The organism is Alistipes timonensis JC136 (assembly GCF_900107675.1).
In the GTDB taxonomy this organism is placed as follows: domain Bacteria; phylum Bacteroidota; class Bacteroidia; order Bacteroidales; family Rikenellaceae; genus Alistipes; species Alistipes timonensis.
The window spans coordinates 57,672-115,342 of record NZ_FNRI01000005.1; the positions used below are offsets into that span (position 1 = coordinate 57,672).

Here is a 57,671-nt window from a genome sequence, read left to right on the forward strand (position 1 = left end):
ATACGGCTACCTCTTCGACCGACGCTACGGGCCTCCCGTGCCGAACAAAGTCGGCTGGGTGGTAATGGAAGCCCCGGTCTTCGTGCTGATGTGCATCTTGTGGGCCTCGTCCGAACGGATGTGGCAGACCGGGCCGCTGGCACTGTTCCTGCTCTTCCAGGCACACTACCTTCAGCGGGCCTTCATCTTCCCGCTGCTGATCCGCGGCAAGGGCAAAATGCCCCTGGGCATCGTCCTGATGGGCATGGCGTTCAACACCCTCAACGCCCTGATGCAGGGCGGATGGATTTTCTACGTCTCGCCTGCGGATTACTACGCCGACTGGTTCTCACAGCCCTACATCTACGTCGGCGGAGCGCTGTTCCTGGCCGGCATGGCCATAAACCTCCATTCGGACCACATCATCCGCAACCTGCGCAAACCCGGCGACACGCGCCACTACATTCCCCGCGGCGGAATGTTCCGCTGCGTTTCGTCGGCCAACTATTTCGGCGAACTGATGGAGTGGACGGGCTTCGCCATCGCCTCGTGGTCGTGGGCGGGCGCGGTGTTCGCATGGTGGACCTTCGCCAACCTCGCACCCCGCGCCGCGTCGCTGCGTAAACGTTATGAACAGGAGTTCGGCGAGGAGTTCACGAAACTCCGCCGAAAACGCATCATCCCTTTCATCTACTGACCGTCCGGCTTTAGGGGCGACGGACACCCCGCCTGCCCACCAGCCGGTTTTGCGCTACCAACTTTCAAATTCATAAAATGTCCTCCCTTTTCACCCCTTACAAATTAGGCCCCGTCACGCTGCGCAACCGCACGATCCGCTCGGCGGCCTTCGAGTCGATGGGCCGGGACTTCGGCCCCACGCAGCAACTCAAAGACTACCACGTCGCGGTAGCCCGCGGAGGCGTGGGCATGACCACGCTGGCCTATGCCGCCGTATGCCGCAGCGGCCTTTCGTTCAACAAGCAGCTGTGGCTGCGCCCCGAGATCGTTCCGGGGCTGCGCGACATCACCGACGCCGTCCACCGCGAGGGAGCCGCAGCAGCCATCCAGATCGGCCATTGCGGCAACATGACCCACTGGACCACCGCCGGGCAGATGCCCATCGGAGCCTCGACGGGATTCAATCTATACGCCTATACGCCCGTCCGGGGAATGAAGAAACGCGAGATCGAGCAGGTCGCACGGGATTTCGGCACGGCGGTCCGCACGGCCCACGACGCCGGGTTCGACTCCGTGGAGGTGCACGCCGGTCACGGATACCTCATTTCGCAGTTCCTCTCACCCTACACCAACCACCGCCGCGACGAGTACGGCGGATCGCTGGAAAACCGCATGCGGTTCATGCGGATGTGTCTCGGGGAGGCTGTCGAAGCGGCCCGCGCATGCGGCATGGCCGTCACCGTGAAACACAACATGTACGACGGATTCAAAGGGGGCATCGAAATTCCCGAAAGCATCGAGATCGCACGGACAATCGAATCTTTTGGCGTGGACGGCATCGTCCTCTCGGGCGGATTCGTGTCCAAGGCCCCGATGGCCGTCATGCGGGGGCTGATCCCCATCTACACCATGAGCTACTACTCGCCGCTGTGGCTGCGCTACTTCATCCGCTGGTGCGGCCCCTTTATGATAAAACAGTTCCCCTTCGAAGAGTGCTACTTCCTGGAAGACGCCAAGAAGTTCCGGGCCGAGCTGAAAGGGCCGCTCATCTATGTCGGGGGACTCGTCAGCCGCAAGGGCATCGACCGGGCGCTGGACGCCGGGTTCGAACTGGTGCAGATGGCCCGGGCGCTGGTGAACGATCCGTCGTTCGTCAACAAGCTCCGCGAAGGCGACGCGGCGACACGTAGCGCCTGCGACCACCGCAACTACTGCATCGCGCGGATGTACTCCGTGGACATGAAGTGCTGCAAGGAGTGCCCCGACCTGCCGCGGAAGATCGTCGAAGAATTAAAACGCCTGCCCTGATGAAACGCGGAGAAGTCACACCGGGAAGCGCCCGGGCGCTCGTCACGGGCGCCGGGTCGGGCATCGGGCGCTGCTATGCCCTGCGGCTGGCGGCGCTGGGCTACGACCTCGTGCTGGCGGGCAACCGCCGTGAACCGCTGGAAGCCGTTGCTGCCGAAATACGTGCCGCCGCGGATCGCTGCGACGTGCGTATCGTCGAGATCGACCTGGCACGGGCGGAGGCCGCCGCGGAGCTCTGGGAAGCCGTGCGGCGCGAAGGGGTCACGATAGACATATTGATAAACAACGCCGGGATTTTCTCGTTCCGCGACATCCTCGCCACACCGCCCGAGCGCATCGAACGCATCCTGCTCCTGCACACCCTCACGAACACCCAATTGTGCCGTCTGGCCGCCGCCGACATGGTGCGGAGAGGCTGCCGGGGGTATATTCTCAACATGTCCTCCTACTCGCTGTGGATGCCCTTTCCGGGACTGTCGCTGTACAGCGCGTCGAAAGCCTACCTGCGGTCGTTCTCGGTGGCATTCTCGAAAGAGGTCGAGGAGCACGGGATCTGCGTCACGGCGGTCTGTCCGGCGGGCGTCGCCACGGACCTCTACGGGCTGACGCCCCGCTGGCAGCGCATCGGCCGCCGTCTCGGGGTGCTCATCACCGCCGACTCGTGCGCCCGGCGCGGGCTCAGGGCCCTGTGGCGGGGCCGCCGGTGCATCGTTCCCGACTGGTGGAACCGCGCATGGATACCCCTTTGCAAGGTGCTGCCGATGTGGGTGCTGCGGCCGATACGGAAGTTTACGATGAAATTCCAGGCATAACCATACGCAAAAAAACAATGCGGCTTTTCGGCCGCATTGTTTTTTACGATTACTCCGTGCGTCAGTCCACTTTGAGAGCCCGGTCGATCGCCAGAAGCATGTAGCGATAGTGGTTCTTCATGCGCTCCGATGCAGGGGTTCCGAGGGCATTGCGGTAGAGTTTCTTCATGTCGAGCAACATCCCGTAACGCTTGTAATCCACCGCCGGACGGACCATGAAGGCGACGCTCCGCATCGGCAACACGCCCGACACCGGGTCCGAAGTCATCTCCGGAAACACCCGGGCCATCTTCGCCCGGCGGGAGAGCGCCGCGGCATCGGGCAGCGCCTCTCCGGCGAACGCGGAAGCCGATGCGGCAGACCTGCGGGTCTGCGTCACCACGCCTGCGTTGCGGATGACGTTAATCAGCAGTAGGCGCTGCATGGCGATATTGGCCTCGGTGGACTCCCGGCCTGCGGCAACGTCCCGCAGGATATAGCGATAGAGATCGTCCATCGCATCGTCCTGTGTATAGGGGTCGTCCGATTTGGAGGCGCTCAGGTCGAGCGTCGAAAGGCTTTTGAAGATCACGTCGCTGAGCATGTCGCGGCAATATTCGCCCAGCGACACCACCTCGACCACATCCTTGTTAAGCCGCTCGTTGTCGAGCCACGACATGTCTTCGAGCTGTTCGAGCATGAATTGCAACGCCCGGCGTTGCAGGCCGCGGGGAACGGAGAGATAGGTCGGCAGCGCGTCGCCCTCGTGCTTTTCGTTCAGATAGACGCCCCCGAGATTGGCCGAAACGCTGACGAACGCATAATAGAGCTGGTTCATCACGCTGGCCTGCACCAGCGACCGGAACGTATAGTCGGCATCCTCCGCCCCGATCCATTCGTCGGCGTGCTTCATCACATAGGCGTAATTGGCGAACTCGTAGGCTGCGGCCCGGACCGGATCGTCGCCCAGGTTGTAGGGCATCGACCGGGGATCGAGCGCCACGGCCACGGGAGGAGGCGTATAGAGGCACATCGGATCGCTGCGGCGCGCGGCGATGCGACGGTCGAGTTCCGCCACCTCGTCCTCGGGCGTCACGGCACCCGGAACGGGCCGGTAGAGCCAATCGACGACGTACTCGTCGTAGACGCCCGGTCCCTGCTGCATCAGGGCCACACCGCGCTCCTTGTCGCCCGGCTGTGCGACCAGGTTGTAGGGCAATTCATCCATGATCGAAGCCGAAATCCCGTAGCGCTGCGTGAAGGAGGGCGAACGCAGCGAGTCCACCGGCACGCAGTACGAACCGGCGTAGTTGACCGCAAGGCCCAGACAGGCTCCGGCATGGCGCGCCACGTCGGCCGCCAGCGCCTTTCCGAACAGCTCCGGGGACATCTTCACCCGGCGCGCGTCGGGATCGGCGGCGCCCAGCTGCACGAAGAGGTCGGTGCGTATCCGCGAGGTCACATTGTGCGGGATGCAGATCGTCGCGCTGAGAATCTCTCCGCTGCGGGGATCGATGCGCGCAGAGCTCGAAAGGCTCTCCCCCATCGTGTTGGCGTACTTGACGCACGAAAACTTGATGTCGTTGGGATCGAACGACGCATCGTCGCGCGGATAGGGCCGCACCTGCACCGCATCGCGGTAACCGATCTTCTCGAAAGCCGCGTTCCAGCTGAGCAGGCCCCGCCGGATCGCATCATACCACCCTGCCGGAAACGTGTCATCGACATAGAACACGATCGGACGTTCGGGCGTCGTGAGCTTCCCTGCCGCGAACGCCGCAGGGTCGGAGGGTTTGAGGTTCCAGCGGCAGGCGTAATAGACCGCCTTGGCCTCCTGCTCCCGGTCGCTGAACTTCACGAAGGCCACGGGGACCGTGCCGATGCGGGAGTCGCACAGCCGCGGCAGCATCACCTCGCGCGGCAGCAGCATCAGCGAACGGCGCGCAAGGGCCGTGTAAGGCGTGTCCTTGTTGATGAGGTAGCCGCCGAAACGGGTCGTCAGCGTGAACGAGAGCGAGCTGAGCACCGACACGTTGTCGGCAAAAGCCTCCACACCGCTCAGCAGCGAACATCCCGCCACGTAGTTGACCGTCGTGGAGAGGAATCCGCCGAAACTGTTGATGCCGTAGGGATCGTGCGGCCGCATCGCCGGAGCGCCGTTCACGAAGAACGACGTGGCCTCGAAAACCGACGAACCGTCGGGCGCCTTGCACTTCACGGGGAACGAGGCGATCACCGGGTTGATGTTGCTGCGCCGCACGGCCCGCGCCATCAGGCTGTCGCCCTCGACCAGCACGCCGGCATGCACGCGCCGCAGACAGATGAGCGAATCGCTGCGGGTGAAGACCACGTGGAGCGGGTCGCGGGGCTGCTGTCCGGCGAAGCCCTCGCCGGGATCGGAACTCTCCTCGATGGCCGTGCCGAGCAGCATCTCGCGCCCCAGCAGCGAATCGGGCAGTTCGACGTAGAGTTTGTTGCCCTCGAACATGTGGAGGGTCATGAAGCCCCGGACCGTAGTCACGCGCTTGTCCTTGAAGAGCTTTTCATAGGCGGAAAGCGGTTTGGGCGCCTCCGTCGTCTTGGACGCGGATTTCTTTTTGCCGCGGGCCGCCGAAGCGGACCCGGGAAGCAGCGTCAGGCCCCCGGCCAGCAGGACGGAAAAGAGGGTCAGCAGGGCTGTCGGTAAAAATCTTCTCATCGCCGTCTCGCTCATTTCAGGGTTTTCTCGATATTGTGCAGCATCAGCGCATAGTGCATCCGCGTCTTCTGCGAACCGCTGTTCACACGGCTTTTGAGCAACCGCTGCACACGCAGCAGATTGGCGTAATTCTCGGCTTCGAGCGACTGCTTGACGACGTAGAGGATGCGCGGCGGATTGTAGCCCGAAACCGGCCCCGGATCAGCCCCGGCGTGCGAATGCACGTGCTCCGAACCGCAATAGCAGAGATTGTCGGTCATGGACTGATAACCCCGCAGACACTCCGGAACGGCGATGGCGTAGGGATCGAACCCGATCTCCTCGTCCGGCCCGCCGGCAAAGGCTTTCGGCACGGCGCCCGTACCGGCGTACTTCAATCCGGCGGCCTTGCAGACGGTCAGCAGGTATTCGCGCTGAATCATCATCTGTTCCTCGGTCGGGTTCTTGCCCTGCACGGTGGGTTTCCAAACGAAATCGTAGATGTCTTTCATGCAGGCCTCGACGGTGTAGGGATCGTCGGAGAGCTGCGCGGAGTTCTCGACCTTCACGGCACTCATAACCACGGCGCGGATGATGGCGATCTGCATATAGGTCTTGGGAGAGCCCATGAACTGAATGTTGCGCATCAGACCCTCATCGTCCATCCAGTCCAGATCGCCCAACTGGCCGAGCAGAAACAGCACGGCGGCGCGCTGGCGCTCCCTGGGGACGCTCTTGTAGGCATCGACCGGGTCACCCACGTGCTTTTCGTTGAGATAGATGCCGCCCACGTTGGCGAACACGTGGCCGATATAGCGGATATACTGGCTGACGATGCCCTTGTAGATGTCGGTCCGGTAGGAATAGTCGCGGTCCTCGTCCTTCACCCAGTCATTCAGATTGGCGAGAATGTAGCGCAGGTTACGGATGCCGTACTCCGAGGCCTTCACTGCGTCGTCGCCCAAGTCCTCGGTCTGCGAACGGGGATCGAGCACGGCGCCCTGCTGCTTGCCGTAGCGGAGCACGGGATCGGCGGCGGCCTCGGTGATCCACCGCGACGTGATCTTGTAGACCTCCTCGGGCGACGCGGCGTCGAAGACCGGCGTATAGAGCCATTTGACGGCGTAGTAGTCGTAGACGCCGAAACGGGGAGGCGTCATCCGCACGCCCCGCTCCATGTCGCCCGGCTGGGCCACGTAGTTGAAACGCGCGTAATCCATGATCGAGGTGGTCGTGCCGTATTTCTGCGTAAACGACGGCGAGCGGAGCGAATCGACCGGAATGACGGCCGAAGCGCTCATGTTGTGCATGAATCCCAGGCAGTGCCCGACCTCGTGGGTCACCACGTAGCGCAGGGCGTCGTCCATCACCTCCCGGGGCAGTTTCACGCTGCGTACCGACTTGTCGGCCTGGGCCGTCTGGATGAAGCGCCAGTTGTTCACCAGCTTGACAATGTCGTGGAACACGTAGACCGAGGCGTTGACGATTTCGCCGCTGCGCGGATCGACCCACGAAGGCCCCATGGCGTTGGAAATGCCGATCGGAGCATAGCGGATGCACGAATACTTGATGTTGTCGGGATCGAACTCCGGATCGTCCTTCGGGAACTCGCGGGCCTCGACGGCCTGTTTGAATCCGATGCGTTCGAACGGCTCGTTCCACTGCTCGACAGCTTCGAAAATGGGCTTGCGCCAGCTCTCGGGAAAATCGGGGTCGATGTAGAAGACGATCGGTTTCTTGGGCCGGACCAGTTCCCCGCGGCGGTAAGCCGCCTCATCCGACGGCTCGACGCGCCAACGGTTAGCATAGCAAAGCAGTTTGGCCTGCTGCTCCCGTTCGCTGAAAAGAATCTTCCCGGTGGGGAAAACCGACATGCGGCTGTCGACGAAGCGCGGCTCGTAAGGCGTTTCGGGCAGCAGCACGAGCGAGCGCGTCATGACGGCCGTGAAAGGCACGTCGGAGGCGATCTCCTTACTCCCGGATTTGAGCGTGTAGGTGTAGCTCAGGTGGCTGCGGATCACGACGTTGTCCCCGAAAGCGCGGATCTCCCCGAGGAACGACTTGTCGGACTGGTAATTCGCCGAGCGGGTCACCCTCCCATAGTAGAGATTTTCCCCGTAGGGATCGAACGGCGTCAGGGCCTTATTGTCGCTCAGAAAAAGGTCCGTCGCATTGAAAACGACCGCGCAACTGTCGGGACTCCACGCCGCAATGTCGTACGACTTGATGATCGCGCCGATGTTGTTGCTCGCCAGCGACCGGGCGATATTGGGGCTCGCCGCGTCGGTCACGTTGTCGCGGACCAGCTTGCGGACCTGCACCTTGTCGCCCGTACGGGTGAACTGTATCCACAGCGGATCGGTCGGTTTGGAACCGATGACGGCGTCGCCGTTGTCGGAAATCTCGCTGACGGTCGATCCGAGCAGCATGTCGCGCCCGAGCAGTGCCACCGGAAACTCGAAATAGAGTTTGCCCTTGACCTTGTGCAGGCGGATCATGCCGTCGGCCGTCTCGTGCTTCTCCTTGAAGAGCTTCTCGTATTCGCTCGTCTTTTTCGGTGCGGAAACCGGTTGTTCGGATTTCGCCTTTTTCTTTTTCTTCGAAGCGGCCGCCGCCGGGAACGCACCAAGCGTCCCGGCCAGCAGACCGCAGCAAAGCAGTGATAAAACGGTTTTCTTCAACATATAAGGTAATTCAAACGATCAGAATCCAAAATAGCAATAGGGGTTTTTCGCCACATAGAAATCCATATCCACGACTTTGCCCAGCCCGGAGAACGAAGCGAGTTCGGGCGCGGCGCCCTCCGAGATCTTCGCCTCCGAAATGTCGAGCAGCGCCAGCGTTCCCGATGCCGTGCCGAGAAGCATGCGGTCCAGGTAAACCGTCTTGGCATAGGCCGCGAACTGCGACGGAACCGACACCACCCCCGGACGCAGGGCCGTGATCTGCGACGGAGCCGTATAGACCGGGGCCGAGGCACCGCTCAGAATATCGTATGCGTAGAGCGTCCCATTGTTCGTCCCCGCCGTATAGAAAATCGTCTCGCTGCCGCCGATGCAAACCTCGAACAGACTTTCGGGTCCGAAGCCCGGCGTTTCGGGGAAAGCCCGGAAATTATTCAGCGCAATGTTAACCGACGATTCGCTGTTCATCTTGTAATCGAACGACAGGAGGTAATATTTACCGTCCGTTTTCGAGCGAAGCAGCAGGTAATTGGTCGAGGTGGTGGCGACACCGACCGTAGCATAGGCGACGCGGGCTCCCATGGCCTGAACCGTATAGTCCCCCAGACCGGCGACATCGGGGAACACGAGTCCCGACTCCGGATCGGTATCCCCGGGCTTCACGGACGCAGCCTCGGGCACTTTCAACGCGCGGAACACACCAAACTTGCTGGAGGCGTTTCCCTTGACATTGAAACCGTAGACGCTCAGCAGGCGGTTGTTCAGCCGGTCGTAGAGCAGCGCATAGGGAATATGGCCGTAGGACTTGTTGGTGAAGTGGTCGAAACCGTTCATCAGCGCGATCTCCATGCCGCCGTCGAAATAGACGGGCGTCGTGCCGTATTTGCCCGAATGGGCGACCGGAAAATCGTTGTAGAAACTGAAATCGCGCTGGTAGACCTTGCCGTCCTCCGACAGGACGATCGAACCTCCGTCCCGCTGGAATCCATCGACCGGGACGAAGCCTTCGGGAGCCTGTCCGCCGACGAATTCGGTGTCGATATCGATCGTCTTGGTCAGCGTGGCCTGATCGAGGCTGACGCTTCCGCTGCCTTGCAGGACCTCCCATTCATAGGCGACGTTCTGGCCGTCGTAAGCCACCAGCCGGACCCTGCGCGGATCGGAACCGAGCTCCCCTTCGTTCACCTCGCCGTAAACGTCGCGGACCAGTTCGCCCGGCGTCGAAGCATCGACGAGATTGACGTAGCTCAACAGCGATTTTCCGCCGTCGTCGGAGAGGATGAACCACCCCTCGGCGAACGAAGAGGTGACCGTCAGGGTGAAAATCGTACTGTAACGGACCTGACGATCGGCATCGAGGACCGTAAAGCTGCCCGAATGCCGTCCGACCGACAGCGGGTCGATCGACAGGATGCGCTCCGTGGAGACCGTCTCCCCGTCGATGTTCCATTCGTAACGCAGGCTGCCTTCCGACACCCGGTCGTGAACGATCCTGTAACCGGGCTCGATGACGATCTCCTCGTCGTAGCTCCAGCTCAGGCGGACCGACTTCATCGTATCCAGGCGGTAGACGACGATGTCGTCGCCGGTCGTGGTGTAATCGTAATTTCCCTTGTCCTCGTAGCAACCGGTTGCCAGGGCCGCACCTGCGAACAATGCGGCGAGATATATGCCAAATGACTTCATATTCGCATCGGATTAAGCGTTGATATTGATTCCGTCGAGCATCGGACGTCCGTCCTTTTCCAGCACCTCGCTGCCGTTGTCGCGCTTTTCGCGCAGGTAGTAGACGAACTGGCGGCAGAGGGCGGAAATCTCGCTGTTGTCCATGTCGGAGAGGTCGCTCACGCCGGTGGCCTTGATGAACTCCTCGTACTTCTCGTCCGAGTAATCGCCCAGGAAGGCGGCGGCGAAATCGTCGTTCCACCAATCGGGCCGGGAAATAATGTTCGAAACGCGGATGATACGCAGGCTGTTGGACGTGGGGCCGGGCCGGTAGGCGCCGCCTTCGACGATGCGGACGGCGATGTCCACCTCCTTCTCGTCCATGATATCGGTCTTGCGGACCCGGACGTAGGTCTCGCCGGAGAACGAACCGGCCGGAATGACCGGATTGGGATCGAGTTCGTAAGACCCGGCCGGAGCGGTGGTTTTCTCCGGATCGATCTCCAATTTGTAACCGAGCGTTTCGCCGGGAGTGCGGCTCACGGTCTCCACCGCCAGGCGGATCGTACGCTCGTCCTTCCCGGGCGTCGTCTTGAACGAGAAGCGCACGATCTCGTCGGATTTCTGGACAAAATAGACGTAACGGTCGCCTCCGTAGGTCGGAAGCCCCTCTTCGGAGCAGGCCCCGGCGCCGAAGGCCGCGACGGCAAGCAGATATATCAGTTTTTTCATGATCGCAATTATTTTAAGGTCGTTTCACTGTCAGGAATGGGGAATACGTATTTATCCGCCATTTGGATCGTCTGCATGGTGCTGACGAGCGTGGGACTGTTGATCCGTTTCAGGTAGAAGAAGTACTGTCCTTCGCCGATGTTCTCCTTCCAGACTTCGAGTTCGAGTTTCGACATGAACGTGTCGAAATCGGAGGCCGAAACCGAGCCCGTACGAACCCGTTTCTTGTAAACCAGCGTGCTCAGATCGGAAACCGCATCAGCGACCGTACCCTCGGCCGCTCCGCGGGCCTTGCATTCGGCCATAATCAGAATGACCTCCGACATGCGGATCACCGGAATGAGCGCCCCCTGCGTATCGCCGGAATCGTAGTCGGAACCAGTTGTGCCGGTATATTTCACGTACTTGCACGACGTGTAGACATCCTCCTGCTCCTCGGCGTCGGGCTGGTTGACGCAGTATTTGTAACGCACGTCGTACTTCTGTTCGGTAGCCGTGAAGCGCTTCTTGGGATTGCGCAGCGCCAGAATGAAATTGGTCTGGTTCGAGAGCATCACATCGTTGTAGTTTTTCGCCAAATACTGGTCGTAGGCGGCAAAGATGATATCGTCGTACAGTTTCACGGCTCCCTGAACCTTGCCGGCCGTCGAATAGTCGGTCAGCGGGAACCACGACGAACAGGCGTCATAGACCTCGGCAGCCGCAGCCAAAGCCTTCTCGTAATCGCAGGCGTACATGTAGACGCGGGCCAGCAGCGCCTTGACGGCCCAATAGTGGAGCCGCGTACCGCGGTAGCCGAAGAACAGACCGCGCGAATCGTTCGCCGCGAAACGGGTGGAGGCCGTTTTGAGCGCATCCAGTTTCAGGTCGTTGACGGCCAGCAGCGGAAGCGCCGCCTCGAAATCGGCGATGATTTTCCCGAGCACCTCCCCGGTCGTATAGCGCGCCGGAACCTTGTCGGGATAGGTCGTCGAATAGGGAATCGCCTTGGCAGTAAGGTCCACGACCGGGGCCGCAGCGAAGAGCCGCAGCAACTCGAAGTGCAGCAGGGCGCGGGCGGCCAGCGCCTCGCCGTGGATCATCTCCCGTTCGCCGCTCTCGGCATAGGGGAAGAGGTTCGGATCGGCCTTCTCGACATGGCTGATCAGCGCGTTGCAGTTGGCGATCGTATTATAGGAAGTCTGCCAGATGTTTTCCAGGTAGTCAAGCACCTCCTTATTGCCGTAGTCCATCTTCTCGGTATAGGCATAGAGCTGGGAGGTCTCCATCGAACCGAAATCGTAATACTGCGACAGGGCGCTCATGAATCCCCAGGAGAGTTCGCGTCCGTAGAGCGACGGAGAGGCCATCTGCTGATAGATGCCGTTCAGGGCCGAACGGTAGCCCGAATAGTCGCTGAAAAGGTTCTCCTCGGTGGTCATTCCCTGGGGCATGACGTCGAGCCACTCACCGCAGGATGCGGATGAGAGCAGAAGCGTGCACGAAACGAATATTTTTGCGAATGTTTTCATACAGGGGACGAATTTAGAAAGTGAGATTGAGCGTGAAGTTGACCGTGCGGGAGTAGGGATAGTCCAGACCGCGCTCTTGGAGCACGGAACTGAAATAGCCCAGGTCTTCCATATTGGCCGTCAGGCGCAGCATGCCGAGTCCCCAGCGCTTCACGAGTTTGGAGGGGAAATCGTAGCTGATCGAAAGCGAATTGAATTGCAGCGTATTGTAGTCCTGAATGAAGCGCGACGTAGGACGGGTGACCAGCGAACGGTCCCTGATGTCTTTCAGCGAAGCGACGTCGCCGGGTTTCTTCCAGCGGTCCGTGGACACGCGCTTATCGACGTTGTAGCGTTCGAGGTTCGCATTCTCGACCTGGCTGACCAGCGTCGAGTTGTAGCGCTGACCGCCGAATTCGTAAAGGAACGAGGCAAAAAGCGAAATATTCTTCCAGCGGGCGTTCAGACCGAAGGAGCCCTGCGCCCACGGCTCCCGGTTGCCTATCTCGACCTGGTCGGCTGCATTCCAATCATAGGTGATCGTGCCGTCGGGGCGCCAGTAGACCTCGCGGCCGTTGGCCGGGTTGATGCCGAGCGACTTCATGCCGTAAATGGCGTAGATCGAACCGCCCTCGACATACTGCGTGTAGGTACGCGCATACTTGCTCTGCGAGGAGTTGTCGTCGTAGTCGTCGTATTGTTTCTGCACCAGCTCGTTGTAGGCTTTCAGCGCATCGTTGATCTTGACGATCTTGTTCTTGTTGTGCGCCATTTTCCCGAAGGCGGTCAGTTCCAGATTCTTCGAACGGTAGAAATTGTAACGCAGGTCCAGTTCGAAGCCCCGGTTGCTCACCTCGCCCAGATTGTCCTTATAGCTGGTGAATCCCGACGACGAGGGGATCGTCACGTCGGTGATCTGGTCGATGGTCTTCTTGTCGTAGTAGCTGGCCTTGAAGGTCAGACGGTCTTTGAAGAAGCCGAGTTCGATGCCGACATCCGCCACGCGGGTCTTCTCCCAGCCCAGATCGGGGTTGCCCATATAATAGAGGACGTGTCCGGCGCCCGTCGAATACCAGTCCGACGTCGAGGAGGTCGTATAGGTCGAACGGGCCGAATAGGCGGCGTACCCCACCTTACCGACCGTGCCGATCGTTCCGCGGAGTTTCAGGCGGCTGAGGGTCTTGTTGCCTTTCAGGAACTTGTAGTTGTGGAAGTTGATACCGGCGCCCACGGCCCAGAAAGGAGCCACACGGTTGTCGGAACCGAACTCCGAAGAGCCGTCCAGACGCACCGAAAGATCCAGCAGATAGATGTCGTCATAAGTGTAGTTGCCCGAAAGGAACATGCCGACCAGACGGGTCTTGTTCTTCGATTCGGTAGGTTTGCCCTCGACCTGCGCAGCGTCATTCGGCGAATTGAGCACACCGGTCGAAAAACCGATATACTTGATGTTGTCGACCGTATAGCTGGTCTCGACGGCGTTTCCGCCCAGCGAGAAGTTCAGGAAATGCTTGTTGAAATTCCGGTTGTACATGAAGAGCAGGTTAGCGTCGTAAGTGAACGTGTCCGAACCGTTCACGGTCAGCGATCCCAACTCCTGGGGCGTCGCGAAAGCGCTGTTAGAGGCCGACAGCGGATCGACGAAGACCCGCGACTCGTAGGAGCGCTGGCTCAGGGTGATCCAGGCCTTGGCGGTGAAATGCGGCGTGGCGAAGAAATTGATCGCGAAATTATCTTGCAACGTCCGGTAGTTGCTGCGGCTGAAATTGTTCAGGTATTCACGCTCGTAGAGCGGATTGAGCGCCGAATAGCCGAAACGCAGGTTTTGGAGGTAGTTGCCCGTGGTCTCGTCGATCGGCACGTTGTAGGGCAGCATGTGGGAGAACAGCGAGAAGGAATAGGGCGAGTCGGTCGAACGGTTGGCGTCGTAGGACGCACGGTTCATCAACTGGAACTTGCCGATGCGGTAGTCGAGGAAAAGACCTGCGCCGTAGGTGTCGCGCTTGGAATCGCGCATGACGCCCTTGTTGCCGGCGTATTTCAGCTCGATCCCCCAGCGGACATCGTTCTCACCGCCGTCGATATAGATACTGTGCTGGTGATTCACCGAGGTGCGGAGGTTCTTCGAAAGCCAGTAGGTGTCCACACCGCGGTTCACTTCGTTGAGTTTCTTGTAATAAGTCTCGTTCTTATTGTAGGTATTCTCATTGAAATCGGTGGCGTCGAAGGCATAGAGCCCTGCATCGAGTTCGGCCTGCAACTTCTCACGGGCGTTCATCAGGTTGTAGGCCGAGAGGTCGGGCATCTCGACGCTTCCGGTCAGGTTGTAGGAGACGCGCAGTTTGCCGGCCTCCGGGGCGCGCGACTCGATGACCACCACGCCGTTGGCGGCGCGCGATCCGTAAAGCACCGTCGCGGCGGCGTCTTTCAGCAGCGTGATCGAGTGTACGCGCATGGGGTCCATGTCGTAGATCTTCTCCACGTCCACCTCGAAGCCGTCGAGGATGAAGATCGGCAGGTTGGAGTTGTTCGTGAGGTTCTGACGCGAAATATCGGCCGAGGTGTTCAGCTCGGTGGTGATGCTGTTCTGGCCGCGGATGTAGAATTCAGGCAGCGCATTGGGGTTCGAACCCATCGAAATGTTCTCGGCCAGCCGGAACGAGGGGTCGAACACCTGGATGGCGTCGATCATCCGCTTGGGCGAAACCTCGACGATCTCCTTCTGGGTGATCCGCGTGGTGTTGCCCGTGAAGCTCTCCTTGCGGACCTGCGCATAACCCGTAACGACCACGTCGTCGATGCTTTCCACCTTGTCGAGCAGCTGCACGTCCAGTTCCGTCTGGTTGTTGTAGGCTATTTCGCGGCTCTCCATGCCGAGGAAGCTCACCGTCACGACCGTCCCGGGACGGTTCGGGAAGCGAAGCGAGTAATAGCCGTCAGGATCGGTCGTCGTGCCGACGGTCGTACCTTTGATATGGACCATCGCCCCGGGGATCGGGGCCTTCGTGGCGCGGTTCGTCACCCTACCGGTCAGCGTAACCCGCTGGGGGGGGGCCGGAGCGGCCGTTCCCTGCGCGTCGGACTTCGAAGCCTTGTCGGCTTCCCGGACGCGGATGATGATTGTATCCTCGCTGATGGAGAAATCCAGTCCGGTGCCGTGGAGCGCCTCGCGCAGGATCTCCTCGACGGGGGCGTTCTGCCGGTGCAGCGTAATTCCCTTGACCGCCCGGATCGAATTGCTGTTGTAAAGCAGCAGATAACCCGTTTCCCGTTTGATGTTTTGAAGCACGTCGTCGAGCGTCGCTCCGGTCAGAGCGATCGACATCCGCTTCTTCGGCTGTGCCGGCCCGTCCGCCCTCACGGACTGGACCGCAAAGACCGCGACCGCCAGCAAAAACAGTACGACGGCACTCCGGCCCCCTCGGAGAAGAGGCGCAAATAAGTCAAGTTTCTTCATACGCAAATTATTTTAATTGAAACAAAGGTTCCTGTTCCACGGGGACAGTCCCCGACGCATCACAGCGTCATTCCGATTTCCGCACCACCCGGATCACGCCGCCGTCCTCTGTGAAGACCACGTCATTGGTCAGATTCATCAGATCGGCGATCGTATTGAGCGTCGCATGGCGTTTGATCATACCCGTATAGAGCACGCCATCGAGCGTCGGCGAAGAGGTGTCGATCCGCACACCGTACCATCGCTCCAACTTCCGGCAGATCGACCGCAGCGGCTCGTCGTAGAAGACCAGCAGCCCCCGCCGCCACATCGTACAGGCTTCGACATCGGCTTTCCGGACGGTCAGCCCGCCTCCGGACTTGTCGAATCCGGCCTGAAGCCCCGGCGACAGCAGGGTCTCCTCACCCTCGGCGGCAACCCGCAGCGATCCTGTGACCAGCGTCGTTTCGATACACGGTTCGTCTTCGTAGGCCATGACATTGAACGAAGTTCCCAGAACGGTCAGCTCGACCCCCGAAACCGACACAACGAAAGGATGCCGGCTGTCAGGAGCCACTTCGAAAAAAACCTCGCCGGTGACCGTGACGCAGCGCCGGGAGCCGAAACGCAGAGGATAGGTGATGCTCGACCCGGCGTTGAGCCAGGCGCGCGTGCCGTCGCCGAGCGTCAGCGAGTATTCGCCGCCCAGCGGCACGCGGATCGTATTGTAAGCCTCCTCGGCCTGTTTCCCGGATTTTTCGGATGCGGTGTAGGCGATCTCGTCGCCGTTGATCTCGATCCGGACGTTCCGCTCGCTGAGTTCCGTGCGAACCGAATCGGCCAAAAAGACCTGTTCTCCCGACGAGAGTTCGAGCACGGCACGCCGCGCACCCGGTTCGACGGTCGTGAGCAGCCGGTTGCGATTAGGGTCCAGGCGCTCTCCGGCCTGATAAAGCAGGGCACCGCTGACCAGCATGCCGGCGAGCACGGCGGCCGCCGCGCCGATCCGCAGCAAACGCACCAGCCGACTGCGACGCATATAACGGCGGTCTTCCTCGCAGACCTTGCGCCATACCTGCTCCTTGTCGTAACGGTACATCCGCGACAATTCGCTGCCGAGATCCGAATGTCCCTCGATCAAATCGAGAATCTGACGGTTCTCCTCGGACTCGTCGCCCCAGGCTTCGAGCTGCCTCGATTCCTGCGGCGTGATCGTTCCCGAAATATAGGAATGAAGCAATTTGTCGATCTGATCGTTGTCCATAAACACCGGCTTTTATAATAAAGACGGCAGAGGCGGAAAAACTCCTTACAGTTTTTCGCAAAAAAATGGAAAGAGCAGGGCAAAAAAATGAGGATTCAGAAAAAGAAGAGAGCCATCATCTTGCGCAACGATTTGATGGAACGATACATATGCGTTTTGATGGTAGCGAGCGAAACGCCCAGCTCAGAAGCGGCGTCCGCATAAGAATAGTTATTCAGGCATATCAGTTTGACCACCCTGCGGGATTGTTCCGGCAGACGTTCGATCGCCTGATAAAGACGGTGCAACCGGTTGGCCCGTTCAACATCGTCGCGGCTGAGGTCGAAATTGACCTCGTCGGCGATGAGTTCACTGCCGTTCAGCTCCTCCCAGCGGCGCAGCGTATGCGTGCCGGCATAGTCCAGGGCCGCATTCCGCACACAGCGGTAAAGATATTTCACCGGAGAATCTATTTTCGAAAGGTCCACCCGCGCCAGCCGCACGAAGACCTCCTGCACGATGTCTTCCGCCACGGACTTCGAATGCACGATCTCCTCCGCCACATACGCGGCGCTTCGGAAATGCGCATTGAAGAGCTTTTCTAAGGAATGGGAAATCATACGACAAGTGACGCTTGGGGACAAATATATAAATAAATGTGAGAAAATGTATTCCAAAAAGGCACTTTTTGAAGCATCCGGCGCCTGACCGAAACAACATATCATTAATTATCAATAGATTACACCGAACACCACCGTGCATTTTTTGATTATAAATTGTAATCCGCACCCTCCTTTACGCCGGAAAAGAACCTGCTCCAACACACGAAAACAGGCGGCAGAGATTCCCGGACTACAATTCGCAACCCGCACGACCCGGATACACCGGCCGTCAGCCCTTGTTTTTATCTCAAATTAGAGGTACTTTTGTCGTCAAAAGATACGGATATGGAAAAGATCAAAAATGTAGTTTTCGACCTCGGAGGGGTCCTCGTAGGTCTGGATTTCGACCGCTGCACGGCGGCATTCCGCAGTCTCGGCATGAACCCCGTGGCGGAGCTCATCAACCCCTGCTACCCTGCCGAGATGATCGGACGCCTCGAACACGGCGACATCTCGTTCCACGAAGCCTGCGACGAGATGCGCAGTCTCTCCGGCACTCCGGAGGTCACCGACGACGACATCGCACGGGCCTACGGCGCATTCCTCACGGAGATTCCTGTGGAGAAGCTCCGCCAGATCGACGCCCTGCGCGAAAAGGGCATCCGCACCTATGTCCTCTCGAACAACAACCCCGCTTCGATGGAATACATCCGGCAAATGTTCACGGCCGACGGCAAGACGATGGAGGACTATTTCGACGTCGTGTACCTCTCTTACGAACTGCATGAACTGAAACCCTCGGAAGCCATTTTCCGCAAGATGATCGCCGCAAGCGGCATGCGCCCCGAAGAGACGCTCTTCATCGACGACGGACAGAAGAACGTCGAGGCGGCCCGCAAGTTGGGATTCTCGGTCTACATGCCCGCTCCCGGAGAGGATTTCGGGCACATCTTTGAAAATCTGAACCGTTATGAAGAAAATCTATAAGATACTCCTGATCTCGCTGGCCGTCCTGATCGTCGTGGTGCTGGGCATCGCCATCGCCGCGTCGCCCGTGGCAAAGAGCTACATCGAGAAGCACGACCGCGAACTGCTGGGCCGTTCGATCCGCATGGAACGGCTGCGCGTGAACATATTCACGGGGCGCCTGCGCGTCGAGGGGCTGAAGATCGGCGGCAGCGACGACTCGACGACCTTTTTCGCGCTCGACAGTTTCGATATGCGCATGCGCATCCTGCCGCTGCTGTCGAATCGCGTCACGGTGAAGCACATCACCCTCGCAGGTCTCGACGTGAAGGTCTACCAGCGGGGCAACGCGTTCAGCTTCGACGACATCATCGCGCACTTCGCATCGGACACCACGGCCGTTACGGAACCCGCAGAACCCTCCGAACCGTGGGAGATCGGCATCTACAACATCGCCATCCGCGACGGACACCTTTTCTACAAGGATTTGGAACTCAACGCCGTGTGGGGTCTCAACGACATCAACCTGCAAATCCCGGGCGTCTACTTCGGCGGCGAGAAGACCGACGTGGGCGCCGTGCTGAACTTCGCCGAGGGCGGTTCGCTGGCCACGAGCGTCGCCTACGACATCGACACCTCGGAGTTCGACATCGGGCTGAAACTCGACGGGCTGATGCTGACAAGTATGCTTCCCTATTTCCGCCAATGGCTCGACATCGGGGCCGTCGAAGGGCGCCTCTCGGCCGACGTGCGGCTGCAGGGCAACACCGAGCACCTGCTGGCCCTGCGCACCGAAGGCACGGCCTCGCTTGCGCAGTTCGCACTGAAGGACATGCGCCAGCAGCCCGTAGCCGGAGTCGATACGCTGGGCGTGAAACTCGCCGAGGGCGACCTGGGCCGGATGCGCTTCCGCTTCGAGCGGTTCTACGTCGGGGGATTCACCCTGAATGCCGAGCTGACGCCCGAGGGCGACAACATCTCGGCGCTGATGAAGCCTTCGCCCGAAAGTCCGGAACAGCCCGTCGAAACGGCCTCGGAAACCGGTCCGGGAACTGCCCCGGTGTTGCAGATCGCCGATCTGGAGATCACCGGCGGCAAGGTCTCGTTCCGCGACCTGACGATGGCCAAACCGTTTGAATACGTCGTTAGCGATATCCGCATGCGGAGCCGCGATTTCGACCCCTCGAAGCGCAACAACCTGCAGGTCGACGCCCGGATGCAGCGCACCGGGTCGGCAAAACTCCGCTGGGAGGGAACGCTCGACGACCTGAACAACCAGAACATCACGCTTTCGCTGTCGAACCTCAGCCTGAAAGATTTCACGCCCTACTGCGAACACTTCACGGCCTATCCCATCACGGGCGGAAACCTCACGTTCCGCAGCCAGAACGTTATCCGCAACCGCTATCTCGACGGCACGAACCACCTCGACGCCTTCGAGCCCAAGGTGGACAAGAAGCGCAAGGAGCTGAAACCCGAAATGAACATTCCGCTCAAACTGGGGCTCTACGTGCTCCGGGACAAAAAGGGGCACGTGAAGATGGACCTCCCGGTGGGCGGCAACCTCGACTCCCCGGAGTTCTCCTACCGCAAGATCGTGCTGAAAGCCATCGGCAACGTGTTGCTCAAGGTGGTGACGGCGCCCTTCTCGTTCCTCTCGGGCGGCAACAAGGATCTCGAATACATCACCCTCGATCCGGCGCAGTATGCCTTTACATCGGAACAGTATGCGTCGTTCGACCAAATCGCCCAGATGCTCCGGGACAAGCCCGAGATACAGATCGCGCTGACCCAGCGCATCAACCTCGCCCGGGCCCTGCCCGCACAGAGCGTCAACGTCCTGCGCCTGGCCTACCACAACAGCCTCGCGGCGGCCGATTCGACCGGACAACGGCCCCGGCTCTCGATGCTCGAATACGAGAAACTCCAGCAGGTCGACATCCGCACCCCGGCCGTCGGGGCGTTCGCCGATTCGCTGCTCGCCCTGCGCGGCATCTCCCCGCTGGGAATGTCGCCCAATGCCAAGGCGCTGGCCCTCTACCGCGACGATGCCCTCAGCCTGCTGCGGCGGATGATGGCTTCACGCGACAAGGCTCTCGGGGAGTACATGCTCACTACACACGGCGTGCAGGCCCCGGCATTCCGGCTCCAGCCCATGGACTCGGTGGCCCTGACAAGCTACGCAGGCCGCGACCGCTACACCATCGCCCTGGGTCTCGACGGCGAGACCATCGAGATCGGCGACGATACGGCGGATGCCGACGGCACACCGGTGGATTCGAATGATTCGGTCGGAGTTGAAGTCCCGGCAGCGACCGCGGCCGACAGCACGGCACTCCCGGAACCCGCACAACAGAAATAGTGCAAAGCAAAACCCCTCCGGAATCTCGGAGGGGTTTTTCATACATCGTTCGTCGGAGTGACAGGATTCGAACCTGCGACCCTCTGGTCCCAAACCAGATACGCTACCGGACTGCGCTACACTCCGAAACAATGGTCGTAAAAAAGAAAAAAGCAGACTACCTTAATGGGCAGTCTGCCGATTTGTCGGGGAGACTGGATTCGAACCAGCGACCTCCAACTCCCGAAGCTGGCGCGCTAACCGGACTGCGCTACACCCCGAACAAGTACCCTTATCATTTAAGAGCGCACAAAGATAAGCCGAAAATCCGAAAAGTCAAAATTTATTCGCAAAAATTTTGCCTTTTTACCGAAGCGGGGCGCCATTTACAGCCGCTTGTAGTGGCAGTACAGCAACTCCCCGTCGTCGCCGCGCAGGTGCATGCCCCCGCCCAGGCAATAGCGGAACATCCGGCAGTCGGCGCAGGGGCCTTTGCGGGCCCACTCGCGGTTGCGGAACGGCCCGAAGCGGTTCTGCCACACGTCCCAGAATCTATCCCGGTAAATATTGCCCTGATGGTAGTTGGCACGGATCGACGTGCAGCCCGAAATCGCCCCGTCGACACGGATCGAAGCCACCGAAACACCCGCCGCACATTGATAGAACTGGTCGCGGACCTCGGCTTCGTAGCCGCCCAGAAACCCCTCGCAGGCATAGCTGACATCGATACGCCCCTCACGGCGGGTCCTGCGGATGAAATCCAGCATGTCGCGGAACTGCGCATCGGTCATCCGCAGCGTCGGGTCGTCCTTGGCCCGGCCCATCGGGAAGATCGAGAAGAGCCGCCAATGGCGCACCCCCTCGGCAATTAGCATGTCGCGGAAAGCCTCCAGTTGCGGGACCATCGCCCCCGTGACGCAGGTCACCACATCGTACGACAGCGACGGTTCGCGCACGACCATCCGCACGGCGTCCAGCGCCCGGTCATAACTGCGGGCATTGCCCCGGATGTAGTTGTGCTCGCGTTCGAAGCCGTCGAGGCTCACCGACACCGACCGCAGACCGGCATCCAGCAACCGTCCGAACCGTTCGGGAGTCAGGGCCATGCCGTTGGTCACCATGCCCCACGGATAACCGCGGCGCGTGACCTCGGCGCCCGCCTCCTCCAAGTCCGCACGCACCAGCACCTCGCCGCCCGAAAAGATGATGAGCACATCGGCCGGGTCTACGTGGGGCGTGACCTCCTCGTCGAGAACTTTCAGGAAATCGGCCAATGGCATGTCAGCCACACCGGGGTCCACACGGCAATCGCTGCCGCAATGACGGCACGCGAGGTTGCAGCGCAGCGTACACTCCCAGAAAAGCGTATCGAGACGGTGTTCACGCACCGTCGAAGCATACAGATCGGAAAAGATATTGAGGGCCAGCCGTTTGCGAAGCCCCAGCCGACAACCGGACATAGTCTACTCTCCGGACGGCGTTGAAGCCTCCTCGCGGGGCTGTTCGGCAACCGGGGGCAGCGAGTCGGGATGCTGGCGCTCCATGCGCTTGATGCGGACGCTGTCGGGAACCCGCACGCCGTACATCACCACGATGCGGGGATTGGACGGATTCTTCACGACAGTCGTATCGGCATCCCGTTGTTTACCGTCGTCCTTGGGCGCGTTCTTCACCGACGAGCAGGCCGCGGAGAATCCCAGGAGGGCCGCCAGTGCGATTTTCAGTTTTCTGTTCATAACGCCAAGCTGTTAGACATTGATGTTACAAAGATAGAAAATTTCTGCCGAAGACGAAAAAACATGCCAAAAAGTTTTGAAAACCAATGTTTTTTATCTTACTTTGCTGACGTATTAACACTTAATTCTCTATTTTATGACAGGTAAGGTAAAATGGTTCGATGGCAAAAAAGGCTACGGATTCATTACGGCGGAGAACGGCAAAGAGATTTTCGTACATTTCTCGGGAATCGTGAAAGATGGTTTCAAGTCACTCAACGAAGGTCAGGCCGTCGAGTTCGAAATTGGCACGGGTGCCAAGGGCGAGCAGGCCATTAACGTAAATGTAGTTGAGTAAACTATAATTACCGGCATCAAAAGGGGGCTTCCTTACAGGGAGCCTCCTTTTTCGTAGACGGTCCGCAAGGTTCGAAATCAGCCCCGTTTCTTATACGGGTTCTTGCCTGTTTGAAAAATAAATCGTACTTTTGGGCGGCCAAAAAACCGAAATCAGGTTCAAAACATAATAAACCCAACACACCATGAAAGAAGCAATCGCAATTCTGACCGGCGGCGGACCGGCCCCCGGCATGAACACCGTGGTAGGCAGCGTCGCCAAAACGTTCCTGCGCAAAGGTTACCGCGTGATCGGCCTGCATGAAGGCTACACGGGCCTGTTCAACCCCTCGCCCCGCACCGTGGATATCGACTACCCGATGGCCGACGGCATCTTCAATCAGGGCGGTTCGTTCCTGCAGATGAGCCGGTTCAAACCCAAGGATTCGGATTTCGAGAACAACTTCAACCTCAAGTTCTTCACCGACAACAACATCAAACTGCTCGTCACGGTCGGCGGCGACGACACCGCTTCGACGGCCAACCGCATCGCCAAGTTCCTCGAGGCCAAGAAATACCCCATCGCCAACATTCACGTTCCCAAGACCATCGACAACGACCTCCCGCTTCCGAAGGGAACGCCGACGTTCGGTTACGAGTCGGCCAAGGACAAGGGCGCCGTCATCGCCCGCGCCGTCTACGTAGACGCCCGCACGAGCGGCAACTGGTTCGTGCTGGCCGCCATGGGACGCTCGGCAGGACACCTGGCGTTCGGTATCGGCGAGGCATGCCACTACCCGATGATCGTCATTCCCGAGATGTTCGACAAGACGGAGATCACCGTCGAGAAGATCGTCAACCTGGTGATTTCGTCGATCATCAAGCGCAAGATCATGGGCATGGACTACGGTGCCGCCGTGATCTCCGAGGGCGTGTTCCACGCGCTGTCGGACGAGGAGATCCGCAAGAGCGGCATCCACTTCACCTACGACGAGCACGGACATCCCGAGCTGGGCAAGGTATCGAAGGCGCACATCTTCAACGAGATGATCGAGATGAAGCTCAAGGAGCTGGGCATCAAGGTCAAGAGCCGTCCGGTGGAGCTGGGCTACGAGATCCGCTGCCAGACCCCGATCGCCTACGACCTGACCTACTGCTCGGAACTGGGTATCGGCGTGCACAAGCTCTTCGCCGAAGGCAAGACGGGCTGCATGGTGTACGTGGATTCGGAGGGCAACGTCTCGCCGCTCTACCTCAAGGACCTGCAGGACCCCACGACGGGCAAGATTCCGCCCCGTCTGGTGGACATCAAATCGGACAAGTTCTCGTCGGTGGTGGAGAACATCATCAACGCCATCACCCCGGCAGACTACGAAGCCGCCAAGGCTTATGTCGAGAACCCCGAAGAGTACGACTTCCACAAGATTCTGAACTGGAAATAATCCGGTAACGATCCGACAAAATCCCGGAAAGCCTTTGCAAGTGCTTTCCGGGATTTTACTCATTCGCACACTTTCCCGAAACCTGAAACCCCATCATGAAACAACCCCAAGAACCGGTGTTCGAGCCGATGCCCGAAACACCTGCGGAGCCGGAATCCCCGGCCCCCGAATCCGCCGGACAGCCGGCGGCATCGCTCGCCGAAGCGAAAAAGAACATCCTTGCCGGCCTGCTGTGGTGCGTCGGCGGACTGGCATTCAGTTTCATCTCCTATTATTTCACCGAAGCCGGAGGCCGTTACGTCATCGCCACGGGAGCTGTCCTCTGGGGCGCCTGGCAGGCGATCACGGGATTATACATCTGGCTGAAGATCAAATACAGCGCGGGTGAATACACCGCATTCCGGCGCATGCTCGCAGCGGCCGTCTGCACCGCCCTGCTCATCGGATACCTCACGGTGCTCTCCACCCAATTGGTGAACGGAGGCGGCGAACTGCCGCTGCTCGACACCGAACAGACCTACGACTGTCCGGACCTCGGGCTGCGAATCCGAATTCCCGCCGGGTACACCGCCGTCGAAGAGGCGGCTGAACCCGAAACCGATTCGACCTATGCCCGTTACACGATGTATGTCCTCGACGGCGAATGGGAGTTCAACATCGACGCCCTGCAAAACGCGCTCAGCCCGGATGCGGAGAGCATCACCGACATCTCGGACTACTGCCAGAGCCGCGACTCGGCCTACTACGACGGCGGAATCATCAAGGCTTCGCGCCCCTTCTCGTCGAACGGTATCGACATGCTGCGCAGCGAAGGCCGCCGGACGGAATACCCGGGGTTCGTATTCACGACCTACGATCTGAAACAGGGACAGTCGCTCATCACCGTCGGGATCAGCTACCCCGCGAATGAATACGGCAAAACGGGGACGCTCCAACGCATCGAGGAGCTGCTCCAGGGCATCGAACTGACAGAATCGGCCGAATAGAGAAGATTCACACGACCGAAAAGGGCGGGCCTCCGGGTCCGCCTTTTTTTAACCGAACAGCGTCGGTGCAAAAGCCGGCAATGCGGAAGCCGCCGGATGGAGGTCGAGGATTTCGAGCCCGCGGCGCATAGCGCGGCGAACGGTGTAGTGCGTGCCGCCGGGCGAGCCGTCGTACCACGCCACCAGAACCCGGGCATGATCGACCAGAAAATCGTTGCGGACAGCATAGCACCCCCGGTGATATACCGGGGAGAGCACTTCGACAACATCGGCGGCGGACAGCACCCGGGAGAAGCGTTCACGGTCGGACTGCGAAAAACGGGCCTCCTGCCCCTGGAAAGGAACTGCGGCGATCAGCCGGACATCGGGCATCCGCTCCCGCAGCTCCAGCACCGCCTCGGCGGCCGCGAGGTCGAAACCCACGGCCATACCGCTCAGGAAAGTCCGGAAACCGCGCACATACAGCTCCCCCACCGTGCGATGCAGGGCGTCGGCGGCATCGCCGCAATAGGTGCGGTGGCCGCTGAAAGCTACGGAGGTCCGGGGATCGGCGATCATGTGTCCAAAGGTAAGGGTTTGGCCCGGACTTTGCAAGAGTAGCTGCTGAATTCAAAACTTTAAGCTCTATGAAACATTCAGTAAATTGTCTCGCTTCTTTTCTGGGAGGCGCTCTTGTCGGAGCCGTCGTCGCCATGCTCGTAACCCCCAAATCAGGTCCCGAATTCCGTGAGGACATCCGCGAACTGGCTAACAAAGGTACCCGAAAACTGAAAAATGAAATTGACAAAATTCATTGCGAGTGCAACGGTCTTAACTGCGATTGCGACAAGGACGAATAAAAGGAACCGCTCCATGAAAGATAGCCAGGCTCCAACCGGAAATATCGTCGCATCGCTGGTCTTCTTCGGTGTGACGGCAGCCATAGCAATCATCCTCTTCATCGACGCGTTCGTCATGTGGCTCGCATCGCTGACGGGGTCCGTCGCCGTCGCAGCGCTCATCACCGGAGGTTTTTTCGCCGTACTCGCCGCAGTGGTCTATCTGCTGTCCGTGCGCTCGGCAGTGAAATACGTCCGGGACCGGATCGATACGGTCTACGAGGTCGCGTCGAGGGTAAAGGAGGGGTATGACTGGTTATCCGACAAGTTTTCGTTCCTTTCGTTCCTCAGAAAATCCAGGTAACGTATGAAAAACGCCGGTGCAACGCAATGCACCGGCGTTTTTCAGCGACGGAACGGCTCGTTACAGCGGCGCATCCACGTCGACATATACTTTCGTATAGCTCCCCTGCGTGCGCAGGTAAAGATCGAATTTGTGCGAGAACCAGTCTTCGAGCCAGAACACCAGCTTGCCGCCCTCCCGCTCGCAGCGGATACCATAGCCGTCGTCGATAAAATCGTATTCTGTATCACCGCCCGGCAGCGACAGCGACACTTTCTGCTCGAGATGGTCGTAGTTGGAATCGTCGATCCGCAGCACCGTGCTCCCGTATTCGGGCAGTTTGTAGGTCTCGGGAACGGCTGCCGCGTATTTGACCGCCGCGCCGATGGTCTTGTCGCCTTCCGAAAGCGGCGAAACCACATAGATTTTGAGGTAATTCACCTCCCGGTTACCGATGGGCATGGCCTGCTTTCCGGACGGGAACGACATCAGCGCCCCCGGACGCACCGCCACATAACCGTGGCCGGCCTGCACGGCGGCCATCGACGCTGCCGTCTCCAGCGATTTGGGCGCAACGGCCCCCAGGCCGCCGACCTTGCCGAGCGCAAAGAGAACACAGTTGTTGCCGCATACAAAATTCTGGGCCTTGTCGATATAGATACCCGAATCATCCAGCAGGGTCTTGCCGTTCTGCTCGTCGAGCATATTGAGCGTAACGGTCCCCTCGGGGTCTCCGGGAACCTTATCGTCGTCGGAGCATGAGAACGTGCCGGAAACGAGTGCCGCAAGGAACAGCGGCAGGAAAATCTTTTTCATCTAAAATTGTCTTGTAACATGTAGCCGGTCCAAAGATAGCTAAAATACCCCACCCTCCTCCAAAAACGGGTAAAAAAAGAGCGGACTCTTCCGAATCCGCCCCGTCTTTCCGCAATCGGGAAATTATTATTTGCCGAAGTAGCGTTTGTAAAGTCCCTCGAAACCTTTGCCGTGACGGGCTTCGTCCTTGGCCATCTCGTGCACGGTGTCGTGTACGGCGTCGAGGTTCTGCTCCTTGGCCAGACGGGCCAGGCGCATCTTGTCCTCGCAGGCGCCGCACTCGGCGTTCATGCGCTTCTCGAGGTTGGTCTTGGTATCCCAGACGACCTCGCCGATCAGCTCGGCGAATTTCGAGGCGTGTTCGGCCTCCTCCCAGGCATAACGCTTGTAAGCCTCGGCGATCTCGGGGTAACCCTCGCGGTCGGCCTGACGGCTCATTGCCAGGTACATTCCTACCTCGGTGCACTCGCCCATGAAGTGATTCTGGAGACCCTCCCACAGTTCGGGGCTCGCACCCTTGCCGTCGCCGATCTTGTGAACCGTCACGAAATCGAGATCGCCCTCAGCCTCTACCAGTTCGACGAATTTTTCCTTGCCTACCTTGCACATCGGGCACTGATCGGGTGCCTCGGGACCTTCGTGGATGTACCCGCAAACGGTACAACGCCATTTCTTTGCCATAATACTTTGAATGTTTAGTGTGTGTGATTATATTCTGTTTACAGAACAAAGGTAGCAAATCCGTCCGGAATCCGTATAGATTTCCGATTGTCTTTTCTGATGGCGCGATAGGCTGCGCTTATATCAACTGCGGCGATCTATTATTTCCTCGATCTGGGCCACATCGGTCGAGTCCTTCACCAGCACGCGCTTGCGGCTGTCGAGCAGATACATCGCCGGAATGGCCCCGAGGTCGTAGAGACTCTTCTCACGGATGACGCACCCCTTGTCGTAGGCGTTGATCCACGAGGCGGGGATGTGGTCGCGGTAATCGCGCCACTCCGTAAGGTCCTCGTCGGGATAAAGGGCCAGCACTTTGAGCTGTCCCCGCTCGATCATCACCGAAAGCATCGGCGACGCGGTGATCGCCTCGCGGATGTCGCGGCACATCGGACAGCCGGGATTGTTGATGAACAGCAGCACATACTCGGCCTTCAGTCCGTAGAGGGTTCCCGAAGCGCCCGAGGCGAGCGTATAGCGGAAATCGTTGGCCGGGTGTCCCAGCCGGTTCTGCATGGCCATCTCCAGATCGTACTCCGGAGCGATGCGCTCGTACTCGTCGTACCACGGGGCGCGGAGCTGCGCCTGCAATACGGGGATATAGAACTCGTCGTTGCGCAGCGGCGAATTGGGATCGTGCAACACCCGCTCGGCAAGCATCGAGAAGTAGTCGAGCATCTTGCGCGAGGACGAAGCGCGGCGCATCAGCGAATCGATCGGGGCGCCGTCGGTCGGACGGTCGGAGATCAGCGCAATGTAGCGGGCGTAAGCCTCGACCATCTGCAGGGTGTCGGCCCGGACGGTGAAGAGCGTGTCGGCAAAGTCGAAGCGGTCCCAATAGTGTTCACGCAGGTAGTCGCGCCGCTCTTCGGGCGAGAGCCCCGACGGGGCGATGGCCGGGAGAAATACCCTCGGACGGGTGTCCGAAGCCGCCGCATCCTGCGAGGGAGCGTTGCGGCGGCGGCCGCACGAGGCGACGCACAGGGCGGCCAGAAGGAGGATCAAAATGCGTTGCATAAGTTCAATGCTGTTTTACCTGCAAATATACGCATTTCGGGCAACAATCGTGCATCCGAAGTCCGCGAACACCCTGTTGCGGCGGTTTTGCACGGTAGTTGCAACACCCCATTGCGTCAAAAACCAAATTAAACCACTATGGATGTAAAAAAAACTACCACGAGCACAGGGTTCAAATTGAGTGTCATGACACTTGCAATTATGAACGTGACCGCCGTAGTGAGTCTGCGCGGACTGCCTGCCGAGGCAGTCTACGGACTTTCATCGGCGTTCTACTACCTGTTTGCTGCAATCGTGTTCCTCATCCCGACGGCCATGGTCGCCGCGGAGCTGGCCGCGATGTTCTCCGACAAACAGGGCGGCGTCTTCCGCTGGGTCGGCGAGGCTTACGGAGCCCGGACAGGATTCCTGGCCATCTGGCTGCAATGGATCGAGTCGACGATCTGGTATCCGACGGTGCTGACCTTCGGAGCCGTGTCGATCGCATTCATCGGCATGAACGATACGCACGACGCGGCGCTGGCCTCGAACAAGGTCTTCACGCTCTGCATGGTGCTGGCCATCTACTGGATCGCCACGTTTATCGCACTGAAAGGACTGGGATGGGTCGGAAAGATCAGCAAATGGGGCGGTATGATCGGTACGATCATTCCCGCGGGCCTGCTGATCATCCTCGGCATCATCTACATTTCGACCGGCGGACACAACCACATGGACATGTCGCAGGGCTTCTTCCCCGACCTGTCGAAATTCGACAACCTCGTGCTGGCCAGCAGTATATTCCTCTTTTACGCGGGTATGGAGATGATGGGCATACACGTCATGGACGTGAAGAATCCCTCGCGGAACTACCCCAAGGCCATCATCATCGGTTCGCTCGTCACGGTCTGCATCTTCGTGCTGGGAACCTTCTCGCTGGGATTCATCATTCCGGCCAAGGACATCAGCCTTACGCAATCGCTGCTGGTCGGCTTCGACAACTATTTCCACTACCTCCACATCTCGTGGGCCGGACCGATCATCGCCATCGCCCTGATGTTCGGCGTACTGGCCGGCGTGCTGACCTGGGTGGCAGGCCCCTCGAAGGGTATCTTCGCCGTGGGTAAGGCCGGTTACCTGCCCCCGTTCTTCCAGAAGACCAACAAGAACGGCGTGCAGAAGAACATCCTGCTGATCCAGGGATGCGTCGTGACGCTGCTGGCCCTGCTGTTCGTCGTAATGCCTTCGGTGCAGTCGTTCTACCAGATTCTCTCGCAGCTCACCGTGCTGCTCTACCTTATTATGTATATGCTGATGTTCTCGGCCGCCATCGTCCTGCGTTACAAGATGAAGAACACGCCGCGTCCGTTCCGTCTGGGCAAGAAGAACGGACTGATGTGGTTCCTCGGATGCCTCGGCTTCTGCGGCGCATTGCTGGCCTTCGTCCTGAGCTTCGTACCGCCCAGCCAGATCGCAACGGGCAGCAACACCGTCTGGTTCTCGGTGCTCGTCATCGGCTGCGTGGTCGTCGTAGGCGCCCCGTTCGTAATCTATGCCCTGCGCAAGCCGTCGTGGAGAGACCCGCAGGCCGCCGCCGAATTCGCGCCCTTCCACTGGGAGACGCAGGCCAAGGTCGCAGCCCCCGCAGCTGCCGCCCCGGCGCAGGACCAATCCGCCGCAAGTAACAGCCAATCAACAAACAAGTAACGCCATGATTCAGAAAATCGACAAAAAAGCGGTTCAGGACGCCCTGCGGATGGCCTATGACCGATGCAAAAACGAAACCGGCGGCAAAAACGCCGACTATATCCCCTACCTGGCCAACGTGCCGTCGAACCTCTTCGGCATCGCTGCCTGCCTGCCCGACGGCGACGTGGTGGCTGTGGGCGATGTGGACTACAAATTCGGCATCGAGTCGGTGTCGAAAGTCCCGACGGCGATCCTCGCCATGAACCAGTACAGCGGACAGGAGGTCCTCGACAAGATCGGCGCCGATGCAACGGGACTGCCCTTCAACTCGATCATGGCCATCCTGCTGGAAAACGACCATCCCTCGACGCCGCTCGTGAACGCCGGAGCCATTTCAGCCTGCTCGATGGTCAAACCCGTGGGCGACAGCGACGGCAAGTGGAAAGCCATCATCTCGTTCATCGCCGACCTGGCCGGATCGGACGTGGAGGTGATCGACGAACTCTACAAGTCGGAAACCGCGACCAACTTCAACAACAAGTCGATCGCATGGCTGCTGAAGAATTACAACCGCATCTACGACGATCCCGACATGGCGCTGGACATCTACACGCGCCAGTGTTCGATCGGCGTGACGGCCACGCAACTGGCGACGATGGCCGCGACAATCGCCAACGACGGCGTGAACCCCGTGACCGGGAAAAAGGTGTTCAAACCCGAGCTCACTCCCAAGATCGCCTCGATGATGGCGACCGTGGGATTCTACGAGCACACGGGCGACTGGCTCTTCACGACGGGACTTCCTGCCAAGACGGGTGTCGGCGGCGGCATCATGGGCGTCGTACCGGGTGTGATGGGCGTGGCGGCGTTCGCTCCCCCGCTCGACGGTGCCGGCAACTCGGTGAAGGCCCAGAAGGCGCTGGCGTTCATCGCCGGGCACCTCAACCTCAATCTTTTCGGCACGACGCGCTGCGTGATGGCCGAAAAAGAGCCGGTAAAGGCATAAAAACCGGACCGCAACGAAAAAGCCTGCATCTCAAAATGATGCAGGCTTTTTTTATTATTTGCAATTTAAGCATAAAAGACGATATCGTTTCGATTTTTCGCATTACACCCCATTCTAATTACAATAAGAAATCTGTCTGCAGGGAAAAATGAAAAAGCATCACAACGCCAACTTTAACGGACGCTTTCCGAAGCCCGACATTTTTTTTATTTCAGTCATTTTTCCTTAAATTGCGGCGATAAAATCAATGTATATCCTTCAAATATGCGTTGATAAGCACCGTAAATTAACTTAATTCAGACTCGATGAAGAAATTTTACAACAACACCTCCACGGTCGTTCCCTTAAGGCCAATTCGGAGGGGGGGGGAAATTCACTATTATTAATAGTATCCTTCCTGACCTGCCTGTTCACGGCAAACTTCGTTTCAGCTCAGAATGCTAAATCCTACGTCGTCCAGGGCGTTGTCCTGGATCAAAGCGGCGCCCCGTTCACCGGGGTCAGCGTAACGGTTCCCGGAACCACCAATGGAACCACCACCGGTCAGAAAGGTGATTATCGTCTCCTGGTTCCCCGAGGGCTCGATTCCCTCCGTTTCTCATTTATCGGATACAAAACGGTCACGCTGCATGCGCGTGACGCCCAACTCGTCCGGATGCAGGAAGAAGCCGCATCCGTCGACGAAGTCGTCGTGACGGGTATCTTCTCCCGTAAAGCCGAAAGCTATACCGGAGCCGCCACCACCATTACCGGAGAGGCGCTGAAGAAGATCAGCGGCATGAATGTTTTTCAAAGTCTGAAAAGCATCGACCCCTCGCTGAACATCATGACCAACCTCACGGCCGGATCGAACCCCAATGCACTCCCGGATATGCAGCTGCGGGGAACCTCGACGTTCCCGACCAGCGGAGGCGCCGCAGGAATGGACCTGAAAGGCAACTACATCGGCAACCCCAATACGCCGCTGTTCATCCTGGACGGTTTCGAAACCACCGTACAGCGCATCTTCGATATGGATATGAACCGTATCGCCAGCGTGACGATCCTCAAAGACGCTGCCGCCAAAGCCATCTACGGCGCCAAAGCCGCAAACGGCGTCGTCGTGATCGAAACCAAGCCGCTGCTGGCCAACGAGACACGCATCACGTACGAGGGCAAGCTGACGCTGGAAATGCCCGACCTGAGCAGTTACGACCTTTGCAACGCGCTCGAAAAACTGCAAATCGAAAAAGCCGAAGGACTCTACGACAACGCGAAGACACCGGGAGACCTGGTCGAATACCAACAATTGTACAACAGCCGTCTGGAGTGGGCCAAAGCCGGAAACAGCACCTACTGGCTCTCCAAACCGCTGCGCACGGGCGTCGGACACAGCCACAGCGTAAATGTCGAGATGGGCGAAAACGCATTGCGCGCCGCAGCCACATTCGCCTACAAAAACATCAACGGCGTCATGAAGGACTCGGGACGCGAAACCCTTTCGGGAGATGTGAAGCTCGAATACCGTTACAAGAAGATTAAGTTCCAGAATATCATGAGCGTCTGGAACGTCAACAGCAAGGAGTCCCCTTACGGCACGTTCTCCCAATACGCCACCCTGAACCCCTATTGGTCGCCGTACGATTCCGAAGGCCGGCTCGTGCAGGTCCTCTCCGAAACAAACAGCCTGAACGGCCTGGTCGGCAACCCGCTGTACGACGCCACGCTGTCCACCCGGCTGCACACGAACAACCTCAACTACTCCAACAATTTTTATGTGGAGGTCCTCCCCATCGACGGGCTGCGGGCCGTCGCACGAATCGGTATTTCCGGACAACGGCTCGAGGACGAGGCGTTTTATCCGTCCAACCACTCCAAATTCGTGACGATGACCACCCCGGAAGAGATCGTCCGCAAGGGTTCCTACACCATGATTTACGGAAAACAGGCGACGCTCGACGGAAACTTCATCCTGCAATACAGCAAGGATATCGCAAAGAAACATTCGATCAACGCGGCTTTCAACATGCTGCTCAGTGAAAACAAATTCACCGAAAGCACTTTCAAAGCCGAGGGTTTCCCGAGCGACAAGATGAACAACATCAGTTACGCCCGCCAGTATGCCGAAGGAACGACCCCGCAGAGCTATGATGTCATCAGGCGGCAGGTGCAGTTCATGGGCAACTTCTCCTACACGTATGACAACCGTTATGTCATCGAGGGAACCATCAACTACTCCGGCGCCTCGTCGTTCGGAAGCAACAACAGATGGGGTTCGTTCTGGAGCGTGGGAGCGTCATGGAACCTGCACAACGAGAAATTCCTCCGAAACGTCCGGGACCTCACTAGCCTGCGTCTGCGCGCATCGTACGGACGCGACGGTAATTCCAATTTCGCGTCCAACAACTCGTATGCCCTGTACAATTACCTGACTTCCGGACAATACAACGGTTTTACGGGAGCCATTCTTCAGAACATGGAGAATCCGAACCTGAAATGGCAGGTCAAAGACCAGTACAACATCGGATTCGACATGATGTACAAGCGAATCAGCATCAACGCCAACTACTACTATAATCAGACGAAGAACCTGGTGTCGAACATCTCGATCGTCCCGTCGACCGGTTTCAATACCGTGGACGACAACCTGGGCGAAGTGATGAACCGGGGTTGGGAAATCTCGCTCGGATACACGCCCTGGCAGAGCAAGGACGGATTCCTCAACATCAGCGGAGCCATCACGACCAACAAGAACGAAATCACCAAGCTCTCGGAAAGCATGCGGGCCTTCAATGAATTGCAGGACAAACTCGCGGCAGAGTACAACAATACGGCTCCCGTGCGGAAATACATCGAAGGAATGCCGCTGAATGCGATCTGGGCCGTTCCTTCGCAGGGTATCGACCCGATGACCGGCCGCGAGGTCTTCATCAACCGGGAAGGAAAGCGGACCTACGACTGGTCGGAAAAAGACATGGTGTACTGCGGCCAGACCGATCCCAAGTACCGCGGCACGGTCGGATTCAACGTGGAATACAAAGGCTTCGGCCTGAGTGCGTACGGCACTTACGAAGGCGGATGCGAATATTACAACTATACCCTGGTGGAGCGTGTCGAGGATGCCAACATCCGGGTCAACGTAGACCGGCGCGTACTCCAGGGCCGGTGGACCACACCCGGGCAGAACGCGCTGTATACGACCAAAAGGCCCAGTTATCAGCTCGAAACGGGCGGCTCGGCGTCGGCTGCGACGCGTCTGACCTCGCGTTTCGTGCAGAAACGGGATGAGTTCAGCATCTCTTCGCTCAACTTCTACTACAATTTCAGCGAGTCGGTCGCCCGGAAAATGCGTCTCAAACGGCTGCAACTGAAATGTTCGATGGACAACGTGGCTACCTTCTCTTCGATCCGGCTGGAACGCGGTACCTCCTATCCTTTCGCCAGGACCCTGTATTTTACTTTGCTCGCTACATTTTAACCACGGATAACTCATGAAAACAAGAACCCTGTTATATACACTGTCAGCATCCGTGCTGATGACCCTGACCTCCTGCAACAACTGGCTCGACACCGGTTCCAGCACACAGATCCGGGGCGACGAATTGCTGAAAACCGAAGCCGGCTTCCTGGATGCGCTTACGGGCATCTATATAAACATGTCCTCGTCATCCATGTATGGCAAGAACATGACCAGCTATGTGGTCGACATGCTGGCACAGCCCTACACCGATTTCCGGTCCGCCTCAAATGAGCGGTCAGCTCTCATGAGCGGGCAATACAACGATGCGCAGGCCGTGCCCTTTATCGAAAGCATGTGGAACAACACCTACAAAACCATCGCCAGCATCAACAACGAACTGAAATATGTCGAGGCCAACGAGGACGAGGTGCTCAGCCCGTTCGTCCAGAACATGATCAAAGGCGAGCTGCTGGCCCTGCGGGCTTTTCTCCACCTGGACCTGATGCGTCTGTACGGATACGGCGATCTTCAGAATATGGAAGATCGGGAGACGCATCCGACCATTCCCTATGTCACCGTATACGCCAAGGAGACGACTCCGCAGCTGACCTATCCCAAAACGATCGAACTGATGATCGCCGATCTGGAAAATGCCATCAAATGCCTGGAGATCGACCCCATTCGGGGAAAGAACGAGGCGCCGGAAGCGGCCAACAAGGACGGATACTGGAATAACCGCGTATACCACATGAATTACTTTGCGGCCCAGGCTACGCTGGCACGGGTTTACATGTGGGAAGGAAGCGCGGAAAGCCTGAAAAAAGCGTTCGACATCGCGGAAGAACTGACCGGACTCGAAGGCACGGCCTATAAGTGGGTGACTGCATCCGATCTGTACGGAGCCGGCACGCCCGACCGCGTCTTCTCCAAGGAACACCTCTTCACGCTGAATGTCTACAACCTCAAAAAAATCGTAAACGACGAAATGATCGATTTCGTCTACCAGCCCAACGCCCTGACCAACGTAATCAAATGGTCGAGGGTGGCCTACGATATCTTCAACGCCTATTCCTACGATTACGACACGGGCGAGTATGTCCCCGGATATATCGGATTCGACGATTACCGCTTCGACATGCATTTCAAAGAGACCTCAAAGCAGAGCACAGCGGGCGGCAGCACCCAGGACAAATACTACATGGGGTACAAACTCTACCAGACGGACAACGGATCGACGGCGGCCGTCGATTTCCGCGATATGCTGCCGCTGATTAAGATCAGCGAGATGTACTACATCATGGCGGAATATTATCTTTCGCAGTCGAACGAGGACAAAGCGCTGGAGATCATAAACCTCATTCGTTCCAAACGCGGCCTGAGCCAACCCCTGACCAAAGATCAGATCGAGAATGAATTCTGGATGGAGGTTTTCGACGAGCTGACCAAAGAGTATATGCGTGAATTCATCGGCGAGGGACAGTTGTTCTACTTCTTCAAACGCTACAACCTTGAAAATCCGATTAACATATACGGAAACGACAACGAAAACAACACATTCACATCCACTCGTTATCTGCTGCCCTATCCGAAAGACGAACTGGAGATCGGCGGCCGGGTTCAGTAGCGAATAATCATTAATGAAAAACCAAGAACATGAATAGATTGAAAATAGCATCGCTGGCATTGATAGCGGGAGCCTCGATCCTGTCGGGAGGCTGTTCCCAGGATGATCTCTCGACGTTTGCGGTAAAAGATTCCGCCGTGTATTTCCCGTCGAACAACCTGTCGCACTCTTTTATCGACACCCCCGAGGCCGAATACGCCGATGTTGAAATAAAACTCAACATCATCGGCCCCACCGCCGACTATGACCGTCCGGTAGCCGTGGAAGTGAACGACGAGACAACGACCGCCACCGCCGGTCAATATACCGTGCTGGGCGGCATGGTTAAGGCCGGAGCTACGTCGGGAACGGTGACCGTGCGGGTCAACAACGACAAGCAGGCACTCGCCCAGGGCGATCTGGCGCTGGGCCTGCGGCTGCTCGGCAACGACCAGTTCTCGACGGACATAGATCCGGAAACCAAACTGCCCGTCACGGGCGGAGCCCTCGTTTCGTTCGAAGCCGTGCTGACCTGGTCCAACGATATTAAGATGCCGGAATACATGCTGCAAAGAAACTTTTTGAGGTATGTGTCCTACACGGCGCTCTGGGTGGACGACGACGGCAACGTATACGGAGAGCAGAATGAAGCGGCGACCAGAAAGCGCCTGAGCGCAAAATACAGCTCCTACGGACTTTACAGTAAGAATCTGGCCAAAATCCTCCGGGAAGTGTGGCCGGAAGTGCTCAATGTGTTCGGATACCTGGGAACCGATGCGGATATTCTCGAGAAATATCCCATGATAAACCCCGGCAATGTCCAGGACTTGTATACGAAGCAGTTGTTCCACAAGCTGGAAACCTATATTTACGAGTACAACCAGGCACATCCGGACGACATTCTCCGCCACAGCGACGACGCTGCGGTATTGAATGCCGCAGGCAATATCGTTTCGGTCAAATCGGGCGGTAAAACCTATGAACTGAAACTGAAAGAAAATCCGCCCATTCTCGTTAATCCCTTTAGTTTATAGTCATGAAAAAAACAATTATATCCTATTGCATATTGTGCATGACCCTGGCGTCGTTCGCCGTGTCATGCTACGACGACAAAAGCACTTCCGGCGAAATCACGGATACGGTAGAGATCGACACCACCGGATTCGGTCCGAAGATCGAAATCGCAAACGGGAGTACGCTGCGGCTCTCCCCGAAAGTAAGTCCGGCCAACGATCCGGACCTCGCCTACGAATGGAAAATCACCGTTACATCGAACGGAAACGAAACGACTTTTTCCAAACTGAGCGAGGAAAAGGACCTGGAGCGGGTAATCACCCAGGCCCCCAGCCAGAAACCCTATTCGCTGGTATTCACGGTGACCAACAAGCGCACCGGCGTACAGTACATGCAGCGTTACAACGTTTACGTTATCAGCCGGATGGGCGACGGCGTGCTGGTCGCCGACACCAGGGACGGGGCGACATCGGATATCTCGCTGGTGCGGAACAAATATGTTTCGGCCGGTTACACCGGGGATACCCAATACATCCGCGACTCCTACTCCTTTACGAACGGTCAGAAAATGGAAGGCGTCATGCGGAAGCTGGTCTACGGCCCCATCGGCAATACCGCCCAGGCATTCTACGTGACGGCGATGACGGACAAAACGCTGGAAAACCTCGACGCCAGCACCCACGGAGTCATCCAGAATTTCGACCAGATGTTCACGTTCCCGCCCGAAAAGGACAAAAAATTCCAGACGCTCGGAACAAACTTCAATTCTGTATTTTTCGTGTACGAAGGGGATATCTATGCCTATGCCAGACAGATAAACGCCATTACGCAGACCTTCTCGGACCCGCTCAATTACGTGAGCCCCTCGCAAATCGCCAACAAGAAATTCGGCAACGAATACCTCCAGGTAAATGCCGATATGGGAGACGTCTTTTTCTTCGACGAGACCAAAGGGGCGTTTTACCATATGACCCCGGCCGCATACCCGATCGCGCCACTGACAGCAGGGACCGGCGGCAGTGTGAATTTCGATCCGAACGCGCTTTCGGGCTATACGCTGATCGGCTCGTGCCGCGGCGAACAGGTATCCAGAAGTCCGGTGCATGTACGGGTTCATTTCATCCTCAAAGATCCCCAGGGTGCGATCGATGTCTACCGGTTATCAAACCGGTATGATCCGGATTTCAACAACGGCAGCTATTTTTACGAATCGGACGGAAAATATTCCGCCGCGACATGTCCCGATATTGAAAACGCGCTGTGTTTCGAGGGATCGTACAAACGTTCCGTAATCTATTACGCCACCAAAAACAAGGTCTATCCCTGTGTGATCGGCGGCAGTGCCGTCGGTGTCAACGAAAGCGGCGCGTTCACCGCGCCTGCGGGAGAAGAGATTACGACCATGTCGCTCTTCCGGGAAGCATGGAGTTATTACGATCAGCAAAGTACCGAAATGGAGGTAATGGAAGAGGACGCCAACCAATTGCTGGTAGCGACGTATAACAACACGACCCAGGAAGGAAAAGTTTACGTGCTCCCCATTACGGGTAACTCCGGAAGCCTGGGGACCGCCGATGCGGATCATACATTCACCGGATTCGGACGTATCACGGCACTTGGAACTCAGGGCAAACAGTAAAGCTCCCGAAGACAGGAAGGTAATCGATGCAATACGCATCGATTACCTTTGTTCGTAGGATAACTAACCCAATAATTTAGCTGGATATTTTATGAAAAAACGAAATTTCATTTTTGCAGTGGCATGCTTGTCGATATGCCTGGGAGGATTTCCGGGGACGGCATCTGCGTTCTGGCCGTTCGGCAAAAAGAAAAAAGCCGGGACTGAAATGTCCCAAAGCGACTCCACAGCCAATAAAAAGAGCAAGTACGACGAATTTTTCAAAGAAAAGCACGAGACGGCGCGCGGTCTGATCACCCTGCACAAAATGAAGGGCAAACTCTATTTCGAACTCCCGGTGAACCTGCTGGGACGGGAAATGCTAATCGGCTCCACGGTGACGGAGATCAGCGAGAACGCCAACGCCGTCGTAGGCTCGAAGCCCACACAGCCGTTGCACGTCCTGTTTACGAAGACCGACACCCATGTGCAGCTCCGGGAGGTGAATGCCGATTACATCGCAACCGATGCGGCGATCGACAGGGCCCTGGAAAAGAGCAGCATCGGCTCGATCCTGAAAAACGCCAAAATCGAAACGTTCAACAACGACAGCACGGCCGTGGTGTTCGACATGACCAGCTTTTTCGTCGGGGACAACAAGAAAATGAGCCCTTTCGACCGGAACTCGCTTTACGGATCGGCATTCAAAAGAACCGAGAGCTTCAAAAGCGAAAATTCCTATTTGAGCGGAATCAAAGCCTTCGGTGACAACGTTTCGGTGCGCAGCTGCCTTTCGTACACCTATTCGCTGGCCTCGTACGGTGACGGGAAAACGCTCCTGAAAGACGCTCCGTTCACGGTGGAAATGACCCGTTCGATCATTCTGCTGCCGGAGAAACCCTACCGTCCCCGCATGGCGGATTATCGGATCGGAGTCTTCTTCACACCCCGGATGCAACTGGGTGAAGGCTCCCGGACGACGGCTCCCGTCTATTACGCCAACCGCTGGCAGCTCGCGCCGTCCGACACCGCCGCCTTCCGCCGCGGGGAGAAAGTCAGGCCCGTAAAGCCCATCGTGTTTTACGTCGACAGCGACTTCCCGGCCAAATGGAGACCCTATATCAAAGAAGGAATCAACCAGTGGCAGGAATTGTTCGAGGAGATCGGATTCAAAGACGCCATCGAAGCCCGGGATTTTCCGACGGATGACCCCGAATTCGACCCCGACAACCTGAAATACTCCTGTGTGCGCTATGCCCCGATCGGCATCCAGAATGCCATGGGGCCCTCATGGGTCGATCCCCGCAGCGGCGAGATCCTGAATGCGTCGGTGTATGTCTATCACGACATCGTGCGGCTGATCAACAAATGGCGTTTCGTACAGACCGCCACGGTCGACGAAGAGGTCCGTCAGGCGGAGCTTCCGGACGAGATTCTGGGCGACGCCCTCCGTTACGTCATCTCGCACGAGATCGGCCATTGCCTCGGCTTCATGCACAACATGAGCGCATCGTCGGTCATTCCGGTCGATTCGCTCCGTTCGCCGACCTTCACCCGGCAGCACGGGACCACGACTTCCATCATGGACTATGCCCGCTTCAACTATGTAGCGCAGCCCGGGGACAAAGAGCGCGGCGTCAAACTCACGCCGCCCCGGTTCGGGATTCACGACCGGTATCTGGTCCACTGGACCTACATGCCTGTTTTCGAAGCGGCAAACGTCGAGGAAGAGGCTCCGATCACAGCCAAATGGATCACCGATGCCGTAAAGGAACATCCGTGGGCCCGTTACGGAAAACAGCAGTTCTCGGTAAGGTTCTTCGATCCCCGGTCGCAGACGGAAGACCTGGGCGACGACGTGGTGAAAGCGACCCGTTACGGCGTGAAGAACCTCAAAACGCTGATCGGCGATTACGACAAGTGGATCACCTCGGGCGACGATGATTTCGAGTTCCGGACAGAGATATTGGAGGGCATCATCAACCAGATGGCCATGTACATCCAGCACGTCTACCTGAATGTGGGCGGACTTTACAAGAATGAAGTGAAGGCCGACGATACGCTGCCGGCATTCGCGAACATTCCCACCGAAAAGCAGGTCGCAGCCCTGAAATACATGTTCGAACTCTACGGCGATCTCGACTGGCTGGATAACCGCGAACTGATGAACAAACTGGCGATCATGGGCTCCCCCAAGGCTGCCGTGGCCAACATGCTCGGCGGGCTGATCATCTCCGCGCCGTTCAGCGTCTCCCTGTCGGCCGACGTGGCCGGAAATTCCTTCTCGTTCCGGGACTGCGCCGATATCGTCTATGATTTCATCTGGAAGCCGACCGTCAACGGCCGGAAACTCACGCGCGAACAGATGGACATTCAGAAACAGTACGTCGAACAGATGATGGGAGTCGGCAACTTCCCGCTGCCCAAGGCCTCGGGAAAAGGCTTTGCCGATCAGCAGCACGACATGACCGCCTGCACCTGCAACCTCCACGGCGAGAACCTTTGCGGCGAAATAAGCTACGATCCCGTATCGGGATTCGGATGGTCGCCCCGTGCGATCTTCAACCGCGGACAAGCAACCGTCGCAGATATTTACGCCTACGTTTCAAAGGTTCAAACGCTGCTCAAAAGCCGGGTGGACAATGCTCCGAAAGAGACAAAAGCACATTATGAATTGTTGCTGCGCACCATCGAGCTCGGTTTAAAATAGAAAGTCCCGACTATGAAATACTACAAGATATTACTTTTAGGACTGGTTATCGGGAGCCTGGCAATTCCTGTACAGGAGAGTTGCGCTGCCGGAAAGAAAAAGAAAAAAGAGACGGCCGACAGCGTGAAAACAGCGCCGAAAGCCACCGCATACGACAAGCTTTTCAAAGGCAAGAAAGGGGTCGTCCACAAAAAGGGCGTCATGACCGTTCATAAGGTAGAGGACAAAATTTATCTGGAAGTGCCTGTCGGCATTTTCGGGCGCGATTTGCTGGTGGACACCCACATCGACCGCACGAGCGATGTCGGACTGCTGGCCCCGGGGCAGAAAGCCGCTCCCAGCCAACGGCTGCGGATCGACCGGACCGACTCGCTGGTATTATTCCGCAAGCCTGCCTACAACGTCTATGCAAAAGGCGACGACGCCAATGTCGAAAGCGCACTGCGTGCTTCACGGATCGGCCCCATCGTCAAAACGTTCCCCATCGCCGCCGTCAACAACGACAGCACGGCGGTCGTGTTCAACGCCACCTCCTATTTCCAAGGAAGCAACAACGATATCGTCAACCTGCGAGGCGTTCCCGTGGGAGAGGGTCTTTTCATTTATGAAAACGCACATATCGCCGACCGGTCGCAGATCGACGGCGTGGAGGCCTTCAACAACAGCATCGCCGTTTCGTCCGAGGTCGGCATCCGGCTGACACTGGCGTTCCCAATGGGCATCCTGGATGAAAAGCCGGAGACATCGGCCGGCATCGTCACCTCGCTGACCCTGCTGCCGGACGAAAAGATGAAGGTCCGGAAAGCCGATCCGCGGATCGGAACCTCGTATGTCCGTTACACCTCCTTCAGCGACAAAGGCAGCAAAGAGGGCTATTTCGCCGGGCGGTGGAAACTGGAAGCGAAAGAGCCCGAAAAAATCCGCCGGGGAGAACTCTCCGAACCGGTCAAACCGATCGTGATCTATATCGACACCCTGTTTTCGGAAAATTGGGCCCGGGCGATCCGGACCGGAATCGAGAAATGGAACCCGGTGCTGGAACAGGCGGGATTCGAACGGGCGATCCGGGTGGAACGCTATCCGTCCGACAGCGCTTTCCGGGCAGACGACCCGCTGATCAGCCGCGTCGTCTATTCGGCATCTACCGGAAACACCGTCACGCTGAACCGGCTGCCCGATCCGCGCACGGGTGAGATCATGAGTGTTTCACTGACCGTACCGCGTGATTTTGCCGAAAGCGCCCGCAAGGAGGCCGTCTATACTATCGCCAACACCGACCGCCGTTATGCAGGCTACTATCTGTCCGACGAAGCGGTTTGTGAAGTGCTGACCGCAAAGGTCATGCAGCGAATGGCGGCAGCCCTGGGCCTGGCCCCCAACCTGGCCGGCAGCATGGCCTACTCCCCGGAACAGCTGCGCGATCCGGCCTTTACCCGAAAATACGGCTTCACGGCATCCGTCACCGACGATGTGCTGTTCAACTATGCGGCACGCCCCGGCGACCGGGAGCGCGGCGTGGCAACGATCATCGACAAGCCCGGTATCTACGACGAGTTCGCCGTCAAATGGCTGTACACGCCTTTGGAAAGCGATGAAAAAGAGACGCTGGACAAGTGGCTCGCCGAAAAGGCCGGCGACCCCCGCTTTTTCTACGGCAAACAGAGCGGAATATCGTTCGCCCTCGATCCCCGGGCGCAAAAAGGCGACCTGGGCAGCGACATAACCGTTTCGATGGCGCAAAATATCGAAAACCTGAAGTTCATCATCGCCAATGCTCCCGGATGGCTCAAAGACGACAGCATTCCCGAATCCTACAAGGACCTGTTCCCGGATTTCGTATTCCTGAAAATATACGACTACGTGCGCTATCTGTCCGGCTATATCGGCGGAATTTACCAGAACGAGCCCCACGCAGACAATATGCAGCCGGCCAACATCCCGGTTCCGGCACACGTGCAGAAGCAAGCCCTGAAAGCGGTGCTCGAACTGTGCGAAGATTTATCCTGGATGGATGCCAATCGTGAGTTCATGTATCTGGGAGGCCCGAACAGCACGCTTTCTGCATTAGCCTATACGAGCATGCCGATCATGCAAATCATGAACCGTGTCGCCCGGATGGCCCTCAGCGTCGAAAAATCGGAGGCCCCCTATACGCAGGAAGAGGCGCTCAACGATATCGCAACGTTCATTTTCAAAGATGTCCGGAAGGGAAAAGCATTGACCCCCGCCCGCATGACTTACGCAGGACAATACATTGCGTTCTTGCTCAACGGATCGCCCGTGCTGAAAGCGAATCTGAAAAAGGCGAAAAGCAATGGCAAGTCGCTTGCCGACGAGGCTGTCGATCCGTTCTCCGAATGGGAAGAAAGCAACCGCCGGATCGCCTCGATCCGTTACGCTGCCGGTTCCGCATCCGGACTGCTCCCGGACGACCTGACCGAAACTGGCGTCACGACGCAGGCCATGCAACCGACGACGACGATCTATTACTACTTTCCGAAAAACACGGAACCCGTCTATTTCGGGAAAATGAAAGATGCCCGCAGAGACATACAACGGGCAATCGGCAATTGCAATAATGCAATGGACCGCGGCGCCCTGAAATATTATCTCTCCCTGATCGACATGGCGCTGACCGGGAAATAAAGAGACCCAAAACTATCCATTAAAAAAAGAAGACTTACCCGAAAGGTAAGTCTTCTTTTCGATTTTCCGGTCAGAAGCGGTACCGCGCTCCGACCAACAAGCTGCCCGAGGTTCCGATACCCGCTTCGGCATAAGCCGCGATACGTCCGCCGACCTCGACGCCGACGGGCGACACCTGAAAGGCGAAAAGCGTGGATTTGTCGCTCTGTCCCCCGATCTTGGCCTTGGAGAACGAAGCGCCCGCACCCACCCGCGTATAGAACGACACGATCTTCAGGTTCAGCCAGTTCCACTTTACATTGGGCATCAGCGTCCAGTAGCGGTTTTTGATCTCCGAACCGGTCTTCTTGATCTCCTGCGTGTTCGAGGAGTAGGCGACCTGTGCGCCGATGCGCAGACTGCCGATCACCCGGAAGCTGTAACCCACGGTGACGGTGCCCCACCCCGTAAGGTCGGTGTCGGAGCCTGCGATGACCCCGGTCAGGATGTTGCTGTACGAATCTATCCAGTCCGTCACAGGCGCAACGCCGTAAGAGACGGAAACCTCGCTGCGACGCGATCCCTGGGCCGCGGCGGGCACGGCCGTGGCCAAAATAACGGCGGCCATCAGCAATTTTTTGATCATAATTTTCTGGTTTAAGGGTTTACAGCCGTAAATATAGCAAAAACCGCGCTGCAAAAAAACGGGAGGACCTTCGAAAAAAGTCCTCCCGATAGACGGATTCGCATCCGTGGTTTCTAATTCTCCTGCTCGACGGCCTTGAACAGCGCGACATCCTCCGTCGTGGAGTTCATCACGTAGGTATAGGCCTCCGCGATCTTCGACTCGGCGAGCTTGCAGAAGACGCGCGCCGAAGCAACGTACTCCTCCGCCTGGCCGGCCTGACGGGCCAACAGGTAGGTGATGATGATGTATCCGGCGGTCTCCACCAGGCGGCGGGCATGGAAATCCTTGAACCCGCAGACCTCCTTGTCCCCGGCCTCGACACGAGCCTGCATCTCCGTGAACTTCACGGTCAGCTCCTTGAGTTTCGTGACCACGGGGCACATCGCCTCCGAATAGCTCTCGGCGGCATAGCGCTCGATCTGCTCCATGAACGTACCTTTCGTCACGGCGTTGATAGCCGCCACGACCTGCAGCTGCGAGGTGCCCTCGTAGATGTTCATGATACGGGCGTCGCGGTAGAGCCGCTCGCAGGGATAGTCCTTCATGAAGCCCGAACCGCCGTGGATCTGGACGGCGTCATAGGCCAGCTGGTTGGCATACTCCGACGAGAAGAGTTTCACCAGCGGGGTGAAGCCGTCCGCAAGGCGGTTATAGAACTTCATCTCCTGACGCTCCTCGGCTTCGAGCGAACGCTCGTGAGAGATATGGCCGTACTGCTTGTAGACCTCGACGAAACGCGCGGTTTCGTACAGCAGCGCGCGCACGCCCTGCACCTTGGCCTTCATGTTCGAAAGCATCTCCGACACGGCGGCGAACTGGATGATCGGCTTGCCGAACTGGGCGCGCTCGTGGGCATATTTCAGGGCCTCGCGGTAAGCGGCCTCGCACGTACCCACCGACTGGGCGCCGATACCCAGACGGGCGGCGTTCATCAGCGACATCACATATTTGATAAGACCCATCTTCCGGTCGCCGACCAACTGTGCCGGGGCGTTCGTGAAGACCAGCTCGCACGTCGGCGAACCCTTGATACCGAGTTTGTTCTCGATACGGCGCACCTTCACGCCGCCGTCGCGCTTGTCATAGACCAGCATCGACAAGCCGCGGGCGTCGGTCGTACCCTCTTCGGTACGCGCCAGCACGAGCGAAACCTCGCCGTCGCCGTTGGTGATGAAGCGCTTCACGCCGTTCAGCAGCCAGGTCTGCTTCTCCTCCGACCACGTAGCTTTGAGCATCACGGCTCCGAGGTCCGAACCGGCATCGGGCTCCGTGAGGTCCATGGCGCACGTCGCGCCCGCCGAAACCCACGGCAGGTATTTCTGTTTGATCTCCTCCGAAGCGAACTCATTGAGCGTCTCGGCGCAGTCCTGCAGTCCCCAGATGTTCTCGAAACTGGCGTCGGCGCGTGCGACCATCTCGTTGGCCATCACGAAGCAGATCAGCGGGAAGTTCAGTCCGTCGTACTTGCGGGGAAGCGTCATGCCGCTCAGGCCCGCATCGACGACGGCCTTCATGTTGACGACCGTACCCGAAGCATACTCCACATGGTCGTTGACCACGCGCGGACCCTCGTGGTCGACCCCCTCGGCATTGGGGGCGATTACATCGCCGCAAACCTCGCCGGCAATCTCCAGCACGCGGCGGTAGTTGTCCATCGCGTCTTCGAAATCCTGCGGCGCATAGTCGTAGAGGTCTTTCTCCGCGAAACCGCGCTCCTTCAGCTCCACGATCTTGCGCATCAGCGGATGCTGGAGGTGGAACTGCAAATCCTTATTATCTGAAAAGAAATTAGCCATTACTTCGAGTTTTGTTTGTAGTACTTGATCATCTTGGGGATAATTTCGTTGACATCGCCCGTGATGGCGTAGTCGGCGATCTTGTTGATCGGAGCCTCGGGATCGTTATTGATCGAAATCACCATCGACGACTGGTCCATGCCGGCCGTGTGCTGGATCTGACCCGAAATGCCGCAGGCGATGTAGAGTTTCGGACGCACCGTGACACCCGTCTGGCCTACCTGGCGCGCATGCTCCGTGAAGCCCGCGTCGACAGCGGCGCGGCTGGCGCCCACTTCACCGCCCAGTACGTCGGCCAGGTCGTGCACCAGCTTGAAGTTCTCCTTCGAACCCATGCCGTAACCGCCGGCAACGAGGATGCTCGCACCTTTGATGTCGATCTTACGCTCCTCGATCTGGCGGTCGATGATCTTCACCACGAGGTCCGTGTCCTTGACGAATTTCTTCCAGTCGATCGGCTTCACCTCGCCGGCGCCCGGTTTGGCGGCGTACTCCTTGCGCATCACGCCCTCGCGGACGGTCGCCATTTGGGGACGGTGGTCGGGGTTGACGATCGTAGCGATGATATTACCGCCGAAAGCGGGACGGATCTGGTAAAGGAGGTCCTTATACTCCTTGCCCGTCTTGGGGTCCTTGTGGTCGCCGATCTCCAGCTGCGTGCAGTCGGCCGTCAGGCCGCTGTGCAGCGCCGACGACACACGGGGTGCGAAGTCGCGGCCCACGGGCGTAGCGCCGAAGAGCGCGATCTGGGGTTTCTCCTGCTCGATCAGTCCGCACAGCACGGCCGTGTGGGGCAGCGTGCGGAACGGCGCGAAGAGTTCGTCATCGGCAACCCAGACCGTATCGGTTCCGTATTTGGCCAGCTCGGCGGCGATGTCCGCAAGTTTGTGGCCCAGCACGACGGCCTCGAGTTTCACCCCGAGACGGGTGGCCAGTTCACGACCCTTGGTCAGCAGTTCGAGGCTCACGTCGGCGACCTTGCCGCCCTCCGTCTCGATATATACGAATATGTTGTTCATCTCCGAAGCGTATTAACCGAGCGTATGGCTCGCAATAAGTTCAACCATCAGTGAATTGATATCCTCGTCGGCAGCCGTTAACCGCTTGGCCTCCTTGGCGGCGAAAACCACGTTCTCGATCTTCTTGACCTTCGTGGGCGAACCCGTAAGGCCGAGCTGTTCGGGATCGGGATTGACATCGGCAGCGGCCCACTCCACGATCTGCAGATACTCCTTCGCAGCGGCGCGCTGTGCGGCGGGCGATTCGGGAGCCGCGGCGATCTCGGAACCGGCCAGGGCGCCCTTGTACTTCATCACCCGCTTGGCGTTGCGCGGACGGCACTCGGCGGCCGAAGCGTTGACCGTCACCACGGCGGGGATCGGACACTCGACAACCTCGGTGCCATGTTCCAGACGGCGTTTCACGACCAGCGCCCCCGCCTTGACCTCGACGATCTCCTCGGCATAGGTCACCTGCGGAAGGCCGAGTTTCTCGGCAACCTGCGGACCCACCTGCGCGGTGTCGCCGTCGATGGCCTGACGGCCTGCGAAGATCACGTCGGGCGCGATCTTCTTCAGGGCGCACGAAAGGGCATAGGAGGTAGCCAGCGTATCCGAGCCGGCGAACTCGCGGCCCGAAAGCAGGTAACCGCCGTCGGCGCCGCGGAACATCGCGTCGCGGATGATGTCGGCGGCACGCTGCGGACCCATCGTAAGGATATGGACCGTGGAGCCCTCGACGCGGTCTTTCAGCCGCAGGGCAGCCTCCAGTGCATTGAGGTCCTCGGGATTGAAGATGGCCGGGAGCGCCGCGCGGTTGACCGTCCCTTCGGGAGTCATCGCGTCCTTGCCCACGTTGCGGGTGTCGGGCACCTGCTTGGCCAAAACAAGAATTTTGAGGTTTTGTTGTTGCATATAAGTTAAGTGGTTATATATTGATATCCTTTTCCTGTTACCGCTGTTATCGCAAACGGGCTGTCAACCCGGATTTCGACCGGAATGCGGACGGACGGCAGCGCAAAACCAACTTCGGATACGTCACCATCCAAGCGCCGCCCCTAAAAACCCGTTCTTAACGGGTGATGGTTTCGCCGCGGTCGGGACCTACCGAGATGATCTTCACGGGAACGCCCGTCTGACGCTCGATGAACTCCACGTAGCGCTTGAACGCCTCGGGGAACTCCTCGTAACTGCCGTACTTGCGCAGGTCGCATTTCCAGCCCTCGAACTCGGTGTAGACCGGTTTGAGTTCTCCGTCGATCTCGTAGGGGAACTCCGAAGTGGTCCGGCCGCCGATCTCGTAGGCCGTGGCCACTTTGATCGTCTCGAAATCGTTCATCACGTCGGATTTCATCATGATAAGCTGCGTCACGCCGTTGATCATGATCGAGTATTTCAGGGCTACCATGTCCAGCCATCCGCAGCGGCGGCGGCGGCCCGTGACGGCGCCGAACTCGTGGCCGATATCGCACAGCCGTTCGCCCGTCTCGTCGAACAGTTCCGTGGGGAACGGACCGCTGCCAACGCGCGTGCAATAAGCTTTGAAGATGCCGTACACCTCACCGATACGGTTCGGGGCGATGCCCAGCCCGGTGCAGACGCCCGCACAGACCGTATTCGAGGAGGTCACGAACGGATAGGAGCCGAAATCCACGTCGAGCAGCGTTCCCTGTGCACCTTCGGCCAAGATCGACTTGTCCTGCGCGAGGCAGTCGTTGACGAAATATTCGCTGTCGATGATGTGGAAACGGCGGAGGTATTTCACCGCCTCGAACCACTGCTTCTCCAGTTCGGTGATGTCGTATTGGTAATCGAGGCTTTTCAGGATTTTCTCGTGACGCGCCTTGGCGGCAGCGTAGATACTTTCGAAATCGGGGCTCAGCAAATCGCCGACACGCATGCCGTTGCGGCTCACCTTGTCCGTATAGGTCGGGCCGATGCCCTTGCCCGTGGTGCCGATCTTGGCGCTGCCCTTGGCCGCCTCGTAGGCCGCATCGAGGATGCGGTGCGTGGGCAGGATCAGGTGGGCTTTCTTCGAAATGCAGAGCTGGCGGGTCAGGTCGTGGCCGCTGGCGGCCAGCGCTTCGGCCTCATCACGGAAAAGGATGGCGTCGATCACCACCCCGTTGCCGATGATATTGGTCTTGCCACCCTGGAAAATGCCCGAAGGTATCGAGCGGAGCACGTATTTCTCGCCGTTGAATTCCAGCGTATGACCGGCATTGGGACCGCCCTGGAAACGGGCTACCACCTCATAGCGGGGCGTCAGCACGTCCACAACCTTCCCTTTGCCCTCGTCACCCCACTGCAGGCCGAGGATCACGTCAACTTTTTTCATTGTATCCGGTATCTAATTTATACTTGCAAAAGACATTTTTTGCATCCAAAGGTACAAATTATTATCCGAATAGCCCAAGCTGAGCGGCGGACTTTTCAACAAATTATAAAGAAATCAGGAGGAGCGGAGGAAAGAAAGCAAGGCGCCGCCCCGCCCATTAAGCGGGCAGGCGGCCGGTCAGAGAGCGGCGAGACAGCACTTACGCCCCTAAAACCCACCTCTTAGGCGGGCGTCATTGCGAGGAGCCGCATGCGGCGCGGCAATCTGACCAGAAATCGTAACCTTGCAACGTTTACATCGGATTGCCACGGCATCTGCAATGCCTCGCAATGACGGCAAAGCGCAGAACCGGACGACAAACGTCCCGAAGTTACTGCCGCGCCTGAATCCCGCTTCTTACTCAGGTTGGATAACGGTCTGTCCGTCGAAGGAGATGCTCTGCGACGCGCGGCAGTAGACCGTCGTCAGGTCGGGATTGCTGCGCACGTCGGCCTGCAGATTGGCGTCGCACGAAGCCACGTCGAGCGTCGTGAGGGCATTCCTCCGGCAGTCGAGCGTCAGCAGCGAAGCGGCCGAATGCAGATCGAGGCGCGGCAGGCCGTTGCCGCTGCAATCCATCCACACCAATCCCCGCACGCCGTCGAGATCGAGCGATGCGAGATCGTTGTCCGAGCAGTCGAGCCGTTCGAGGTAGGTGCAGGCCGTGAGGTCCAACTGCGTGAGCTCGTTGCCCGAGCAGTCGAGCTCCCGCAGGTTGAAGAACTCCCGGATGTCGGTCAGCGACCCGATGCCCAGCCCGGGGCACGACATGCGCCGGACACGCTGCGCCTCGTAGCGCGAAATACGCCCGTCGCCGCTCGTGTCGAACTTTTCGAGGCAGTAAGCCTCGAACGCCTTGTCGTAGAATTTGATGTAGATGTATTTGTTATCCTCGTCGCGCCCGTCTTCGGCAAGGCCACAGGCCGTGCAGAACAGAAGCAGCAGAGCAGGAAGGGCGCGCACCATAGGCAGCGTCAAATACTGACGTCGTCGTCATCGGAACGGTCCGTATCCGATGCGTCGTCGTCGCCGCCCTGGATATCGTCGGCTCCTTTGATATCGTCATCGTAATAGTCCTTGTCGTCGTCATCGTGCGAATTGTCGTCGACCTTCACGTCGACTTTCACCATATAGGCGATCTCGTCCGTGTCGTAAGGCACGGCATAGAAAAAGTCGCCGTTGGGTTTGTCGACGCGAATCATGGCGTCGGTGAAGCCCAGGGGGTACTTCGCTTTGACGGCTTCCTGAAGTTCGGGAGTCAGATTATGGAAGCTTGTTACGATATGTTTTTTCACAATAGTCTGGTTTGCCATAAACGGAGTGCTTGGAAATTTTCTGCAATTATAAGCAAAATTTGAATATTGCACCACATCTGCAATTTTTTTTTGCATTTTTTTTGATTTCACGCAGTTTTTACCGGTTGTTAAAGACAAAATATGTAACTTTACACACGTCATTCTTATATTATGGTACGCGAACGAATTGAGGAGCTGCGCCGTCAGCTCGAACTGCATAACTTCAAATATTACGTCGAGAACGCCCCCGAAATTTCGGATTTCGAGTTCGACGCGATGATGCGCGAGCTTCAGGAGTTGGAACGCGCGCATCCCGAATTCGCCGATCCCAATTCCCCGTCGGTGCGGGTCGGAAGCGACCTCACGGCGGAGTTCCAGACCGTGAAGCACCGTTATGCGATGCTTTCGCTGGGTAACACCTACTCGCTGGACGAGCTGCACGAATTCATCGCCCGCATCGAGCGCGAAACCGGACCCACGGACTACGTCTGCGAACTGAAATTCGACGGCACGGCCATCTCGCTCACCTACGAGCACGGACGCCTCCTGCGCGCCGTGACGCGCGGCGACGGTGTGCAGGGCGACGACGTGACGGCCAACGTGCGCACGGTGCGCACGGTTCCCCTGCGCCTGCGGGGCACGGGATGGCCCGACTATTTCGAGATCCGGGGCGAGATACTGATGCCCTACGCCTCGTTCGACCGCCTCAACGCCGAGCGCGAGGCCAACGGCGAGCAGCTCTTCGCCAACCCCCGCAACGCCGCCGCCGGGACGCTCAAACAGCAGTCGTCGGCCGTAGTGGCCAAACGCGGACTGGACTGCACGCTCTACCAGCTGGCGGGCGACGACCTGCCTTTCACGACCCACTGGGAGAGTCTCGAAAAGGCCCGCGAATGGGGCTTCAAAGTCTCGGATGCGGCGCGCATCTGCCGCAGCGCCGCGGAGATCGACGCCTTCATCGAACATTGGGACACGGCGCGGCGCGAACTGCCCTTCCCGACGGACGGCGTGGTGATAAAGGTCGACGACTTCGCCGTGCGGCGTCAGCTGGGATTCACGGCCAAGGCCCCGAAATGGGCCGTGGCTTATAAGTTCAAAGCCGAGCAGGCCATGACGCGCCTCGACAGCGTGTCGTTCCAGGTGGGACGCACGGGGGCCGTGACGCCCGTGGCCAACCTCGAACCGGTGCTGCTCGCCGGAACCACCGTGCGGCGCGCCACGCTGCACAACGCCGAGCAGATGGCCCTGCTGGACATCCGCCCGGGCGATATGGTCTACGTCGAAAAGGGCGGCGAGATCATCCCGAAGATCATCGGCGTGGACCTCTCGCAGCGTCCCGCCGACAGCCGGCCGTTCGAGTACATCACCGTCTGCCCCGAATGCGGCACGCCGCTGGTGCGCTACGAGGGCGAAGCGAAACACTACTGTCCCAACCAGGGCGGATGCCGGCCCCAGATCATCGGCCGCATCATCCACTTCATCCGCCGCAAAGCCCTCGACATCGAGGGACTGGGCGAGGAGACCGTGGAACTGCTCTATGAGAACGGACTGGTGCGCAACGTGGCGGACCTCTACGACCTGCGCGCCGAACAGCTGGCTCCCCTGCCCCGGCTGGGCGAAAAGTCGGCCGACAACATCATCCGTTCGATCGAACGGTCGAAGCAGGTGCCGTTCCAGCGTGTGCTGTTCGGACTGGGCATCCGCTTCGTGGGCGAGACGACGGCCAAGTACCTCGCCGAGCACTTCCGGTCGCTGGACGCCGTGATGAAGGCCACGCGCGAGGAGCTGGTGGAAGCCGACGAGGTGGGCGGACGCATCGCCGACGCCATCATCGAGTACTTCGCCGAGGACGAGAACCTGCAAATCATCCGCCGCCTGCGCGACGCGGGAGTGCAGTTCGAAGCCGAGGCGCGCGAACTGGCCTCGGAGAACCTCGCGGGCAGGACGTTCGTGGTATCCGGAAAATTCTCGCGCAGCCGCGACGAGATGAAGGAGCTGATCGAACTGCACGGAGGCAAGAACCTCGCGGCGGTGTCGGGCAACGTCGACTACATCGTCGCGGGTGAGAACATGGGTCCGGCGAAGCTGAAGAAGGCCGAGAAACTGGGCGTGAAGATCATCTCCGAGGAGGAGTTCTTCGCCATGATCGAAGGCGGAGGCCCGGTGGAAAAGGCCGCACAACAGGAATTGTTCTGACAGGCGCAAGACGCCTGCTTTGAGGACTGACGCAAAACGACAACAGATAAAACGACAATCAGAGACATTATGCTACGACACAAACTTTCCGGCGTGGGCGCCGCGATGATAACCCCCTTCACGGCCGACGGCCGTGTCGACTACAAGGCGCTGGCCCGCATGATCGACTACGTGATCGAAGGCGGCGTGGACTACATCGTCGCCCTGGGCACCACGGCCGAAACCCCGACCCTCTACATGCCCGAGCGCGCCGTGATCGCCATGTTCATCACCAACCACATCGCCGGCCGCGTGCCGCTGGTGATGGGCTGCGGCGGCAACTCCACGTCGGAGGTGCTGGACCAGCTGCGCGAATTCGACCTGCGCGGCGCCGACGCCATCCTCAGCGTGACGCCCTATTACAACAAACCGTCGCAGGAGGGTCTGTACCAGCATTTCCGCACCGTGTCGGAGCATTCGCCCCTGCCGGTGATCCTCTATAACATCCCCGGCCGCACGGGCGTCAACATGACCGCCGAAACCACGCTGCGCATCGCCCGCGATTTTAAAAACGTCATCGGCGTCAAAGAGGCTTCGGGCGACATCGAGCAGATGCAGCGCATCCTCGACAACCGTCCCGAGGGTTTTCTCGTGCTGTCGGGCGACGACGGCATCACCATTCCCCTGATGCGGCGCGGCGGCGACGGAGTGATCTCGGTGGTGGCCAACGCCTTTCCCAAGTGCTTTATGGGCTGCGTGAACCACGCCAAGGCGGGCGATTTCGACACCGCCGAACGCGAATACGCCCGGTTGGACGAAGTGGTCCGGGCTCTCTTCGAAGAGGGCAACCCCGTAGGCGTGAAATGCGCCCTTTCGGTGATGGGACGCATCGGCGACACGATGCGTCTGCCCCTGGTAGCCGGCTCGGCGGCGCTCCGCGAAAAATTCCGAAAATTGATCGACGAATACGATTTGCGCTAAATCCGCGTTCGTACCAGAAACGACCGATATGAAACGACTGCTGCTTCTGCTGCTCCTGATCCCGGCGCTGGCCGCCGCCAAAGTCCCCGACGAAGACAACATCGTCGACCGGACGATGGACTCGGAGTCGCCCTTTTACTACCCGGCGCTGATGCTGCGTTACAATGCGGGCGACGCGACGCTGACCGACGAGGATTACCACTACCTCTACTACGGGTACGCCTATCAGGACGACTACAAGCCGCTGGCCGCGAATCCCGATCTCGACAAGATGCTGATGCTGGTCTCGGTCCTCGACCCCGAGAAACCCGACGTGGCGACGCTCGAGTCGATGATCTCGACAGGCACCGACGCCCTGAAGCGCGATCCTTTCAGTCCCAAAATCCTCAACCTGATGTCGTTCGCTTACGGAGGGCTGGGTGACAAGGCGCGCGAGAAAGCCTACTCGGACCGCATGAACGGCGTGATCCGTGCGATCCTCGCCTCGGGCGACGGCTTCACGCAGAAAACCCCGCGCCATGTGCTGATGTTCGAACATGCGCTCGACGTGCTGGCCGCCGAAGGACTCTCCTACGGCAAGGCGCGCATCATCAGCCGCACGGTGGAGTTCGTGCCTTTGACGGTCCCTTACGTCGTCGAAGGGAAAAAACGCAAGGGATTCTATTTCGACTTCGGCCGCGTCTACTGGAACAAGCCCGAGGGCTACACCTACAAACGCGACCGCACGTGGCAGTTCAACAACCTCAAACCCCGCACCTACAAATGATGCGCCTGCTCCGGCATACGCTCTGCCTGCTCACGCTGGCGACGCTCGCGGCCTGTTCCAAGGAGGAGCCGGGTTACAACCCGCCCGCCCTGGCCGACCGCACCGTCCTGCTCTATATGCCGGGCCAGAGTTTGTCCGCTTATTACAAAAACAACATCCAAGGTATCCACACGGCCGTGACCGACCGGGCGTTGGGCAACGGGCGCATGCTGGTATGCTGGCAGCCCGAAAAGCAGACATCGGCCGTGATGCTGGAAATCTATTACGACCGGAACAAGCGGCGCAGCGAGACGAAAACACTCAAAACCTACGACGATTTCAACGCGGGGTCCGCAGCTGACGTGCAACGGATCTTCGCCGATGCCGCAGAGCTGGCTCCGGCCCAAAACTACGGATTGATTATCGGCTGTCACGGCAAGGCGTGGATTCCCGCAAGCGGCGGCGTACTGCCCTATTCGCTGCGTTCAGCGGAACCGGACGACAGCGTGTGGACAACGGCGCCCGGCGCCAAAACGACCCGTTCGTTCGGCGACACGGGTTACGAGCTGGACATCACGGAGCTGGCCTCAGCGATCGAAACGCAATCGTTCCGCTTCGACTACCTGATCTTCGACGACTGTTTCATGGCCAATATCGAGACGTTGTACGACCTGCGCCGTGCGGTGGATTATATCGTGGCGTCGCCCTGCGAGGTCATGGGCGACGGATTCCCCTATGACCGGATCGTCCCCCACCTGTTCGAAGGAAACGGAGTGCTCAGCAGCCTCGAAAAAGCCTGCTGGGAATTCTGGAACCTCTACGAAAACGATTGGCGGAGTACCATTGCATACGAGCAGTCCGGATGCATTTCGCTGGCCGTCACGGCGCAGCTGGATGCGCTGGCGAAGGAGATGCGCCGTATCAAAGATAAGAAGCAGGCGTTCGACATCGACGCGCTCCAATATTACAAGGGAAACGTCACGAAATTATTCTACGACCTGGAACACTACGTAACGCTGTGCTGCAACGATCAGGGTGTAGTAGATGACTTCAAAGCCCGGATGGAACTGGCATTCCCGGTCTCCAGCCGGCACCATACGGCCTCTTTCTATTCGGCTTACGACCGTAGAAATCACTCAGTAAACTACTATTCGGGCGTCTCGGTCAGCGAGCCCGAACCGTCGGCCAGATACGCCGCCGAAAACCGGCAGACGAACTGGTATCGGGACACGCATTAGCCCCCTCGGGCTTCCCGGTGCATCCCGTCACTCGGACGCATATTTCTTCGGGAGCACGCCGAACTGCTTCTGGAAGCATTTCGCAAAATAGGACGTGGAGCTGAACCCGACCATGTAGCAGACCTCATTGATGTGGTAACGCTTGTCCCGGAGCAGCCGGGCCGCGGTTTTCAGCCGTTCGAGCCGCAGGTAATCGTTCGGGGTCATGTCCAACACGCCCTTGATCTTGCGGTAGAAGCTCGCACGGCTCATGTGCACCATCTCGGCGATGTCGTTGATCTTGAACTCGGGATCGCTGAGGTTGGCCTGGATGATCTCCTGCAGCCGGACGATGAAATCGGTATCCACCGAAGAGGTAGCCATGGTATTGGCCAGCACCAGCGGATTTTTCGAAAAAGCCTCGCTCAACGTCTGCCGGCTCTTGATCAGGTTGGCAATCACCGACAGCAGGTAATCCGACGAAAAAGGTTTCTCGACATAGGCGTCGGCCCCGGCGTCCATGCCCGAAATCTTCGAATGAAGGTTCGTCTTCGCCGACAGCAGGATCAGCGGGATATGGCTGTAACGCAGGTCGGTCTTCACCTGCCGGCAAAACTCGATGCCGTCCATCTTGGGCATCATGATATCGCTGATAATCACATTGACATAATTTTTCTCCAGCAACTCCAGCGCTTCGACGCCGTTCCCGGCCGTCAGCACCGAATAGCTTTCCGACACCTGCCGCCGGATGAAGGCGCACATCTCGGGGTTGTCCTCGACGATCAGGACGCTGTAAGCCTCCCAGCCGAGGTCGCCGCGCTCGTCGGGAATGCTCTCGGAATCCTCCGCCGAGGCGGTCTCCACGGAATCCTCCGCCGCCTGCCGGCAGAGCGGAATGGTCAGGACGAACACGTTCAGCTCCGTGTCTGCG

At 58.5% G+C, this 57,671-nt stretch carries 44 protein-coding genes and 2 tRNA genes (2 of these 46 cut by a window edge); 22 read left to right on the forward strand and 24 right to left on the reverse strand.

What is annotated here, in order from left to right; genetic code table 11:
• From BLU78_RS07875 to BLU78_RS07885, 3 genes are all read left to right on the forward strand, one after another.
• Positions 1–676, forward strand: the 3' portion of a protein-coding gene (locus BLU78_RS07875) for a DUF1295 domain-containing protein (protein ID WP_026020622.1). The gene continues 86 nt to the left of window position 1, outside the view; 676 of the gene's 762 nt are visible here — the last part of the coding sequence; its start codon lies off the left edge, out of view; its stop codon occupies positions 674–676.
• A 77-nt stretch (positions 677–753) separates the two neighbouring features.
• Positions 754–1,965 (forward strand): NADH:flavin oxidoreductase, encoded by a 1,212-nt coding sequence (locus BLU78_RS07880; protein ID WP_010260210.1) that lies wholly within the window; start codon positions 754–756, stop codon positions 1,963–1,965.
• Positions 1,965–2,777 carry an SDR family NAD(P)-dependent oxidoreductase gene (locus BLU78_RS07885; RefSeq protein WP_010260212.1) on the forward strand — a complete coding sequence of 271 codons (813 nt, stop codon included), beginning with the start codon at positions 1,965–1,967 and terminating at the stop codon, positions 2,775–2,777. The genes BLU78_RS07880 and BLU78_RS07885 overlap by 1 nt, the downstream gene beginning before the upstream one ends.
• Before the next feature lie 61 nt (positions 2,778–2,838).
• On the opposite strand, the gene BLU78_RS07890 is transcribed toward BLU78_RS07885, so the two are convergent.
• The 8 genes from BLU78_RS07890 to BLU78_RS07925 all read right to left on the reverse strand — a co-directional run bounded on the left by BLU78_RS07890 (position 2,839) and on the right by BLU78_RS07925 (position 17,303).
• The gene (locus tag BLU78_RS07890) at positions 2,839–5,454 is read right to left on the reverse strand and encodes a zinc-dependent metalloprotease (protein WP_143029372.1); all 2,616 of its coding nucleotides are present in this window, start codon (positions 5,452–5,454) and stop codon (positions 2,839–2,841) included.
• Positions 5,455–5,465: 11 nt separating this feature from the next.
• The gene (locus tag BLU78_RS07895) at positions 5,466–8,117 is read right to left on the reverse strand and encodes a zinc-dependent metalloprotease (protein ID WP_010260217.1); all 2,652 of its coding nucleotides are present in this window, start codon (positions 8,115–8,117) and stop codon (positions 5,466–5,468) included.
• A gap of 18 nt (positions 8,118–8,135) precedes the next feature.
• Entirely contained in the window at positions 8,136–9,803 is a 1,668-nt protein-coding gene (locus tag BLU78_RS07900; RefSeq protein WP_231290737.1) for a PKD-like family lipoprotein, read from the reverse strand.
• Positions 9,804–9,815: 12 nt separating this feature from the next.
• Positions 9,816–10,514: a DUF4843 domain-containing protein gene (locus tag BLU78_RS07905; RefSeq protein WP_010260221.1), complete on the reverse strand. Its 699-nt coding sequence runs from the start codon at positions 10,512–10,514 to the stop codon at positions 9,816–9,818.
• A gap of 8 nt (positions 10,515–10,522) precedes the next feature.
• Entirely contained in the window at positions 10,523–12,025 is a 1,503-nt protein-coding gene (locus tag BLU78_RS07910) for a RagB/SusD family nutrient uptake outer membrane protein (protein ID WP_010260223.1), read from the reverse strand.
• A 13-nt stretch (positions 12,026–12,038) separates the two neighbouring features.
• Entirely contained in the window at positions 12,039–15,461 is a 3,423-nt protein-coding gene (locus BLU78_RS07915; RefSeq protein ID WP_143029373.1) for a SusC/RagA family TonB-linked outer membrane protein, read from the reverse strand.
• A gap of 67 nt (positions 15,462–15,528) precedes the next feature.
• The gene (locus tag BLU78_RS07920; protein ID WP_010260228.1) at positions 15,529–16,704 is read right to left on the reverse strand and encodes a FecR family protein; all 1,176 of its coding nucleotides are present in this window, start codon (positions 16,702–16,704) and stop codon (positions 15,529–15,531) included.
• A 95-nt stretch (positions 16,705–16,799) separates the two neighbouring features.
• Positions 16,800–17,303 carry a sigma-70 family RNA polymerase sigma factor gene (locus tag BLU78_RS07925; protein ID WP_010260235.1) on the reverse strand — a complete coding sequence of 168 codons (504 nt, stop codon included), beginning with the start codon at positions 17,301–17,303 and terminating at the stop codon, positions 16,800–16,802.
• A 327-nt stretch (positions 17,304–17,630) separates the two neighbouring features.
• On the opposite strand from BLU78_RS07925, the gene BLU78_RS07930 reads away from it, so the two are divergent.
• Together BLU78_RS07930 and BLU78_RS07935 are read left to right on the forward strand one after the other, a co-directional pair.
• Entirely contained in the window at positions 17,631–18,272 is a 642-nt protein-coding gene (locus BLU78_RS07930) for an HAD family hydrolase (protein WP_010260239.1), read from the forward strand.
• Positions 18,256–20,613 (forward strand): DUF748 domain-containing protein, encoded by a 2,358-nt coding sequence (locus tag BLU78_RS07935; RefSeq protein ID WP_010260242.1) that lies wholly within the window; start codon positions 18,256–18,258, stop codon positions 20,611–20,613. The genes BLU78_RS07930 and BLU78_RS07935 overlap by 17 nt, the downstream gene beginning before the upstream one ends.
• Before the next feature lie 52 nt (positions 20,614–20,665).
• Here BLU78_RS07935 and BLU78_RS07940 read toward each other — a convergent pair.
• From BLU78_RS07940 to BLU78_RS07955, 4 genes are all read right to left on the reverse strand, one after another.
• Positions 20,666–20,739, reverse strand: a tRNA-Pro gene (locus tag BLU78_RS07940).
• Positions 20,740–20,798: 59 nt separating this feature from the next.
• Positions 20,799–20,873, reverse strand: a tRNA-Pro gene (locus BLU78_RS07945).
• 105 nt (positions 20,874–20,978) lie between these two features.
• Positions 20,979–22,052 (reverse strand): TIGR04133 family radical SAM/SPASM protein, encoded by a 1,074-nt coding sequence (locus tag BLU78_RS07950; protein ID WP_010260245.1) that lies wholly within the window; start codon positions 22,050–22,052, stop codon positions 20,979–20,981.
• Between the two features lie 3 nt (positions 22,053–22,055).
• The gene (locus tag BLU78_RS07955; protein WP_010260248.1) at positions 22,056–22,328 is read right to left on the reverse strand and encodes a hypothetical protein; all 273 of its coding nucleotides are present in this window, start codon (positions 22,326–22,328) and stop codon (positions 22,056–22,058) included.
• 136 nt (positions 22,329–22,464) lie between these two features.
• Between BLU78_RS07955 and BLU78_RS07960 the strand changes: the two genes are divergently transcribed.
• The 3 genes from BLU78_RS07960 to BLU78_RS07970 all read left to right on the forward strand — a co-directional run bounded on the left by BLU78_RS07960 (position 22,465) and on the right by BLU78_RS07970 (position 25,071).
• A complete protein-coding gene (locus tag BLU78_RS07960) occupies positions 22,465–22,665 on the forward strand; it encodes a cold-shock protein (RefSeq protein WP_010260251.1) in 201 nt (66 codons plus the stop codon).
• A 184-nt stretch (positions 22,666–22,849) separates the two neighbouring features.
• Positions 22,850–24,085 carry a 6-phosphofructokinase gene (locus BLU78_RS07965; RefSeq protein WP_010260254.1) on the forward strand — a complete coding sequence of 412 codons (1,236 nt, stop codon included), beginning with the start codon at positions 22,850–22,852 and terminating at the stop codon, positions 24,083–24,085.
• 95 nt (positions 24,086–24,180) lie between these two features.
• On the forward strand, positions 24,181–25,071 hold the full coding sequence (locus BLU78_RS07970; RefSeq protein ID WP_010260257.1) for an MFS transporter: 891 nt from the start codon (positions 24,181–24,183) through the stop codon (positions 25,069–25,071).
• A gap of 48 nt (positions 25,072–25,119) precedes the next feature.
• Here the strand turns inward: BLU78_RS07970 and BLU78_RS07975 are convergent, their stop codons facing one another.
• On the reverse strand, positions 25,120–25,629 hold the full coding sequence (locus BLU78_RS07975) for an SLOG family protein (protein ID WP_010260259.1): 510 nt from the start codon (positions 25,627–25,629) through the stop codon (positions 25,120–25,122).
• 68 nt (positions 25,630–25,697) lie between these two features.
• Here BLU78_RS07975 and BLU78_RS07980 point away from each other — a divergent pair, with 68 nt between their 5' ends.
• On the forward strand, positions 25,698–25,910 hold the full coding sequence (locus BLU78_RS07980) for a YtxH domain-containing protein (RefSeq protein WP_074712050.1): 213 nt from the start codon (positions 25,698–25,700) through the stop codon (positions 25,908–25,910).
• A gap of 13 nt (positions 25,911–25,923) precedes the next feature.
• Positions 25,924–26,253 carry a hypothetical protein gene (locus BLU78_RS07985; RefSeq protein WP_010260262.1) on the forward strand — a complete coding sequence of 110 codons (330 nt, stop codon included), beginning with the start codon at positions 25,924–25,926 and terminating at the stop codon, positions 26,251–26,253.
• A gap of 60 nt (positions 26,254–26,313) precedes the next feature.
• Here the strand turns inward: BLU78_RS07985 and BLU78_RS07990 are convergent, their stop codons facing one another.
• The 3 genes from BLU78_RS07990 to BLU78_RS08000 all read right to left on the reverse strand — a co-directional run bounded on the left by BLU78_RS07990 (position 26,314) and on the right by BLU78_RS08000 (position 28,785).
• Entirely contained in the window at positions 26,314–27,048 is a 735-nt protein-coding gene (locus BLU78_RS07990; protein WP_010260265.1) for a DUF5036 family protein, read from the reverse strand.
• 126 nt (positions 27,049–27,174) lie between these two features.
• Positions 27,175–27,729 (reverse strand): NADH peroxidase, encoded by a 555-nt coding sequence (locus BLU78_RS07995; RefSeq protein ID WP_010260269.1) that lies wholly within the window; start codon positions 27,727–27,729, stop codon positions 27,175–27,177.
• A 123-nt stretch (positions 27,730–27,852) separates the two neighbouring features.
• On the reverse strand, positions 27,853–28,785 hold the full coding sequence (locus tag BLU78_RS08000) for a DUF5106 domain-containing protein (protein ID WP_010260272.1): 933 nt from the start codon (positions 28,783–28,785) through the stop codon (positions 27,853–27,855).
• Between the two features lie 138 nt (positions 28,786–28,923).
• Here BLU78_RS08000 and gadC point away from each other — a divergent pair, with 138 nt between their 5' ends.
• From gadC to BLU78_RS08040, 8 genes are all read left to right on the forward strand, one after another.
• The gene (gadC, locus tag BLU78_RS08005) at positions 28,924–30,471 is read left to right on the forward strand and encodes a glutamine/gamma-aminobutyrate antiporter GadC (protein WP_044106209.1); all 1,548 of its coding nucleotides are present in this window, start codon (positions 28,924–28,926) and stop codon (positions 30,469–30,471) included.
• A 4-nt stretch (positions 30,472–30,475) separates the two neighbouring features.
• Positions 30,476–31,459 (forward strand): glutaminase A, encoded by a 984-nt coding sequence (gene glsA / locus BLU78_RS08010; protein ID WP_010260278.1) that lies wholly within the window; start codon positions 30,476–30,478, stop codon positions 31,457–31,459.
• Between the two features lie 406 nt (positions 31,460–31,865).
• Positions 31,866–34,916 (forward strand): SusC/RagA family TonB-linked outer membrane protein, encoded by a 3,051-nt coding sequence (locus tag BLU78_RS08015; protein WP_261797738.1) that lies wholly within the window; start codon positions 31,866–31,868, stop codon positions 34,914–34,916.
• A 13-nt stretch (positions 34,917–34,929) separates the two neighbouring features.
• Positions 34,930–36,522 (forward strand): RagB/SusD family nutrient uptake outer membrane protein, encoded by a 1,593-nt coding sequence (locus tag BLU78_RS08020; protein ID WP_081504084.1) that lies wholly within the window; start codon positions 34,930–34,932, stop codon positions 36,520–36,522.
• Positions 36,523–36,551: 29 nt separating this feature from the next.
• Positions 36,552–37,535, forward strand: coding sequence for a DUF4843 domain-containing protein (locus tag BLU78_RS08025; protein WP_081504085.1), 984 nt, complete (start codon positions 36,552–36,554; stop codon positions 37,533–37,535).
• A gap of 2 nt (positions 37,536–37,537) precedes the next feature.
• Positions 37,538–39,154, forward strand: coding sequence for a PKD-like family lipoprotein (locus BLU78_RS08030; protein ID WP_083355384.1), 1,617 nt, complete (start codon positions 37,538–37,540; stop codon positions 39,152–39,154).
• 208 nt (positions 39,155–39,362) lie between these two features.
• Positions 39,363–41,843 (forward strand): zinc-dependent metalloprotease, encoded by a 2,481-nt coding sequence (locus BLU78_RS08035; protein ID WP_010260297.1) that lies wholly within the window; start codon positions 39,363–39,365, stop codon positions 41,841–41,843.
• A 123-nt stretch (positions 41,844–41,966) separates the two neighbouring features.
• Positions 41,967–44,489 carry a zinc-dependent metalloprotease gene (locus BLU78_RS08040; RefSeq protein WP_020693246.1) on the forward strand — a complete coding sequence of 841 codons (2,523 nt, stop codon included), beginning with the start codon at positions 41,967–41,969 and terminating at the stop codon, positions 44,487–44,489.
• 70 nt (positions 44,490–44,559) lie between these two features.
• Here the strand turns inward: BLU78_RS08040 and BLU78_RS08045 are convergent, their stop codons facing one another.
• The 7 genes from BLU78_RS08045 to BLU78_RS08075 form a co-directional block, all read right to left on the reverse strand.
• On the reverse strand, positions 44,560–45,114 hold the full coding sequence (locus BLU78_RS08045; protein ID WP_010260303.1) for an outer membrane beta-barrel protein: 555 nt from the start codon (positions 45,112–45,114) through the stop codon (positions 44,560–44,562).
• 113 nt (positions 45,115–45,227) lie between these two features.
• Positions 45,228–46,952: an acyl-CoA dehydrogenase family protein gene (locus tag BLU78_RS08050; protein ID WP_010260308.1), complete on the reverse strand. Its 1,725-nt coding sequence runs from the start codon at positions 46,950–46,952 to the stop codon at positions 45,228–45,230.
• Positions 46,952–47,971, reverse strand: coding sequence for an electron transfer flavoprotein subunit alpha/FixB family protein (locus tag BLU78_RS08055; RefSeq protein WP_010260313.1), 1,020 nt, complete (start codon positions 47,969–47,971; stop codon positions 46,952–46,954). Before BLU78_RS08055 ends, BLU78_RS08050 begins: the two co-directional genes overlap by 1 nt.
• Before the next feature lie 12 nt (positions 47,972–47,983).
• Positions 47,984–48,865, reverse strand: coding sequence for an electron transfer flavoprotein subunit beta/FixA family protein (locus BLU78_RS08060; RefSeq protein ID WP_176791129.1), 882 nt, complete (start codon positions 48,863–48,865; stop codon positions 47,984–47,986).
• A 157-nt stretch (positions 48,866–49,022) separates the two neighbouring features.
• Positions 49,023–50,288: an adenylosuccinate synthase gene (locus tag BLU78_RS08065; RefSeq protein ID WP_010260317.1), complete on the reverse strand. Its 1,266-nt coding sequence runs from the start codon at positions 50,286–50,288 to the stop codon at positions 49,023–49,025.
• Between the two features lie 396 nt (positions 50,289–50,684).
• Entirely contained in the window at positions 50,685–51,293 is a 609-nt protein-coding gene (locus BLU78_RS08070) for a leucine-rich repeat domain-containing protein (protein WP_010260318.1), read from the reverse strand.
• 8 nt (positions 51,294–51,301) lie between these two features.
• The gene (locus tag BLU78_RS08075) at positions 51,302–51,622 is read right to left on the reverse strand and encodes a hypothetical protein (protein ID WP_020693241.1); all 321 of its coding nucleotides are present in this window, start codon (positions 51,620–51,622) and stop codon (positions 51,302–51,304) included.
• Positions 51,623–51,793: 171 nt separating this feature from the next.
• Between BLU78_RS08075 and ligA the strand changes: the two genes are divergently transcribed.
• The 4 genes from ligA (at position 51,794) to BLU78_RS08095 (ending at position 56,761) form a co-directional block, all read left to right on the forward strand.
• Positions 51,794–53,818, forward strand: a complete 2,025-nt coding sequence (gene ligA / locus BLU78_RS08080; RefSeq protein ID WP_010260324.1) for an NAD-dependent DNA ligase LigA — start codon at positions 51,794–51,796, stop codon at positions 53,816–53,818.
• A 69-nt stretch (positions 53,819–53,887) separates the two neighbouring features.
• Positions 53,888–54,778: a 4-hydroxy-tetrahydrodipicolinate synthase gene (dapA, locus tag BLU78_RS08085; protein WP_026020627.1), complete on the forward strand. Its 891-nt coding sequence runs from the start codon at positions 53,888–53,890 to the stop codon at positions 54,776–54,778.
• Between the two features lie 28 nt (positions 54,779–54,806).
• The gene (locus BLU78_RS08090; RefSeq protein ID WP_010260329.1) at positions 54,807–55,544 is read left to right on the forward strand and encodes a DUF4919 domain-containing protein; all 738 of its coding nucleotides are present in this window, start codon (positions 54,807–54,809) and stop codon (positions 55,542–55,544) included.
• Complete coding sequence (locus BLU78_RS08095; protein WP_026020628.1) at positions 55,541–56,761, forward strand: clostripain-related cysteine peptidase; 1,221 nt, start codon at positions 55,541–55,543, stop codon at positions 56,759–56,761. The genes BLU78_RS08090 and BLU78_RS08095 overlap by 4 nt, the downstream gene beginning before the upstream one ends.
• 27 nt (positions 56,762–56,788) lie before the next feature.
• On the opposite strand, the gene BLU78_RS08100 is transcribed toward BLU78_RS08095, so the two are convergent.
• Positions 56,789–57,671: the 3' end of a hybrid sensor histidine kinase/response regulator transcription factor gene (locus BLU78_RS08100; RefSeq protein ID WP_010260334.1), read on the reverse strand. 3,095 nt of this gene lie beyond the right edge of the window; only the last 883 of its 3,978 coding nucleotides appear in the window; its start codon lies off the right edge, out of view; the stop codon is at positions 56,789–56,791.

Coding starts and splice junctions, on each gene's coding strand:
- BLU78_RS07880 (WP_010260210.1), top strand. CDS start 754: ATGTCCTCCCTTTTCACCCCTTACAAATTAGGCCCCGTCACGCTGCGC.
- BLU78_RS07885 (WP_010260212.1), top strand. CDS start 1,965: ATGAAACGCGGAGAAGTCACACCGGGAAGCGCCCGGGCGCTCGTCACG.
- BLU78_RS07890 (WP_143029372.1), bottom strand. CDS start 5,454: ATGAGAAGATTTTTACCGACAGCCCTGCTGACCCTCTTTTCCGTCCTG.
- BLU78_RS07895 (WP_010260217.1), bottom strand. CDS start 8,117: ATGTTGAAGAAAACCGTTTTATCACTGCTTTGCTGCGGTCTGCTGGCC.
- BLU78_RS07900 (WP_231290737.1), bottom strand. CDS start 9,803: ATGAAGTCATTTGGCATATATCTCGCCGCATTGTTCGCAGGTGCGGCC.
- BLU78_RS07905 (WP_010260221.1), bottom strand. CDS start 10,514: ATGAAAAAACTGATATATCTGCTTGCCGTCGCGGCCTTCGGCGCCGGG.
- BLU78_RS07910 (WP_010260223.1), bottom strand. CDS start 12,025: ATGAAAACATTCGCAAAAATATTCGTTTCGTGCACGCTTCTGCTCTCA.
- BLU78_RS07915 (WP_143029373.1), bottom strand. CDS start 15,461: ATGAAGAAACTTGACTTATTTGCGCCTCTTCTCCGAGGGGGCCGGAGT.
- BLU78_RS07920 (WP_010260228.1), bottom strand. CDS start 16,704: ATGGACAACGATCAGATCGACAAATTGCTTCATTCCTATATTTCGGGA.
- BLU78_RS07925 (WP_010260235.1), bottom strand. CDS start 17,303: ATGATTTCCCATTCCTTAGAAAAGCTCTTCAATGCGCATTTCCGAAGC.
- BLU78_RS07930 (WP_010260239.1), top strand. CDS start 17,631: ATGGAAAAGATCAAAAATGTAGTTTTCGACCTCGGAGGGGTCCTCGTA.
- BLU78_RS07935 (WP_010260242.1), top strand. CDS start 18,256: ATGAAGAAAATCTATAAGATACTCCTGATCTCGCTGGCCGTCCTGATC.
- BLU78_RS07950 (WP_010260245.1), bottom strand. CDS start 22,052: ATGTCCGGTTGTCGGCTGGGGCTTCGCAAACGGCTGGCCCTCAATATC.
- BLU78_RS07955 (WP_010260248.1), bottom strand. CDS start 22,328: ATGAACAGAAAACTGAAAATCGCACTGGCGGCCCTCCTGGGATTCTCC.
- BLU78_RS07960 (WP_010260251.1), top strand. CDS start 22,465: ATGACAGGTAAGGTAAAATGGTTCGATGGCAAAAAAGGCTACGGATTC.
- BLU78_RS07965 (WP_010260254.1), top strand. CDS start 22,850: ATGAAAGAAGCAATCGCAATTCTGACCGGCGGCGGACCGGCCCCCGGC.
- BLU78_RS07970 (WP_010260257.1), top strand. CDS start 24,181: ATGAAACAACCCCAAGAACCGGTGTTCGAGCCGATGCCCGAAACACCT.
- BLU78_RS07975 (WP_010260259.1), bottom strand. CDS start 25,629: ATGATCGCCGATCCCCGGACCTCCGTAGCTTTCAGCGGCCACCGCACC.
- BLU78_RS07980 (WP_074712050.1), top strand. CDS start 25,698: ATGAAACATTCAGTAAATTGTCTCGCTTCTTTTCTGGGAGGCGCTCTT.
- BLU78_RS07985 (WP_010260262.1), top strand. CDS start 25,924: ATGAAAGATAGCCAGGCTCCAACCGGAAATATCGTCGCATCGCTGGTC.
- BLU78_RS07990 (WP_010260265.1), bottom strand. CDS start 27,048: ATGAAAAAGATTTTCCTGCCGCTGTTCCTTGCGGCACTCGTTTCCGGC.
- BLU78_RS07995 (WP_010260269.1), bottom strand. CDS start 27,729: ATGGCAAAGAAATGGCGTTGTACCGTTTGCGGGTACATCCACGAAGGT.
- BLU78_RS08000 (WP_010260272.1), bottom strand. CDS start 28,785: ATGCAACGCATTTTGATCCTCCTTCTGGCCGCCCTGTGCGTCGCCTCG.
- gadC (WP_044106209.1), top strand. CDS start 28,924: ATGGATGTAAAAAAAACTACCACGAGCACAGGGTTCAAATTGAGTGTC.
- glsA (WP_010260278.1), top strand. CDS start 30,476: ATGATTCAGAAAATCGACAAAAAAGCGGTTCAGGACGCCCTGCGGATG.
- BLU78_RS08020 (WP_081504084.1), top strand. CDS start 34,930: ATGAAAACAAGAACCCTGTTATATACACTGTCAGCATCCGTGCTGATG.
- BLU78_RS08025 (WP_081504085.1), top strand. CDS start 36,552: ATGAATAGATTGAAAATAGCATCGCTGGCATTGATAGCGGGAGCCTCG.
- BLU78_RS08030 (WP_083355384.1), top strand. CDS start 37,538: ATGAAAAAAACAATTATATCCTATTGCATATTGTGCATGACCCTGGCG.
- BLU78_RS08035 (WP_010260297.1), top strand. CDS start 39,363: ATGTCCCAAAGCGACTCCACAGCCAATAAAAAGAGCAAGTACGACGAA.
- BLU78_RS08045 (WP_010260303.1), bottom strand. CDS start 45,114: ATGATCAAAAAATTGCTGATGGCCGCCGTTATTTTGGCCACGGCCGTG.
- BLU78_RS08050 (WP_010260308.1), bottom strand. CDS start 46,952: ATGGCTAATTTCTTTTCAGATAATAAGGATTTGCAGTTCCACCTCCAG.
- BLU78_RS08055 (WP_010260313.1), bottom strand. CDS start 47,971: ATGAACAACATATTCGTATATATCGAGACGGAGGGCGGCAAGGTCGCC.
- BLU78_RS08060 (WP_176791129.1), bottom strand. CDS start 48,865: ATGCAACAACAAAACCTCAAAATTCTTGTTTTGGCCAAGCAGGTGCCC.
- BLU78_RS08065 (WP_010260317.1), bottom strand. CDS start 50,288: ATGAAAAAAGTTGACGTGATCCTCGGCCTGCAGTGGGGTGACGAGGGC.
- BLU78_RS08070 (WP_010260318.1), bottom strand. CDS start 51,293: ATGGTGCGCGCCCTTCCTGCTCTGCTGCTTCTGTTCTGCACGGCCTGT.
- ligA (WP_010260324.1), top strand. CDS start 51,794: ATGGTACGCGAACGAATTGAGGAGCTGCGCCGTCAGCTCGAACTGCAT.
- dapA (WP_026020627.1), top strand. CDS start 53,888: ATGCTACGACACAAACTTTCCGGCGTGGGCGCCGCGATGATAACCCCC.
- BLU78_RS08090 (WP_010260329.1), top strand. CDS start 54,807: ATGAAACGACTGCTGCTTCTGCTGCTCCTGATCCCGGCGCTGGCCGCC.
- BLU78_RS08095 (WP_026020628.1), top strand. CDS start 55,541: ATGATGCGCCTGCTCCGGCATACGCTCTGCCTGCTCACGCTGGCGACG.